The sequence below is a fragment of the Kitasatospora sp. NPDC093550 genome (genome assembly GCF_044764985.1).
Classification (GTDB): Bacteria; Actinomycetota; Actinomycetes; order Streptomycetales; family Streptomycetaceae; genus Kitasatospora.
In genome coordinates, this window is the sequence record NZ_JBIWJF010000013.1 from 131134 (window position 1) to 187529 (window position 56396).

Here is a 56396-nt window from a genome sequence, read left to right on the forward strand (position 1 = left end):
CCCCGAGCCGAAGGGGCGCGCCGGTGCCGAAAGGGAGAAGCGAGGAGGCCCCGAGGGACGAGGGGCCTTGGAGCGCCGACCGTCGGCACCGGGCCAGGAGCACCCCGGAGGCGAGCGGGCGAGTCCCGCCCCGAGCCGAAGGGGCGCGCCGGTGCCGAAAGGGAGAAGCGAGGAGGCCCCGAGGGACGAGGGGCCTTGGAGCGCCGACCGTCGGCACCGGGCCAGAGCGCCCCGGAGGCGAGCGGGCGAGTAAGGGGCCGGCAGTGTTCACACTGCCGGCCCCTTCGCCGTGTTCGCGGCCGCTACGGGCGGGTGTAGGCGGCGAGGTCCGGGATGGTGCAGAAGCCGACGCCGTAGGCGCTGACGCCGCGTCCGTAGGAGCCGAGCAGGACGCCGGGGGCCTCGCCGGCCAGCACCCAGCCGTACTCGGACTCGCGGTAGCGGAAGGGCTGCGGCAGGCCGTTCACCGGCAGGCTGAGGGTGGACCAGCCGGGGCCGGCCAGGTCGTCGGCGAGGTCCCAGGCGAGGCTGCTCTGCTGGTCCAGCCAGTCCTGGCGCAGGGCGCGGTCCAGCTGGCCGGGCCAGGTCGCGGCGAGCAGGCCGGAGCCGGCCAGCCAGGCGGCGGAGGAGGCGCTGGTCGCCTCCAGGGTGCCGGTGTTGTCGGCGCTGCGGCGGCTGTCGCGGCGGGCGACGGTGACCACGGCCGCGAACTTCCGCATGTCGCGCGGCTCGTACTGCTTGGCGGGCTCGTCGCCGTGGCCGAGCGAGCCGTAGTCCACGCTGCCCGGGGCGCGGGTGCCGGCGCCGGCCTGCATCAGGTAGCGGCGGCCGGTCCAGCCGTCGTCCAGCCCGTACCAGGGGAAGTCGGCGGACAGGTAGGGCACCAGCGGGTCCGCCGGGCCGGCCTGTCCGCCGACCACCGGGCCGCCGGCCGTGGCCGTCGCCCCTCCCGCCTGACTCGTCGCGTCCATCCCCGGGCCTCCTCAAACGCACGTGTGCCTGCCGTGGCGCGCTCCCATGGTGGCGTACCGCGGCGTTCCCGGGGGCCGTTCCTGGTCCACGACGGCGCGGAATGTGACGGACGGCTCAGCGGGAACAATCAGCACAATAGCGGCGCACGCACCACCGCCCCGCTCAGCCGGGCGGCCGGGCGGGGCGGTGGCGTGCTGCCGGAGCGTCCTGCCGGAGTACGGGTCAGGTGGCGTCGGGGTCGAACGGCGGCCGCTCGCCGGGCGCCAGCGGAGCGCCCGCGGAGGCGGGCGCCGGGGCGGCCTTGTCGAAGCTGACGCTGCCGCTGCGGCCGTTCACCGGCGCCGCGGGCTTGTCGTCCAGGACGGAGCGGATGTCGAGGGTGTCCTTCATGTCCTTGAGGCCCAGCGGGTCCTCCTGGCCGCCCATGAGCTGCTTGCGGACGAAGTTCTTGGGGTTGAGGTCCTCGAACTCGAAGTCCTGGAACTCCGGGCCCAGCTCGCTGCGGATGTCCTCCTTCGCGTTGTCGGCGAAGGAACGGATCTTCCGGATGAAGCCCATGGTGTCCTGGATCAGCTTCGGGAGCTTGTCCGGGCCGAAGATGATGATCGCCATGACGACCAGGGTGAGGATCTCCAGCCCGCCTACGTCGCTGAACACCTTTGCTCCCTAGCTCGTCGGACGACGGTTCCTACAGGGTAATGGCCACCGGCGAGTCCCTGGTCCACGCTGTGATGAAGCCGTGGTAAAGACCTGCCGATGGCCGAGGCCGCCGAGTCCCGGGCACCAGGACCCGTCCGGGGCCGCTCCGGCGCCGCTCTAGCGGGTCTGCTGGCGCAGGGCGGCGATGCCGCCGGGATAACGCTCCGGGGAGGACGGCGGGGACGCCTCGCGGGTCGCCGCGACCGGGCGGCCGGGGAAGTCCACCGGGATCTGCGCGGTCATCGGGACGAGGCCGCCGCCGCGTCCGGTGCCCGTGGTGCCGCCGGCCGGGCTGACGGTCGTGCCGTGGCCGCCCTCGCCCTGCGCGGAGAGCCCGCCGACGCCACCGAGCGTGACCGCGGCCACGGAGAAGGCGCCCGCGGCGGCGAAGACCAGGCGGCGGCCGCGCGCGGAGGAGCGGAGGGCGGCCGCGGACGGCTGCGGACGGACGCCGCGGTCCGGTCCGGCGGCGGGCTCGGGACGGGCGGTGCGCCGGCCCATCAGCGGCCGCAGCACCGCGCCGCGGCCGAAGGCGCGCGGGTCGACCCCGGGCACCGGGGCACCGGCGCCGAGCGCGCCCGCGCCGAAGGAGGCACCGGCGCCGCGGCCGAAGGAGCCGCCGTCGAGCCGGCTGCCGCCGAGCGTGCCGGTGGCGGCGACCCCGCCACCGGGCAGGTCGTCGTCGTCATCGTGGTGGCCGCGGCCGGGCGGCCAGTCGCCGTCCCCCGGGCCGTCCTCGGGGAGGTTGCCGACGGCCATCAGCCGGGCCATCAGCCCGGTGGACGGGCCGGGCGTGCCGGTGCGGGTCAGCAGGTGCTTGACGGCGCGGCCCTCGTCGGCCTCGGCGAGGCACTGCGGACAGGTCGCCAGGTGCGCCTGGACGCGCTCGCGCGAGTCGTGGCCGAGCTCGCCGTCCAGGAAGGCGGAGAGGCGCTCGCCGAGGTGGTGCTCCTCGACGGCGGGTTCGACGGGCCGTACGGGCAGCGCGTGCAGTGCCGTGTCGGCGGGCAGCGCCAGCGCGGGCAGCACGGGCTCACCGGGTTCGTCCGTACCGCGACGACCCGGCAGCCCCCAGCTCCGCCGGGTCAGGGACCGGCCGGACGCGTCCGGCCGGTCCGAGCCGGACCGGCTGGTTCCGCTCACGATCGCCTCCGTCCGCGCCCACCGGGCGCGACCGCGGCCTCGACCGCGCCGACGCCGACCGGCACCGGCTCCTCCGAGCCGCCGCGGCGCTCACGGCCGGGGGCCTGGCCGGGGGCGCGGTGCTTGAGCGCGGCGCGCAGGTGCGAGCGGCCGCGGTGGATGCGGCTGCGGACGGTGCCGAGCTTGACGCCCAGCGTGGCGGCGATCTCCTCGTACGACAGGCCCTCGATGTCGCAGAGCACCACGGCCGCGCGGAACTCCGGGGCGAGGGTGTCCAGGGCCTGCTGCACGTCGGCGTCGAAGTGGGTGTCGCTGAAGTGCTGGGCCGGGCTGGGCTCGCGGGAGGCGAGCCGCTCGGCCGCGTCCTCGCCGAGCGCGTCGAAGCGGATGCGCTGGCGGCGGCGGACCATGTCCAGGAACAGGTTGGTGGTGATCCGGTGCAGCCAGCCCTCGAACGTGCCGGGGGTGTAGGTCGACAGCGAACGGAACACCCGGACGAAGACCTCCTGGGTGAGGTCCTCGGCGTCGTGCTGGTTGCCCGTCAGACGGTAGGCGAGGCGGTAGACGCGGGCGCTGTGCGCCTCGACGATCTCCTCCCAGGAGGGCGGAGTCCAGGTCTGCGCGTCGGGGCCCTCGGTGAAGGTCGCGAGGGCGGGGGCCTCGGTGGTACCGGCGGCCGGCGTTTCGGCGGCGGGCTGGTCCAGGTCGGAGTGCGCAGGCTGGTTCATCACGGGCTTCGGCGTACGGGCCGACGCGGTGCCGCGGAAGTGCCGCCGCACGGGGACGTCGCCCTCGGCCACACCTCCTCGGTCGGCTCTTCTGCCCAGCAGGGCCACCACCATATCCACCTCACCCGTCAAGCCCGGATAAAAGTGCCCGGGAGGTCTGCGCGCCCGGTCCGCCATGACAACGGCCCGCCGCCGTACGCGGTTCCCGCCCGGCCAGTAATCTGTGCCAGGAAATATCGACATCCCCCGGCACCGGGCCGCCACCCGGGGCTCCGAAAGAGGCAGCCATCAGCGAGTTCGGGCCCGCGCGCGCGGCCCTCGCCGACACCTACGTGGGCGAGGACGCGGTGCTGACCTACGCCCGGGCGCAGTCCGCGCGGACCGGCATACGCGCGATCGGGCCGAGCGGCGGGGCCTGCCTGCGGCTGCTGGCGGCCGCGCTGGACGCCAAGGCGGTCGCCGAGATCGGCACCGGCACCGGGGTGTCCGGGGTCTACCTGCTGCGCGGGATGCGGCCGGACGGCGTGCTCACCACGGTCGACTCCGAGCCGGTGCGCCAGCAACTGGCCCGCGAGGCCTACCAGGCGGCCGGGTTCGCGGCCAACCGCTCCCGGTTCATACCCGGCCGGGCGCTGGAGGTGCTGCCCAGGCTCGCCGACGGCCAGTACGACCTGGTGTTCTGCGACGGCGATCCGGCCGAGTCGCGGGAGTACCTGCTGGAGTCGCTGCGGCTGCTGCGGCCGGGCGGGATGGTCTGCTTCGAGGGGGTCTTCCAGGAGGGCCGGCTGGCCGAGCCGGAGCTGCAGGACCCGCAGACCGGCGCGGTGCGGGACCTGGTCCGGGACGTGCGGGAGAGCGACTCCCTGCTGCCGGCGCTGCTGCCGGTCTCGGACGGGCTGCTCTGCGCCGTCAAACGCCAGGTCTGACCCGGCCCGGGCGCGGGGCCCGCCCGAAGCGGGGCCCGCCCGAAAACGAGCGGACCCGGGACGACATGACGTCGTACCCGGGCCCGGCAGCGCATCTCCAGGAGATGGCGAGCACCCGCTGCGGTCAGCCGCAGGCCTTCTTCAGGGCCTCGCCGAGGGCGTCGGCCTCGTCGGGCGTGAGCTCCACCACAAGGCGTCCACCGCCTTCGAGCGGAACGCGCATGATGATGCCCCGTCCCTCTTTGGTGACCTCGAGCGGGCCGTCACCCGTCCGCGGCTTCATGGCCGCCATGCTCGTTCCCCTTCCTGCAACCGCTCAGCTACGCACCGGAAGTCCGTCCACCGCCGGTATCGAACGCATTGATCGGAAGCCATTATCCCGCATGCCACGGGCTGATGACCAACATCACTCTCGGTGCAACCTCGGCCGGACCGCCCCCAACCACCGCAATTCACGTCATAAGCCCCGGCGTGGCGGAGGTGCGGGCACGGCCGGAAGGTGCGATACCTCACACTCCCCAGGCCACCGCGTGCTCCGGCATCCTGGCACACGACACCGACACCACGACGATCACCGGGGAGCCCTCGCCCATGTCCGATTCCGTGCTGTACGAACTCGACGGCGGCCTGGCCGTCATCACCATCAACCGTCCGGAGGCGATGAACGCCCTCGACGTCGCCACCAAGGTCGCGCTGCGCGACACCGTGACCGCCGCGGCCGAGGACCCGGCCGTCCGGGCGGTGCTGCTCACCGGGGCGGGCGAGCGCGCGTTCTGCGTCGGGCAGGACCTGAACGAGCACCTGGCGATGCTGAAGCACGCCGAGGAGACCGGCGAGGGCGCGCTGCGGACCGTCGCCGAGCACTACAACCCGCTGACCCGGGCGCTGGCCGGGATGCGCAAGCCGACCGTCGCCGCGGTCGGCGGGGTGGCCGCCGGGGCGGGCGCCTCGCTCGCCTTCGCCTGCGACTTCCGGATCCTGTCCGACCGGGCCGGATTCAACACCGCCTTCGCCGGCATCGGCCTGACCGCCGACTCGGGCGCCTCCTGGACGCTGCCGCGCCTGGTCGGGCACGCCAAGGCCACCGAGCTGCTGATGCTGCCCCGGACGGTCAAGGCCACCGAGGCGATGGAGCTGGGCCTGGCCACCAAGGTGGTGCCGGCCGAGGAACTCGCCGCCACCGCACGGGTCTTCGCCCGCGAGCTGGCCGAGGGCCCGACGGTCGCCTACGGCGCCATCAAGGAGTCGCTGGCGTACGGCGCTTCGCACTCGCTGTCCGAACTCCTCGACAAGGAGGACGAGCTGCAGACCCTGGCCGGGGAGAGCGAGGACCACCGGATCGCGGTCCGCGCCTTCATCGCCAAGGAGAAGCCGAAGTACCTCGGCCGCTAGCCGGCGCTCAGCCCGCGTTCTTCGGCCGCCGGCGGCCCCCGCCGGTGCGGACGTGGCAGTCCGCCAGGTGGTCGTCCACCAGCCCGCAGGCCTGCATCAGGGCGTAGGCGGTGGTCGGGCCGACGAAGCGGAAGCCCGCCTTCTTCAGCGCCTTCGCCAGCGCCGTCGACTCGGGCGTGACGGCCGGCACCTCGCTCATCCGGCGGGGGGCCGGCCCGCCGGGATCGGGGGCGAACCCCCAGATCAGCGCGTCCAGACCGCCCTCCAGGTCACGGGCGACCCGGGCGTTGGCGATCGCCGCCTCGATCTTGGCCCGGTTGCGGATGATGCCGGCGTCGGCCAGCAGCCGCTCCTTGTCGGCCTCGCCGAACTCGGCGACCTCGGCGATCCGGAAACCGGCGAACGCGGCCCGGAAGCCCTCGCGACGGCGCAGGATCGTCAGCCAGGACAGGCCGGACTGGAAGGCCTCCAGGCAGACCCGCTCGAACAGCGCGTCGTCGCCGTGCACCGGGCGGCCCCACTCGGTGTCGTGGTAGACGCGGTAGTCGTCGGTGGAATCGCCCCAGGCGCAGCGGAGCAGCCCGTCCGCGCCGAGCACCGAGCCGTCGACCGGTCCTGTCACTGGTCCGTCACCGGCTTCGCGTCCTCCGGCGCCGGGGCCTGGGCCGGGGCGGGGGCCTGGGCCGGCTCCCCGGTCTGCGGCTCGGTGAGGGCGACGGCCGGCTCGACGACCTTGGCGAACTGCTCCAGGCCGGGCAGGGGTTCGGCCGCCGGGTCGGGGCCGTTGGTCGCCTCGACGGCGCCGCGCAGGTGCGCGACGGCCTCCAGCTCGGCGATCCGCGCGTCGCGGTAGGCGAGCTCGGCGCCGAGGCGGTCCAGGACGTCGTCCACCTCGTCCATCCGGTAGCCGCGCAGGGCCATCGGCAGTCGCAGCTCGTCCACGTCCGCCTTGCCCAGCGGGCGGTCCTGCGGGAGCCGCGCCGCGATGCGGTCCGGGACCGCCTCCGGCATCGAGCCGCCCCCGCCGAGCGCCACCAGGGCGGCGCCGCCGACCACCACGGCCATGGCGACCACGATCACCCAGAACACGAGCTGTCCTCCCGAACTCCCGGTCGGCCTCGGTCGAGGTACCGGGGAACCAGACTGATCATGACAGCATGGTCCCCTGGTGAGGCCGGGGGCCATCATCGCACCCGTAGGAGCTCTGGAGGAGACATCGGTGGCACTGCGCCTGGGACCGCGGGAATTCGGTGACGACGAGCTGGTGATCATGGCGATCGTCAACCGCACGCCGGACTCGTTCTTCGACAAGAGGGCGACCTTCGCCGACGAGGCCGCGTTCGCCGCCGCCGACCGGGCGGTGGCCGAGGGCGCGGCGATCCTGGACATCGGCGGGGTGAAGGCCGGCCCGGGCGACGAGGTCACGGTCGAGGAGGAGCTGCGGCGCACCGTGCCCTTCGTGGCCGAGCTGCGCAAGCGCCACCCCGACGCGGTGATCAGCGTGGACACCTGGCGTCACGAGGTCGGCGAGGCGGTCTGCGAGGCCGGCGCGGACCTGCTGAACGACGCCTGGGGCGGGGTCGACCCGAAGCTCGCCGAGGTGGCCGCCCGCCACGACGTCGGGCTGGTCTGCACCCACGCGGGCGGCGCCGAGCCGCGCACCCGTCCGCACCGGGTCGGGTACCAGGACGTGATGGCGGACATCCTGCGGGTGACCGTGGGCCTGGCCGAGCGCGCGGTGGAGCTGGGCGTGCGGCGGGACGCGGTGGTCATCGACCCGGGGCACGACTTCGGCAAGAACACCCGGCACTCGCTGGAGGCCACCCGGCGGCTGCCGGAGATGACCGCGACGGGCTTCCCGGTGCTGGTCTCGCTCTCCAACAAGGACTTCGTCGGCGAGACCCTGGACAAGCCGGTGGACGAGCGGCTGCTCGGCACCCTGGCCACCACGGCGGTCTCGGCCTGGCTTGGCGCGCGGATCTACCGGGCGCACCAGGTCGCGGAGACCCGCCAGGTGCTGGACATGGTCGCCTCGATCCGGGGGACCCGCCCCCCGGCGGTCGCCCGCCGGGGGCTGGCCTAGTCGGGCCGCGGCGCCGGCCCCCGCCGGCGCCCCGCGCGGCCCTGCGGCCCGCTCGCGCTAGATCTCGTCGGCGGGCCGGCGGGTGTCGGCGAGGATCTTCATGACCTCGTCGACCTCGTCGGTGATGTGGAAGAGCTCCAGGTCGTGCGGGGCCGCCTTGCCCTGCGCGACCAGGGTGTTCTTCAGCCACTCGAAGAGGCCGCCCCAGTACGCGGTGCCGTAGAGGATCACCGGGAAGCGGGTGACCTTCTTCGTCTGCACCAGGGTGAGCGCCTCGAACAGCTCGTCCAGGGTGCCGAGGCCGCCGGGCAGGACCACGAAGCCCTGCGCGTACTTCACGAACATCGTCTTGCGGACGAAGAAGTAACGGAAGTTCAGCCCGAGGTCGACGTACTCGTTGAGGCCCTGTTCGAAGGGCAGCTCGATGCCGAGCCCGACGCTGAGGCCGCCGGCCTCGGAGGCGCCGCGGTTGGCGGCCTCCATGGCACCCGGACCGCCGCCGGTGATCACCGCGTAGCCGGCCTCGGCGAGGGCCCGGCCGATGGCCATGCCGGCCTCGTACTCGGGCGAGTCGGCCGGGGTCCGGGCGGAGCCGAAGACGCTGATCGCGGGCGGGAGTTCGGCGAGGGCGCCGAAGCCCTCGACGAACTCGGAGGTGATCCGCAGCACCCGCCACGGATCGGTGTGCAGCCAGTCGGTGGGGCCGGTGGTGTCCAGCAGGCGCTGATCCGTCGTGCTCGTGCCGACCTGGTCCCGGCGCACCAGCACCGGGCCCTTCTGCTTCTCGGGCCAGGCCTTCTTCTTCCGCGGCACGCCGACCTGCTCGGGGCCGTGTCCGTAGTGCTTTTCGTCTCCTGTGCCTGTCATGACGAAACCCTACGCCCGCCTTCCCCCGTTTTCAGGCAACAGGGGAAGGTCGGTTGGGCAACCGGAAGGTGGCGTTCGGCCGCTGATCGGATCAGCTGGCCCGGGCCTGGGGGGTCAGCTGGTCAGCCAGGCGCGCAGCCGCTCCTCGGTCTCGGCGATGGCGCTCAGCGAGCAGTGCTCCTCCCGCTTGTGCGCGAGGTTCGGGTCGCCGGGGCCGTAGTTGACCGCTGGGACGCCCAGCGCGCTGAACCGGGCCACGTCCGTCCAGCCGAACTTGGCCCTGGCCTGGCCGCCGGTGGCCGCCAGGAAGGCCTGCGCGGCCGGCTGGGAGAGGCCGGGCAGGGCGCCCGGGGCGAAGTCGGTGACGGTCAGCTCGAAGCCGTCGAAGACCTCGCGGACGTGCTTCTCCGCCTCCGCCTCGCTGCGGTCCGGGGCGTAGCGGAAGTTGACCGTCACGACGCACTCGTCCGGGATCACGTTGCCGGCCACGCCGCCGTCGATCCGGACCGCGTTCAGGCCCTCGCGGTACTCCAGGCCGTCGATCTCCACCCGGCGCGGCTGGTACCGCGCGAGCCGGGTGAGCACCTCGGCGGCGCGGTGGATGGCGTTGTCGCCGAGCCAGCTGCGGGCCGCGTGGGCGCGCACGCCGCTGAGCCGGACCTGCGCCCGCAGGGTGCCCTGGCAGCCGCCCTCGACCATGGCGCCGCTGGGCTCCATCAGCACCGCGAAGTCGGCGGTCAGCCACTCCGGGCGGTCCTTGGCGAGGTGGCCGAGGCCGTTGCGGTGGGCCTCCACCTCCTCGCAGTCGTAGAAGACGAAGGTGAGGTCGCGGTTGGGCTCGGGCACGGTGGCGGCGAGCCGCAGCTGGACGGCCACGCCGGACTTCATGTCCGAGGTGCCGCAGCCGTAGAGCAGGTCGCCGTCGACGTACGAGGGCAGGTTGTCGGCGATCGGCACGGTGTCCAGGTGACCGGCCAGCAGGACCCGCTCGGCGCGGCCCAGGTTCGTCCGGGCGACCACGTTGTTGCCGTACCGGTCCACGGTGAGGTGCGGGTAGCCGCGCAGCGCGGCCTCCACCGCGTCGGCGAGCGCCTGCTCGTCGCCGCTCACCGAGGGGAAGTCGACGAGCCTGGCGGTCAGCGCGCCGCCGTCGAGGGTCAGGTCCAGGGGCGTCGGGTTCGGGCTGCTCATGGCGCCAGCCTAGTGCGCGCCGTGTGCGCCCTGCGTGGCCGTCCGTGGCCGTGCTGTGACACGGTACGGACGCCGCACATCCGTCCGAGTGGGTACGGTGTCGGATCAAGGAGCAGGCGCGAGAGGGGCGACGGTGGCCAGGAGAAGGAGCAGCGAGGAGCCGGGCGACGAGGCGGCGCCCGCCCGCCGCCGCGGGCCGCTGCGCGCGCTGCTGATGGTGATCGTCGGGCTGCTCGGCCTCGCGCTGGTCGCGGGGCTGGCCGTGGTCGGCATCTGGTGGTTCGGCTTCAAGCCGGGCGAGTCCGAGGGCTGCACGGTGAAGACCGCGGCCGGCAGCGGCACCCTGGAGCTGCCGCAGGCCGCCAACGCCGCGACGATCGCCGCGGTGGCCCGCTCGCGCGGGCTGCCGGACCGGGCCACCACGATCTCGCTGGCGACCGCCATGCAGGAGTCCAAGCTGCGCAACCTCGCGGGCGGCGACCGGGACTCGATCGGCCTCTTCCAGCAGCGGCCCTCGATGGGCTGGGGAACGCCGACGCAGATCGCGGACCCGGTGTACGCGACCAACAAGTTCCTGGACGGCCTGGTCAAGGTCCCCGGCTACACCCGGCTGCCGCTGACCGACGCCGCGCAGGCGGTGCAGAAGAGCGGCTACCCGCAGGCCTACGCCAAGCACGAGACCAAGGCGACCCTGCTCACCTCGGCGCTGGCGGGCCGGGAGCCCGGGTCCTTCTCCTGCATCGTGCACGACTACGCCAAGCCGGACCCGGAGGACTCCTCCTCCCCCACCGCCTCCGCCTCCGCCTCCGCCACCCCGGCGGCGGCCCCGGACCGGGCCCAGGTGCTGTCCGACCGGGTGCGCCGGGAGTTCGGCCGCACCGTCACCCCGGCCACCGGGTACGCCTCGACCATCAAGGGCGCCGAGAACGCCGTCGCCCTGACCCCGGACCCGGCCACCGCCGCACTGACCTCCTCCTCGGACGCCGGCGCCGACGGCGGGGTGGGCGCCGAGCGGGCCAGCGGCTGGGAGGTGGCCCACTGGGCTGTCGCGCAGGCCCAGCAGCTGGGCATCGCGACGGTCGCCTACGACGGGAAGATCTGGCGCAAGACCAAGTCGGAGGACGGCTGGCAGCCGCAGACCTCGGGCACCTCGACCAAGCTGGTCCAGGTCACCCTGGCCGCGTCCGACAAGGGCTGACGCACAGGTGTTCGGGTAGCCGCCGGACGGGTGATTCCGGTCAACTCCGGTGGACCGGCCGCCCGTTCCGGCGACCCCGGTGGAGAACCGTCACTCCCCTTGGCCGGGGCCGGTCCGACGGCGCCCGACGAGGTGGGGCGGGCGCCCCCTTGTGGTCATACGATCCGATGGTCAGTCAGGCACTTTCCTTGCACCGGCCGAAACCTTCTGGCTTCTCAAGCGGTAACAACGTCGTCCGCCCGGTCGTCCACGCCCGGTCCCATGGGCGGACGGGACGGACACCCAGACCCCTTCGAGGAGCCCCATGTCTCACCCCCTCACGCGCCGGATCGCTCAGGCCGCGCTGGTCGTGGCTGCCGGAGCGACCCCGCTGGTCGCGGCCGGCTCCGCGTCCGCCCTGGGCGGGGACGCCCTGCTGCCCAAGAGCGACCTCGCGGCGCCGCTGGGCCAGCTGACCAACACCGACACCGGTTCCACCCTGCAGCACACCACCCACCAGCTCGGCGAGGCCGCCGGCACCACCGGCGCGGCCACCGTCGCCGCGGGCGTACCGGCCTCCGCCGACGCCGCCGGCAACATCGTCGCCCACCAGCTCCCCGAGGCGAACGAGAAGGCCAGCTCGCTGACCGCCCCGGTCGACCAGACCGCCGCCACCACCGGCCAGCTCTCCGCCGTCACCCCGAAGGTCGCCTCGGCGCTGGCCGGCAAGCTCGGCGAGGCCGTCACCGGCAAGGGCATGGGCACCCGCAGCGCCGAGGCCGGCGCCAGCCCGGTCGGGGGGCTCTCCCAGGCCGGTTCCGTCGCCCAGGCCCTGCCGGGGGCCGACAAGCTCTCCGGCGCCCTGCCCGGCACCAACGCCGTCACCGACGCGCTGCCGCTGGGCTCGGTGGAGCGGGCGCTGCCGCTGGGCTCGGTCCAGCACGCCGTTCCGGCCGGTCTGCCCGGCACCGACGTCCTGGGCCTGGCCGAGCACGGTTCGGCCAACCGCCTCGGCGGCGCCGACCTCGGCCCGAACAACCCGCTGTCCGGCCTCACCGGCGCGCTCGGCCCGGTCGGCGGGCTGCTGAACGGCGTGAACGGCGGCAGCATCAGCGGCCTGCCGGTGTAGTCCTCACGCGCCGCCGCGCATGTCGGCCGGTCCACCCCACGGCCGGCCCGCACGCCGGAGGGCCGGTGTTCCTCCTCGGAACACCGGCCCTCCGGCGTCTGCTCAGCGGGCCGCGGTCAGCCGCTCCACGGCCGCGGCGACCCGCTCGTCGGTCGCGGTGAACGCGACCCGGACGAAGCGCTCGCCGGCCGGCCCGTAGAAGTCACCGGGCGCCACCAGGATGCCCAGCTCGGCCAGTTCACCGACGGTCTCCCAGCACGGGCGGTCCTGGGTCGCCCAGAGGTAGAGGCTCGCCTCCGAATGCTCGATCCGGAAGCCGTAGGCCTCCAGCGCCGCCCGCAGCGCCGAGCGCCGGGCCGCGTAGCGCTCCCGCTGCTCGGCCACGTGCGCGTCGTCCGCGAGCGCGGCGATCGTCGCCGCCTGGACCGGGGCGGGCACGATCATGCCGCCGTGCTTGCGCACCCCCAGCAGCTCCTTGACCACCACCGGGTCGCCCGCGACGAAGGAGGCGCGGTAGCCCGCCAGGTTGGAGCGCTTGGAGAGCGAGTGGACGGCCAGCAGGCCCTCGTGGCCGCCGCCGCACACCTCCGGGTGCAGGACGGAGACCGGGTCGGCCTCCCAGCCCAGCTCCAGGTAGCACTCGTCGCTGACCAGCAGCGCGCGGTGCTCGCGGGCCCACTCGACGGTGCGGCGCAGCTCGTCGGCGCCGAGCACCCGGCCGGTCGGGTTGGACGGCGAGTTCACCCAGATCAGACGCACCCGGGAGCCGTCCAGCTCGTCCACCGAGTCGTACTCGACCGGGTCGGCGCCGCACAGCCGCGCGCCCACCTCGTACGTCGGGTAGGCCAGGCGCGGGTAGGCGACCTGGTCGCCGGGGCCGAGGCCGAGCTGGGTCGGCAGCCAGGCCACCAGCTCCTTGGAGCCGACCGTCGGCAGGACGGCCGCCGGGCCGATCTCGGCGCCGAGCCGGCGGTGCAGCCAGCCCGCGATCGACTCGCGCAGCTCCGGCGGGCCCCAGACGGTCGGGTAGCCGGGCGTGTCGGTGTGCGCGGCCAGCGCCTTCTGGATCACCTCGGGGACCGGGTCCACCGGGGTGCCGACGGAGAAGTCGCAGAGGCCGCCCGGGTGGGCCAGGGCGGTCTCCTTGTACGGCTCCAGGTTGTCCCAGGGGAAGACCGGCAGGAGGTCGGAAACGCGGCGCGCCGCCCCCGGGTGGCCCGGGAACGGCGCGCGCGTGCTGTCGTTGCTCACAGCTTCTGTGCCACCGATCGTCAGTGGTCGGCGTTCTGCGGCGGCAGAGCGGCGATGAACGGGTGGTCGCGCTCGATCAGGCCCAGCTTCGAGGCGCCGCCGGGCGAGCCCAGGTCGTCGAAGAACTCGACGTTCGCCTTGTAGTAGTCCTTCCACTCCTCCGGGGTGTCGTCCTCGTAGAAGATCGCCTCGACCGGGCAGACCGGCTCGCACGCGCCACAGTCGACACACTCATCCGGGTGGATGTAGAGCGATCGCTCGCCCTCGTAGATGCAGTCAACCGGGCACTCTTCGATGCACGCCTTGTCCTTCACGTCGACACAAGGCTGCGCGATGACGTAAGTCACGCTGTCGTTCCTCCTCGGAAGGGCCTGGTGGCCCGTTCTGTTCTGCTCGCGTGCGCGGTGAGCGCGGCGTCGTCGATGCCCGCCCCTAGTATCGCGGGTCGGAGACCGCAAATGCACAGGAGGTGGCCACATGACGACGGGCAACCCGCTCGACGGCCGTCCAGAGGTCCGGATAGATCGCTCTGACGTGGGACTTCGCGTGTCCGTCCGGCGCCTCTCCGAGTTCGTGGACGACCGGCCTGTGTTCCGGGATTCGATCGGCGTGCTCACATCGTGGGACGATCATGGGTTGACGGTCGTGCCGCGGTCCGGGGATCCGGTCTCCTTCCCGGAGAAGCTGCTGGTCGCGGGCAAGGTCGTGCCCCCGTTTCCCGCCCGGCGCGCTCCGCTGCCGGTCGCGGCGCCGGTCGAGCTGCAGCGGATCGCGGGGCGCGGCTGGCCGGCCGTGGAACAGGAACCGCTCGGCGAGTGGACGCTGCGCGCCTCGGCCGGGTTCACCCGGCGGGCCAACTCCGTCCAGGCACTCGGCGACCCGGGGATGCCGCTGCCGCGGGCGCTGGCGGCCGTCCGGGCCTGGTACGCGGAGCGCGGGCTGCCGTCGTACGTCGAGGTGATCACCCCGGGGTCGCCGGAGGCGCTGCGGACCGAACTCGACCGGCTGGGCGCCGCGTACGCGCCCACCCTGGTGCGCACCGTCCCGCTCGCCGGGCTCGCCCGGGCCGGCGGCGGCCACGAACGGGTCCGGCTGGCGCGCACGGCCGACGCGGCGTGGCTGTCGCTGTACCGGCGGGTGAGCGGCGATCCGGCGCTCGAGGAGGCGGCGCGCCGGGTGCTGCACGGCGGCCCTTCGGTCTGGTTCGCCACCGTGCCCGGCGCGCCCGGGCAGCCGCCGCTGGCGATCGGACGCTGCGTCATCGAGGGGCCGTGGGCCTGCTTCGGCGCGATCGAGGTCCAGCCGTACGCCCGGCGGGCCGGACTGGGGACGGCGGTCATGGCGGTGCTCGCCTCGCGCGCGGCCGAGGAGGGGGCGAGCGGCGGATACCTGCAGGTCGAGGCGGAGAACGCGGGGGCGATCGCGCTCTATGACGGACTCGGCTTCACGACCAGTCACACTTACCACTACGCCCTCCTTCCCCAGGGGTAGCGGTCGGGTCGATATGTCCGCTTGTCGGCCCGTCGTCCGTCCGCTCGTCCGTTCCCCGCCTTGTCCGTCCGCCGCCTTGTCCGTCCGCCGTACGAAAGCCGTCGCCGTCACCGTGACCGAGCAGAGCAGAGACCGCTTCCGGACCGCCGCCCGCGCCGAACAGCCCGACCCGGTGCTGCTCTGCGTGCTCGCCGCCGCCGAACACGGCCCGGCGCTCGACCCGGGCGATCCCGGCGAGCCGCCGGGCGTGGACGCCCTGCTCGCCGCCTGCGAGGCCGCGCTGGAGCGGCACGCGGCCGCCGTCCGGCTGGCCGTGGCCGAGCGGGCGCCCGCCGGGCCGGAGGAGACCGCCGCCCTGCTCGCGGCCGTCCTCGGCGGGCGGGAACGCTTCCACGGGCGGCAGGCGGACTACCGCCGGCTGGAGTCCTCGCTGCTGCCCGAGGTGCTGCGGCGGCGGCGCGGGCTGCCGATCATGCTCTCGCTGGTGTGGATGGCGGTCGGGCGGCGGGCCGGGCTCACCGTCCACGGTGTCGCGCTGCCCGGCCACTTCATCGTCGCCGTCGGCGGGCCGTCCGGCGGCGAGGAGTACGTGCTGGCCGACCCGTACCACGGCGGGCGGCTGCTCGACCCCGGCGACGTCGAGCGCCTGGTCGCCGCCGCCGGGCAGGAGTTCACGCCCGCCCTGCTCACCCCGGCCCAGCCGCTGGACATCGTGCTGCGGGTGCTCGGCAACATCCGCGCCTGGGCGGCCGACCGCCCCGAGCACGCCCGCACCCAGCTCTGGGCCACCGAACTCGCCCTGCTGCTGCCCCGGCACCCGGCCCAGCTCCGGCTGGAACGGGCCGAACTGCTCGTCCGCACCGGGGACTTCCTCGGCGGCTCGGCGGAGATGGACGCCTACGCGCAGATCCTGGACGCCTTCGACCCGGACGGCGCCGCCAAGGTCCGCCAGGAGGCCCGGGCGGCCCGGCACCGGCTCAACTGAGCTCCCGGCGCCGTCGGACCGGCGGCACCCTAAGCGGCTACAACCAGCCCTTCTCGCGGGCGATCCGGACCGCCTCGGCGCGGTTGCGGGCCTCGGTCTTCTGGATCGCCATCGACAGGTAGTTGCGGACCGTCCCCTCCGACAGGTGCAGCCGCTTGGCGATCTCCGCGTTCACCGCTCCGTCGGCGGCCGCGCCCAGCACGTCCCGCTCGCGCGGGGTCAGCGGGTTGGCGCCCTCGGCCAGCGCGGCGGCCGCCAGCGCCGGGTCGATCACCCGCTCGCCGCGCAGCACCCGGCGGATCGCCTCGGCCAGCTCGGAGGCCGGCGCGTCCTTCACCAGGAACGCGTCGGCGCCCGACTCCATCGCCCGGCGCAGGTAGCCGGGGCGGCCGAAGGTCGTCGCGATGACCACCTTGGTGCCCGGCGCCCGCCGGTGCAGTTCGGCGGCGGCCTCGATGCCCGTCATCCCCGGCATCTCGATGTCCAGCACGGCGACCTGCACGTCGTTCGCCAGCACACCGGCCACCACCTCGTCCCCGCGCCCGACCTGCGCGACGACGTCGATGTCCCCCTCCAGCCCGAGCAGCGCCGCCAGCGCCTCCCGGACCATCCCCTGATCCTCGGCGAGCAGTACCCGGATCGAGGCCCCGTTGTCCGTGTCGTTCATGACCACGACCTTAGAGGGCGGGGTCGAGCCTCCCGTCGGGGGAGACGCCGGAGTCGGCCCCCGTGGACGACACGGACGGTGGTGACCGGCGCGGACGGCGGCGACGCGCTCCACTCCACCGGCGACCTCACCCTCCGCACCGGACTCACCGTCAAGACCGTCCGGTTCCACGCCGGCAGCGGCCTGGTACCGCCCACCGACCAGGCCCCCGGGCGAGGTATTCCGGTGGTTCATCGAGGCCCTGCGCGCCAGACTGGCCGGATGCTGACGCTGGAACCGCTCCGCGCCGACCACGCCGAGGAGCTGCTGGCCTTCGAACGCGCCAACCGCGCGTACTTCGCCCGTAGCATCCCCGACCGCGGCGACGCCTACTTCGCCGGGTTCCCCGCCCGCCACGCCGCCCTGCTCGCCGAACAGGCCGAGGGCACCTGCCGGTTCCACGTCGTGCGGGACGCGGCCGGGGTGCTCGTCGGCCGGGTCAACCTGGTCGACCTGGCCGGGGGCAGCGCCGAAGTCGGCTACCGCGTCGCCGAGTCCGCGGCCGGGCGGGGCCTCGCCTCCGCCGCCCTGGCCGAGGTCTGCCGGCTCGCCGCCACCGCGTACGGCCTGACCGGCCTGACCGCCGCCACCACGGTCGACAACGCCGCCTCGCGGGCCGTCCTCGCCCGTACCGGCTTCCGGTTCACGCACCAGTGCCGGCTCGGCGGCCTGCCCGCCCTCGCCTACCGCCGCGACCTCGGCGATCTGCGCCCCGCGGGGTAGCCGGGATCAGGACGCCGGCCGGGCCGACGTCCGACTCCCGGCCGTTCCACGGGGCCGGTCAGAGCCAGCGCTGGGCGGCTTCCAGGCTGTCGGCACCGCTGGTGTTGAAGGCGATGGCGGCGTCCGGGGCGTGGCGGCGGACCAGGTTGACCACCAACTCGAAGAAGGGCAGCGCCGGTTCGGGCTTGCGGATGCCGCCGCCGATGACGACGACGTCCCAGCCCCGCCCGGCGAGCGCGGCGACGATCGTGCGCTCGGCGGTGTCGTCCGGGGCGACCAGGGTCATCGCCGCGTCGATGCCGTGCTCGGCGAGGCGGGCGAGTTCGGCGTCGAGGACGGCCCGCATGCCGTCGCCGTCCATACCGGGGACGGCGTGCGGGTCGAATCCGAGAATGAGAACAGAGGACATGGTCGGAGGAACGATCAGCTCGGGTCGTCGGGTTCCCCGCGCAGGAAGCGGGCGACGTCGGCGAGGGTGAGCTTGGGGTCGGTCCAGGAGCAGACCTCCAGCCAGGACAGCCGGCCCTCCTCGGCGAACAGGAGGACCTCGCCGTCGGAGCCGATGGCCGCCTCGGCCACCACCTCCGAGCGCGCGCCGTCCGCGACCCCGGCGAACAGGGCCGTGCTGCAGCCGCAGCGGCAGCGGGACTCCACCCGCAGGTGCGGGAGCTGGGCGCGCAGCGGGTGGCCCTCCGGGAGGAGGACGTCGAGGGTACGGGCGATGTCATCGGGCAGCTGAGTCATGAGCGGCGCAATCGTGTGGTGAGGGCGGACAGTTCGTCGATCCGGAGGAGGTGGGCGAGGAGCAGGTAGCCGGCCACCAGCACGGCGGCGGCGGGCACCGGGCCGTAGCGGGCGGTCCACCAGGCGGCGCCCGCGGCCGGCAGGGCGGCGGCGAGCGGCTTGGCGTGGGCCGCCGGCACCCGCAGCGGGCCGATCCGGCGGCGCAGCAGCAGGGCGGCGGCCACGCAGCTGAGCAGGAAGGAGGCGCCGTAGCAGCCGGCCATCCCGGTGACGGCCCAGCGCAGCGGCAGCAGCCGGTGGCAGAGCAGGGCGCCGAGCGCGGTGGCGGTGACGGGCAGCAGGTTGAGCAGGAAGGGCGTACGGCTGTCGCCCAGCGCGTAGAAGGCGCGGGTCAGGGCGTAGGCGGCCGAGTAGAGGACGAGGCCGGGCGCGAAGGCGGTCAGCATGCCGGCGATCGCCCGGACGTCGGCGGGGTCGGTCCGGCCGTGGCCGAAGGCGAGGTCGCACAGCTGCGGCGCGAGGACGGCGAACGCGCAGGCCGCCGGGACGGTGACCACCGCGATGGTGCGGACGGTACGGGTCAGCAGCGAGCGGACGGCGCGCGGACTGCCGGCCGCCGCGCTCAGCGCGGGGACGACGGCGGTCACCAGGGACACCGTGACCACGCCGTGCGGCACGATCCACAGCAGGTACGCGCTGCTGTAGGCCGTGTACCCGACCCCGGGCAGCCCGGCCGCGGCGGCCCGGGCGCCGGCGAGCGTGGAGAGCCTGGTCACCACCCAGTAGCCCACCTGGTCGCTGAGCACGAGCAGCAGCGTCCACCCGGCGGCGCGCAGCGGCGCGCCGAGCCCGGCCCGCCGCCAGTCCCAGCGCGGCCGCAGCCGCACCCCGGCGGCCCGCAGGCAGGGCAGCAGCACCAGGCTCTGCGCGACCACGCCGGCCGTCGTGCCGGCCCCGAGGACGGTCAAGTCGGCGGCGGAGAAAGTCCGTTGTCCGAGATACCCGCCGAACACCACGATCACGACCAGGTTGTTCAGCACCGGCGCCCAGGCCATCGGGGCGAACCGCCGCCGGGCGTTCAGCAGTTGGCCCAGCACGGTGAACAGCCCGTAGAAGAACACCTGCGGCAGGCAGAGGTACGCCAGCAGCACCGTACGGTCCAACTGCGCGCCGCCGTACGAGGTGTACGCCCGGACGACGAGCGGCGCGGCCGGCACGACCACCGCCGTCAGCACCAGCAGGGCGGCGACCAGCACCGTCACCAGCCGGTCGACGTGCGCCGCCCCGCCGTCCGCCGACTCCTCGGCGGCGCGCACCAGATGGGGCACCAGCGCGGTGTTCAGCGCGCCGCCGATCAGCAGCACGAAGAGGATGTTGGGCACGGTGTTCGCCACGTTGTACCCGTCCCCCAGCACCCCGGATCCGAGGACGGCCACCAGCACCGCCGAGCGCACGAAGCCGGTGGCCCGGGACACCACCGTCCCGGCCGCCATCACCAGGCTCGGCGGGACCGCGCGCCGCGGCCTGCGGTGCCGGGCCGCCCCGGCCGGCAGCTCCACGACGGTCATCCGGCAGCCCCCTCTCGCTCTCGCTCCGGGCACCGGCCCGACGGCCGCCGGCCCGAACGGACCGGCGAAGACGGCGAGAGCATGCGCCAAGTCCCCTGAAGCGGGGCTGAGAAGGCTGAAGAACGCTTAAGGAACGGATCCGGCGCCGGTGGCATCCTGATCCGCATGGAGATTCTGGTGGTGGAGGACGACGCCCAGGTCGCCGCGGCCGTACGGCGCGGACTGGAGGCCGAGGGCTACACCGTCGACCTCGCCCCGGACGGCCTCACCGGCCTGCGGCTGGCCCGACGGCACGCCTACCGGGCGATCGTGCTCGACATCATGCTGCCCGGCCTGAACGGCTACAAGGTGTGCGAGGCGCTGCGCGCCGACGGCGTCACCACCCCGATCCTGATGCTGACCGCCAAGGACGGGGAGTACGACGAGGCCGAGGGCCTGGACACCGGCGCCGACGACTACCTCACCAAGCCCTTCTCCTACATGGTGTTCCTGGCCCGGCTGCGCGCCCTGATCCGCCGCAGCCAGACCCCCGGCCCGCTGCTGCGCGTCGGCGACCTCTGGCTGGACCCGGCGGGCCGCCGCTGCGGCCGGGGCGGCGCCGAGATCACCCTCACCGAGCGGGAGTTCGGCGTGCTGCGCTGCCTGGCCGAGCACCCCGGCGAGGTGCTGTCCAAGCGCCGGATCGTCGACGAGGTGTGGGACATCGCCTTCGACGGCGAGGAGTCCATCGTCGAGGTGTACGTCAGCATGCTGCGCCGCAAGGTGGACAACCCGTTCGGCGTCCGCTCGATCACCACCGTGCGCGGCGTCGGCTACCGGCTGGAGGCCACCCCGTGCTGAGCCGCCTCTCCACCCGGCTGCGCACCTCGCTGGCGGCCGGCCTCGCGGCGCTGCTGCTGCTCGGCGGCGGCGCCTGGTGGCTGCGCGGCCACCTGTACGACGCCCAGTTGGAGGCCGCCGAGGCGGAGGCCAGGTCGCAGTCCCGCGAGGTCAGCAGCAGCTTCAAGTTCGGCCGGCAGCTGCCCGAGAGCGGACAGCTGCCGTACGTGGTGCTGGGCGGCGACGGCACGGTGCTGATCATGGGCGGCCCGCTGACCACCCAGCACCTGGCCGGCGAACGGCCCGCCGTCGTGCCGCGCCTGGCGGCGGACGAGTGGCACACCGTCCAGCGGATCACCATCGGTCCGGCCGGGTCGGCCGCCGCCAACCGCTACTCGGGGCGCACCTTCACCGCGATGGGCAGCTGGAGCCCGCTGCTGGAGAAGGAGGGCTTCCAGGTGGAGCCCACCGTCGGCCCGTTCACGCTGTACGTGCTGGCCACCCCGTTCGCCGCCGAGGCCTCGCTGCGCACCATCGACCCGGTGCTCCGGGTCGGCGTCCCGGCGGCCGCGCTGCTGGTCGCCCTGGTGGCCTGGGTCGCCACCAGCCGGGCCCTGCGCCCGGTGGACGCGATCCGCGCCGAGCTGGCCGAGGTCGGCGAGCACCGGCTGGACCGCCGCGTCCCGGTGCCGCGGTCCGGCGACGAGATCACCCGGATGGCGCGGACCACCAACGCCACCCTGGACCGGCTGGAGCGCTCGGCCGCCCAGCAGCAGCGCTTCGTCGCGGACGCCTCGCACGAGCTGCGCAGCCCGATCGCGGCGCTGCGCACCAACCTGGAGGTCTCGCTGGCCCACCCCGAGCGCACCGACTGGCCGACCGCCACCCAGGAGGCGCTCACCTCGGTCGAGCGGCTCCAGCAGCTCACCGAGGACCTGCTGTTCCTGGCCCGGGGCACCCACCCGGCCACGGCGGGCCAGCACACCACCGTCGACCTGGCCGCCGTCCTGCGCGAACTCGCCGACCAGTACCGCCCGGTGTTCGGCGCCCGGCTCGCCCTGCGGGTGGACGCGCCCGAGCCGGTGCCGGTGCGCGGCAGCCGGATCCGACTGCACCGGCTGGTGCGCAACCTGCTGGACAACGCCCGGCGGCACGCCACCGCCGAGGTGGTGATGTCCGCGCGGCGGACCCCGTACGGCTGCGTCCTGGAGGTCCGGGACGACGGCCCGGGCGTGCCGCCGGAGGACCGCGAGCGGATCTTCGAGCCGTTCACCCGGCTCGACGAGGCCCGCAGCCGGGACACCGGCGGCAGCGGCCTGGGCCTGGCCATCGCGGCCGACGTCGCCACCCGGCACGGCGGCACCCTGCGCGTCGCCCACGCCCCGCGCGGGGCCCGCTTCGTCCTGGAACTGCCGTCCGCCTAGGGCTCCGCCCCGCCGTCCCGTCCTGAGCTCTGTCTAGCGCTTCCGCACCGCTTGCCCGGCGTCAGCGGAGCCGGTCCCGGCCGCCGCGGACGCCCCGGACTCCGACGCGGACACCGTCCGCAGCGGCACCGAGGCCCGCAGCCGGAAGCCCTTCCCCCGCTCCCCCGGGCCGCTCTCCAGCCGGCCGCCGACCAGCGCCAGCCGCTCCTCCAACCCGGAGAGCCCGTTCCCCGGCTGCGACTTGCCCGGCCCGCGCCCGTCGTCGGCGATCTCCAGCACGGCGTAGCGCTCGCCGCTCGCCTCCCAGCTCTCGTCCGCCGTGACGGTGCAGACAGTGGCGCCCTCGCCGTGCCGGACGACGTTGGTGACGGCCTCGCGCAGCGCCCAGGCCAGCGCGCCCGCCTCCTCGTTGGCCAGGCCCGGCCAGCTGTCCACCAGCTCCGGCGCGGCGTCCAGCCGGATCTGCGCGGCGGCCAGCGCGGTACGGGCGGCGGCGAGTTCGACCGGCAGGGTCGGCCGGCGGAAGCCGGTGACCGCCTCCCGGACGTCGATCAGCGACTGCCGGGCGACCTGCTCGATGTCGGCGACCTGCGCCCGCGCCTTCTCGTCCGCGCCGGCGTCCATGAACCGCCCGGCCAGCTCGCTCTTCAGGGTGATCAGCGAGAGCGAGTGCCCGAGCAGGTCGTGCAGGTCGCGGGCGAGCCGCAGCCGTTCCTCGGAGGCGGCCAGGTGCGCGACGGCGGCGCGGGCCTCGCGCAGCTCCTTCATGGTGGCGACCAGCCGCTGCAGGCCGGTCATCGCGACGCCGGAGAGGAACCCGCTCAGCGCGAAGGTGGCGATGTTGTCCGTACTCGCGTGGATGAGCAGGCCGACGGCGGCGATCAGTGCGGCCATGCCGGCCAGGGCGCGCAGCGAGTACCGCGGCGGCGTGATGATCGCGACGCACACCGAGGCGTAGATGAACAGGGTCAGGAAGGCTTCGCCGAGCACGAAGGCGCACGCGATCGCGAGCGCCACCATCATCGTGACGACCACCTGGCAGGCGCGCGGCCGCATCCCCCGGGTCGAGCGGAAGATCACCAGCAGCACGTAGCCGGCCACGAAGAACGCCAGGCAGCTCCAGCCGAGCACCTGCGCGGCCGTGCTGTGCACACCGTTCACCAGCCGGCTGATCGGGTAGGCCAGGTAGATCATCCACAGCAGCATCCAGGCGACCTTCACCACCATCTGCCGCCTGGTCTCCACCGGCGCACCGGGCACGTTCATGAACGACGCGCGCGCCGGACCCGCCTCCGGGGGTTCGTCGGGGCGGTGGGTCCGGCGCTCGTCGCTCATGTGGATCATCATGCCTGTCGGGTGTCGCGGCGGTACAGGGTCGCGGCGGCGGTGACGAACACCGCGAGGAAACCGGCCAGTCCGACGACGGCGACGGTGTCCAGGGAGTGCCCGGGCCGGGTGAAGGAGGCCAGCTGGTTGTAGAGGTAGACCGGGTTAAACCGGGCGAACCTCTCCAGCGAGCCGCTGACCGGGAACCAGGTGCCGCCGAGCAGCGCCATCGCCATGTAGGTGATCATCACGATCGGCTGCACCGCGTCCGGCGTCGCCGCGTAGCCGAGCGCCACGCCCAGCGCCGCGAAGACGAAGCTGCCGAGCCACAGCGCGAGGGCCAGCCCGATCCACTGCGACCCGGTGAGCGAGACGCCCTGGGCCGCGCCCACCGCGAAGACCACCAGGATCGACGGCAGGGTGGTGACGCTGCTCGCCGCGATCTTGCCGACGGTGTACGCCCGGCCGGGCAGCGCGGTCAGCCGCAGCTGCCGGGTCCAGCCGCTCTTGCGCTCCAGCGAGATCCGCTGCGCGCTGCCGGTCAGCACCGCGCCGACCGCGCCGAAGGTGGCCATCGAGACCATGAAGTAGGTCTTCACCGGCAGTCCGCCGGCCTGGTTGGCGGCGCCGTAGGCGTGGATGAAGAAGACGTACATCAGCGCCGGGTAGGCCACGGTGAAGAACAGGTAGCGCCGGTTGCGGACGGTCCGCAGGATCTCCAGCTTGATCAGGGTGGTCATCGCGCACTCTCCAGGGCCGCGTCGTTCCGGTCCAGCTCGCCGGTGATGGTCAGGAAGGCCTGTTCCAGGCCCACGCCGGTGACCTCGAGACCGCGCGGGTACAGGCCCGCCCGGTAGAGCCCGGCGACGGTCGCGTCGGCGTCCGCGGTCCGGATCCGCACCGTCCGCACCCCGGGGACCCGGGCGGTGACGTCCAGCGACTGCACGCCCGGCAGGGTGCGCAGCACGGCCTCGTCGAACCGCCCGTCCCCGTCGTGGAGTTCGAAGGCGATCCGGCGGGCGCCGGCCCGGGCCTTGATCTCGGCGGAGCTGCCGTCGGCGATCAGCCGGCCCCGGTGCAGCACCAGGACGCGGTCGGCGATGGAGTCCGCCTCCTCCAGGTAGTGGGTGGCGAACAGCACCGTGCGCCCGGCGTCGGCCTGCGCCCGCATGCTCGCCCAGAACGACTGCCGGACGCCGACGTCCATGCCGGTGGTGGGCTCGTCCAGCACGATCAGGTCGTTGTCGCCGGCGATCGCCAGGGCGAAGCGGACCCGCTGCTCCTGGCCGCCGGACAGCTTGTCGACCCGGCGCTCCGCCAGCTCGGCGATCCCGGCGTCGGTCAGCACCTCCGCGACCGACCGGCCGCGCGGGTGCACGTCGCAGGCGAGCTTGACCAGCTCCCGCACCTTGACGTCGGACATCAGCCCGCCGCTCTGCAGCATCGCGCCGACCCGCCCGGTCTCGATCGCCGCCCGCGGGGTGCCGCCGAACAGCGTCACGCTGCCCTGGTCGGGCTCGCGCAGGCCGAGCAGCAGGTCCAGGCTGGTGGACTTCCCGGCGCCGTTCGGGCCGAGCAGGGCGACGGTCTCGCCCGGCCGCAGCACGAGGTCCAGCCCGTCCACGGCGCGCACCCGCCCGTAGCTCTTGCCCACGCCGCGGAAGGCGGCCACCTCGGTGTCCATCGCCCGGCTCCTCTTCCCTGATGGTGTCGTCTCCGGTGCTGTTCGCACCACCTCAGAGTCCCGCGCGGGCGGGTCGCGGCGGCAGTGTCCGCCGTCGTGCCTTCGGTATGACGGATGTCATGCCGGCGGCCGGTACCCGCGTCATCGGGTACCGGCCGCGAAAGGGCTGGTCAGGGGCGGTTTCCCCGGCTCAGGCCGACGTCACCCGCCCAGCGCGCTCCGTACGAAGTCGACCTGGAGCAGCAGCAGGTTCTCCGCGACCTCCTCCTGCGGGGTCATGTGGGTGACGCCGGACAGCGGCAGCACGGTGTGCGGGCGCCCGGCGGCGAGCAGCGCCGAGGAGAGCCGCAGGGTGTGCGCGGCCACCACGTTGTCGTCCGCCAGCCCGTGGATGATCATCAGCGGGCGCTCCAGCCCGGCCGCGTACCCGTTCAGCGAGTTGGCGGCGTACACCTCCGGCCGCTCGGCCGGGTCGCCCAGGTAGCGCTCGGTGTAGTGGGTGTCGTACAGCGCCCAGTCGGTCACCGGAGCGCCGGCGACGGCCGCGTGGAAGACGTCCGGGCGGCGCAGCACGGCGAGAGCCGAGAGGTAACCCCCGTACGACCAGCCGCGGATGGCGACCCGGCCGAGGTCCAGCGGGAACTCACCGGCGAGCGCGTGCAGCGCCTCCACCTGGTCGTCCAGGGTGGCCCCGGCGAAGTCGAGGGCGATCGACTTCTCCCAGGCCGGCCCCCGCCCCGGGGTGCCGCGCCCGTCGGCGACGATCACCGCGAAGCCCTGGTCGGCGAACCACTGGGAGTTGAGGTGCGGGTTGTGCGCCTGGACGACGCGCTGCCCGTGCGGACCGCCGTACGGGTCCATCAGGACGGGCAGCAGGCCGTCGCGCTCGCGGTCGTACCCGGTGGGCAGGAAGACGGCCGCGGGGATCCGGCGCTCACCGGCGAAGCGGAACACCGGGCGGGCGGTGATCACCGGGGTCTCGGCGTACGAGGCGATGGTGGCCACGTCGTCGACCACCAGGCCCTCGGGCAGGTCGCGGGCGACCCGCACCAGGCTGCCGGGCAGGTCCGGCTCGGCGGTGGCCCGGACGGTGATCCCGCCGCCGTGCACGGCGCTGGTGACGGAGGTGAACGGCCGCCCGTTGGCGGACTCCCAGCCGAGCCGCTTGCCGTCGTGGCTGATCCGGCCGACGGCGATCCAGCCGGGCTCGGGGTCGGTCTCGGCGGCGCCGCCGGAGGCGCTGAAGAAGACCTCGTCCTCGGTGACGGCGACGACGGACCTGATGTGCAGGTCGGCCCCGGTGACGGCCTGGTCCCCGACCACCAGCGCCCGGACGCCCCCCTCGTCGGAGATCCGCACCAGCTTGCCGTCCGGGGTCCACGCCGGGACGCCGGGGAACAGCTCCAGCCAGGCGTCGTCGTGCTCCTCGTGCAGCACCTCGGTGGCGCCGGTGGCCACGTCCAGACCGAGGATCAGCCGGCTGCGCTGGTCGCGGGACTGCACCTGCAGCAGCGGCACACCGCCCTTCGACCAGTGCACCCGGCCGAGGTACGGGAAGGCCGTGCGGTCCCAGACCACCTCGGTGCGGCCGCCGTGCAGGTCGAACACCCAGAGGCCGACCTCGGCGTTGGCGGTGCCGGCGGCCGGGTAGGCGACCTCGGCGGGCTCGCGTTCCGGGTTGGCCGGGTCCGCGATCCACCAGCGCCCCACCGGGCTGTCGTCGGCGCGCTCGACGAGCAGCCGGTCGCCCTCCGGGGACCACCAGAAGCCGCGGTCCCGGTCCATCTCCTCCTGCGCGATGAACTCGGCCTGCCCCCAGGTCACGTTCGGGCCGTCCGGCTCGGCGAGCACCCGGTCGCCGCTGCCGTCGGCCCGGGTCAGCCGCAGCTCCCCGGCGGTGTTGGCGTATGCGACGCAGCTGCCGTCCGGGGCCGGCCGCGGGTCCAGCAGCGGGCCGCGGGCCGGCAGTTCGGCGGTGGCGCCGGTGACCAGGTCGGCGGTGAAGAGCCGGCCGGAGAGGGCGAAGACGGCCAGCGTCCCGGCCGCGTCCAGGGCGTAGCCGACGATGCCGGCCGAGCCCTCGCGGCTGCGCTCGCGGCGCGCCTTCTCGGCCGGCGAGAGGTCCTCCTCGCCGCCGCCGAGCAGGACCGCCGGGTCGGCGGCGATCCGCTCCTCGCCGGTGGCGGTGTCGAGGGTCCAGAGCAGGTTGGCCCGGTCGCTGCCCGACCGGGAGCGGAGGAAGACGACCCGCGAGCCGTCCGGTGCGACGGAGAAGGAGCGGGGCGCGCCGATGGTGTAGCGCAGGGTCCGCGCGTACTGCCGGGGGAAGGTGTCCGCAGGGGTGTGGGAGGTCATGGCACCAGACCCTACGACGCCGAACTGCCGCTGCCGGGAGGCTGGTGATCACTCGTTCGGAGCATCACCGTCAAGTACGCCCCAAAGAGGTCCAAACCCCCTCCGACCGGCCCATGCGCCCCGCGAGTGCCCCCTTGCCCCGGCGCGCGCGGCCTCACTGAATGTAATGCTCCCCTTACCCATCGGGTATGACTGGTCGAGCGGGTGATCGTCGGTCCCGTCCCGGGCCCCGGCCACCCGCAGCCCCCAGTCCCGCACCGTCCCCACCGCCGCCTTCCCCGGGAGGCGGCGCGCCCGAGAGAAGGGGTGTGAGCCGACATGGCCATGAACATCTCCGCAGCCGTGCTGATGCTGGTCATCGTGGTGGTGCTGATCCGCCGCAACGGACTGAAGCTGGCGCACGCGATCGTCTGTGCGCTGCTCGGCTTCTACCTGGCCTCCAGCTCGATCGCCCCGTCGATCAGCCAGGTCACCAGCAACCTCGCCGGGATGATCAACGGCCTGAAGCTCTGACCCCACCCGGCCGGTGGTTAGGCTTCCTCCCATGACCGCGACTACCGGCCGCCGACTCCTCCTGGTGCACGCGCACCCCGACGACGAGTCGATCGGCAACGGCGCCACGATGGCCCGGTACGCCGCCGAAGGCGCCCGGGTCACCCTGGTGACCTGCACCCTCGGCGAGGGCGGCGAGGTGATCCCCCCGGAGCTGGCCCATCTGACGGCCGATCGGGACGACACCCTCGGCCCGCACCGGATCGGCGAGCTCACCGAGGCGATGCGCGCCCTCGGCGTGACCGACCACCGCTTCCTCGGCGGCCCGGGGCGCTACCGCGACTCCGGGATGATGGGCGTGCCCGACAACGACGTGCCCGGCTGCTTCTGGCAGGCGGACGTGGACGAGGCCGCCGACCACCTGGTCGCGGTGATCCGCGAGACGCGGCCGCAGGTCCTGGTCACCTACGACGAGAACGGCGGCTACGGGCACCCGGACCACATCCAGGCGCACCGCGTCGCGATGCGCGCGTACGAGTCGGCCGCCGACCCGGCGCACCGGCCCGACCTGGGCCCGGCCTGGCGGATCGCCAAGGTGTACTGGAACCGGATGCCGCGCTCGGTGATCGAGGCCGGTCTCGCCGAAGCCGCCGTCAAGGCGTCCTTCCCGGGCGTCGCCCAGGTGTCCGACGTCCCCGGAGTGGTCGCCGACGAGGTGGTCACCACCGAGCTGGACGGCGCCGCGTACGTCGGCCGCAAGACCGCCGCGCTGGTCGCGCACGCCACCCAGATCACCGTGGACAGCGCCTTCTTCGCGCTCTCCAACCACCTCGCCCAGCCCCTGTTCGCCACCGAGTACTACCAGTTGGTGCGTGGCCAGGCCGGCCCGGGCCACCCGGAGGACGACCTCTTCGCGGGCCTCGACGACACCGCCGCGAGCGCCGGGGAGGAGGCGCGATGAGCAAGCCCGCCGCCCGGCCGCCGCGCCGCTCGATCCCGGCGACCGTCCTCGGCACCCGCGAGCAGCGACTGGCCGAGGCCCAACCGCCGCGCCCCGCCCGGATCGCGGCGTATGTCCTGTTCTTCCTGCTGGGCATCGCGGTGTCGGTGTGCGGATCCTTTGTGCAGGCCCTGTGGCCGCCGGTGGGAGTCCTGCTGGCGCTGGCCGCGACCGCCGCGACCTTCTACGCCGGTCTGCGGATCACCGGCACCCGGCTCGGCGCGGGGATGCCCGCGGCCGGCTGGTTCCTGGCGATGGTGCTGCTGATCGTGCCCCGGCCGGAGGGCGACAACGTGCTGTGGTCCAACGCCACCTCGCTGGCCTGGCTGTTCGCCGGCTCGGTACTGGGCGTGATCTGCGCCACCCTGCCGACCCGGACCAGCTGGTTCCCCGGGGTGCCCGGCCCACCGCGCTGAGCCCGGTGGAGCGCGGCGTACGGTACCCCGTACGACGCGCAGTCAGGAGCACACGGCCTTACTCTCATACCGGAGGAACCGGACGTATCAGGATCTGTCCGAAGCCGTTCACCGCTCAGTTCTTCCCAGTATGGTGGTCCCGCAGAACGCCGTACCCGACCGCCGCCCGCCCCAGCCGGGCCCGGCGACCACGAACCGCGGTCGCGCCGCACGGCCCGCCCGCGAACCCGGAGCAGAGCAGCATTGAGCAGCCGCGAATCTGACAACGCCCACCCGACGCCTCGGCGCACGGGCCCGGACGCCTACCCGTCGGGCACCCCGCCCTACGGCACGCCCGGGCTCCCCGGCGGCGAGCGGGCCGCGGCCGGCGCCGGCCAGGGCGCCGCGTCGGGCGGCGAGGACGACGGTCCGAAGACCGAGACCACCCTGACCACCCGGGTCCGGATCAACATCCCCGGCTCGCGCCCGATCCCGCCGGTCGTGGTCCGCAGCGCCGTCAAGAACGAGGACGGCCCGGCCGAGGAGGCCCCCGAGCAGGGCAGCCCGCGGCACCGTTCGGCGCCCGCCTCGCCGGTCCTCGGGGTGATGGAGGGCGGCAGCGGCACGGCCACCCCGCCGAACCTGCCGCCGGAGTGGCAGATCCCGCCGATCCCGCCGGCGACCTCGGAGTCCGAGTCCACCGGTGCCTGGTTCCGGCCGCGTGCGAAGAAGGCCCCCGCCGCCGAGCCCGCCCCGGCCGCCGTCGCGGCCGGCGCCCCGAGCGCGCCCACCGCCCCGGCCGGGCCCGGCGCCGCCGAACCGCGGCCGCAGGGTGCCCGTCCGGCCGGCGGTGCCGCCGCCCGCGCCAACGGCGCGCCGGGCGGCCGTCCGGTGCCCGCCCAGGGCAAGTCGCCCAACCCGGGCGCCCCGGCGGCGCCCGCCGCGCCGCGCCGCGCCGCGGCCCCGGCCGAGGAGCCCGGCGTCTACGAGCCCGCGGACCCCTTCGCACCCGTCGCCGACCCGTTCGCCCCGGCCCCCGGCCCCGACGCCGGCACCCGCGGCCCGCGCGGTGGCGGTGACCGGCAGAACGGCGCGCGGCAGAACGGCGCCCAGCAGAACCGGCCGCAGCAGAACGGCCCCCGCCCGGGCGGCCCGCAGCAGCCCGGCCCGCGGGGCGGCTTCCAGCCGAACGGCCGCCCGAACGGCCCGCAGGGCGCGCCGACCGCCGAGCCGAACCCCGAGGACACCTCGGTCGACGGCTTCGCGCCGATCCGCGAGAACACCCCGCCGCCGGCCGGGATACCCGGTCTGCCCCACGACGGCGCCCAGCGCGGTGGCGACGGCCGCCCGCAGCCGGGCCTGTTCGCCTCGGCGCCGACCGGCAGCGACCCCTTCGCCGGCCAGCAGCGTCCGGCCGCCCCCGGCCAGGACGGCCCCGCCGCCCCGGCGGCCCCCGGCGGGCTCTTCCCCGGCGCCCCCGGCACCGGCCCGCGGCCCGGCCGCACGCAGCAGCCCGGCCTCGACCCCGAGTCCACCGCGGTCACCCCGCTGCCGGCCGCCGGCCCCCGGCCTGACGGCGCCAAGGGCGCGCCCGCCCCGGCCCCGGCCCCGGCCAAGGCCGAGTCCGCCAAGGCGCCGGCCAAGGCCAAGCGCGGTGGCGGCAAGAAGCTGGTCAAGCTGGGCGTCTACGGTGTCGTCGGCGTGCTGTTCCTCGGCGCCGCCGCGTACGGCACCGGTCTGATGCTCAACCAGTCCGACGTGCCCAAGGGCACCGTGGTGCTCGGCACCGACATCGGCGGCAACAGCCGTGACCAGGCGATCCACACCCTGGACGAGTCGGTCGGCAAGGCCGGCCAGCAGCCGCTCAAGCTGAAGATCGGCGACCAGGCCGTGGACCTCGACCCGACGGTCGCCGGCCTGGGCTTCGACACCACCGCCACCGTGGACGGTCTGGCCCAGCACAGCTACAACCCGGTCGACGTCATCAAGTCCATCCAGGGCGGCAGCAAGGCCGTCGCACCGGAGGTCAAGGTCGACCGGGCCAAGCTCAAGGCCGCCCTCGACTCGCTGGCCGCCGGGTCGGGCCAGGGCCTGCAGGAGGGCTACGTCAAGTTCGGCGACAACGGCGAGCCGGTCGTCGTCCCCGGCCGGGCCGGCCAGGCGGTGGACTCGGCGAGCGCGGTGGACGTCATCGAGCAGGCCTATCGCGACCGCGCGGCCGGCAAGCCCGACCAGCCGATCGCCCTCGCCGTCACGGCCGCCCAGCCGAAGGTCTCCGCCCAGGCCCTGCAGGCCGCGGCCGACGGACTCGGCAAGCAGATCGCCAGCGGCAAGGTGCACGTCGTGGCCGGCACCAAGACCTGGGACTTCGGCGCGAAGACGGCCGCCAAGGCGCTCACGCTCGTCCCTGACGCCTCCGGCAAGATCGCGCCCAAGTGGGACCTCGACGCGCTCGCCGCGCAGCTGGGCAACGTGTTCGACAAGGTGAAGGCCAAGAAGAACGGCCAGCTCGCCCCGATCACCCCGCAGGACGTCGCGGACGGCGTCGCCTCGGTCTTCGACAAGACCGGCGACAAGGACCGCACCTTCAAGTTCACCGTCTGACGCACCGCCGTCGTGGGGGCGGGGCCGCATCCGGCCCCGCCCCTCGACAACCCACCCTCCCGGTCACCAAGATGTGACGCCACACCTTCCGTCACATCCACCTCGGGAGCACGCCGATGGCCCGCCGCCTCCAGCACCACGGGACGGCCCTGCTCGCCGGTCTCACCGCCCTCACCCTCTCGCTGGCACTCTGTTCCTGCGCCTCCGGCCAGGGCGACGCCGGCGCCGACGGACTGCCGTCCGCCCCCTCGACGCCCAAGCTCACCTCGGTCGACATCAACCCGCACGACCGCGCCCAACTGCGCCAGGGCGGCACCCTGAACCTGGCGATCACCCAGTTCTCCCACCAGTGGTCGCCGATCCACAACGAGGGCAACGAGTCCTCGACCATCGCCGTCACCAAGCCGCTGCTGCCGACCTTCTTCCGCTCCGACGCGGCCGGCGCCCAGACCGTCAACCCCGCCTACCTGCAGGAGGCGCACGCCGAGCTGAAGGACGGCCGGCAGGTGGTCACCTGGACGCTCAACCCGAAGGCGCACTGGTCCGACGGCACCCCCATCACCTGGCGCGACATCGAGGCCAACTGGCGTGCCCTGAACGGCAAGGACCCGGCGTACAAGCCGTCCAGCAGCACCGGCTTCGAGCTGGTCTCCTCGGTCGAGCGCGGCAAGGACGACTTCCAGGCCGTGATGACCTTCGACCGGCCGTTCTCGGAGTGGCAGTCGATGTTCAACGGCGCCGGCAACGCCCCGCTGCTGCCGGCCAGCCGGATCTCCACCCCGGAGCTGTTCAACACCGCCTACCTGGACGCGATCCCGGTCACCGCCGGCCCGTTCAAGGTCGAGCAGCTCGACCGCGCCGCGCAGACCGTCACCCTGGTCGCCGACCCGGCCTGGTGGGGCGACAAGCCGGTGCTGGACCGGATCGTCTTCCACGCGATGCTCCCCGACGCGATGGCCACCGCCTTCGCCAAGGGACAGCTCGACCTGGTCAACAACGGCCCGGACGTGGCCGGCTACCAGACCATCCGGAACACCAAGGGCGCCGTCGTCCGCCGGGCCGGCGGCCCCGACTTCCGCCAGCTCACCCTGAACGCCCGCACCCCCGCGCTGAGCGACGCGACCGTGCGCCAGGCCGTGTTCCAGGCGATCAACCGGGACGCCGTCATCCGCGCCGACCTCAACGGCCTGGACTGGCCCGCCGTCCCGCTCAACAACCACCTGCTGGTCGCCAACCAGAGCGGCTACCGCGACAACTCCCTGGGCCTGGCCCGCTACGACCCCGCCGAGGCCGCCCGCAAGCTGGACTCGGCCGGCTGGAAGCTCGACGGCGACGTACGGAAGAAGGACGGCCGCGAGCTGAACCTGCGGATGGTCATCCCGACCGGTGTCACCCAGGCCCAGAACGAGGCCGTGAACACCACCAAGATGCTCAAGGACGTCGGGATCAAAGTCACCACGGTGACCGCCGCCGCCAACGAGTTCTTCGACAAGTACATCAACCGCAACGACTTCGACCTCACCGCCTACTCGCTGATCGGCACGCCCTTCCCGGCCAGCGGCAGCCGCGCCAACTTCGCCCAGAACGGCGGCACCAACCACGTCGGCGCGGGCAGCCCGGCGGCCGACGGCGCGCTCGACCGCGCCGCCGCCGCGGCCGACGCGGCCACCGTCTCCGAGGCGATCAACCAGGCCGACGGCGAGCTCTGGAAGGTGGCCGGCGTGCTGCCGCTGTACCAGCGCCCGCAGCTGTACGGCGCCCGCGCCGACCTCGCCAACATCGGCGCGCAGGGCCTGTCGGACATCGTCTGGGAGAACGTCGGCTTCCTGAAGTAGCCGGGGCCGGGGCCGGGGCCGCCGGGCCGTCCGGGCTGGGCGGGCTCAGCCGTGCAGCGTCTCGCGCCAGTAGTGGCAGGCGCTGCGGCGGCCCGCCAGCTCCTCCCCCCGCTCGCCGACCACGGGCACCAGCGGCGGGAGCTCGGCCCGGCAACGGTCCTGCGCCCGGTCGCAGCGGGGGTTGAAGGCGCAGCCCTCCGGGATGCCCAGCAGGCTCGGCGGCAGGCCCTTGATGGCGTGCAGGTCCTGGCCCTTCTGGTCCAGCCGCGGGATGGAGTCCAGCAGGCCCCGGGTGTACGGGTGCGCCGGCCGCGCGTACAGTTCGCGCACCGGGGCGGTCTCCACGACCCGGCCCGCGTACATCACCGCGATCTTGTCCGCCACGTCGGCCACCACGCCGAGGTCATGGGTGATCAGGATGAGCCCCATGCCGAACTCCGCCTGCAGCTCGGCCAGCAGGTCCATCACCTGGGCCTGCACGGTGACGTCCAGGGCGGTGGTGGGCTCGTCCGCGATGATCAGGTCCGGCTCCAGCGCCAGCGCCATCGCGATCATGATCCGCTGGCGCATGCCGCCCGAGAACTGGTGCGGGAAGTCGCCGACCCGCTGCCGGGCGGCGGGGATGCGCACCCGCTCCATCAGCTCGACGGCCTTCTCCCGGGCCTCCTTGCGGGTGACACCGTGGTGCACCCGGAACATCTCCCCCAGCTGGTAGCCCACGCTGAGCACCGGGTTGAGCGCGGACAGCGCGTCCTGGAAGATCATCGCTATCCGCCGGCCCCGCACGGCCCGCCGGCCGTTGGCGCTCATGGCCAGCAGGTCCTCGCCGCGGAACAGGATCCGCCCCTCGGTGATCCGCCCCGGCGGCATGTCCAGGATGCCCATGACCGCCTGCGCCGTCACCGACTTCCCGGAGCCGGACTCCCCGAGCACCGCCAGCGTCTCGCCGGCCGCGACCGAGTAGCTCACCCCGTTGACGGCCCGCGCGACGCCGTCCCGGGTGTGGAACTCCACGTGCAGGTCCTCGACCTCCAGCAACGGGGTCCCGGGCACCAGGTTCTCCCGTCCGCCGCCGATCACCTCCACCGCGTCCATGTGGGCAGCCCTCCTCAGCGCAGCAGCGACCATCGATAGGCGCAGAGCAACTATCAAGGAGCGGGGGGCACTTGGCGACCCCGTGGCAGATCTCTTTTCCATCACGGGGCGAACCGGAAAGGGCGCGCCCCCGCACGGGGACGCGCCCTGGACACTCCGACCGGCTACTGCGCGGCGCCCTCCCCGGCCCCGCGCTCCGCGGCGAAGTGACAGGCCGAGTCGTGGAACGCCGCCCCCTCCAGCCAGGTCGGCGAGGCGAGCAGCGGCTCCTCCACCTCGCACCGCTGCTGCGCCTTCCAGCAGCGGGTGCGGAAGCGGCAGCCGGAGGGCGGGTTGGCCGGGGAGGGAACGTCCCCGGTGAGCACGATCCGGTCCCGCGACTCCCGCGCCGTCGGGTCCGGCACCGGCACCGCGGAGAGCAGCGCCTGGGTGTACGGATGCGTGGCGTGGTCGTAGATCTCGGCGTCGCTGCCGATCTCGACCATCTTGCCCAGGTACATCACCCCGACCCGGTCCGAGATGTGCCGGACGATCGAGAGGTCGTGCGCGATGAACATGTACGACAGGTTGAACTCGCCCTGCAGCTGCTCCAGCAGGTTGATCACCTGCGCCTGGACGGACACGTCCAGTGCCGACACCGGCTCGTCGCAGATGATGATCTCCGGCTTGAGCGCCAGACCGCGGGCGATGCCGATGCGCTGGCGCTGGCCGCCGGAGAACTGGTGCGGGTACCGGTTGATGTACTCCGGGTTGAGCCCGACCACGTCCAGCAGGTCCTGGACGGCCTTGCGGCGGTCGCCCTTGGGCGCCACCTCGGGGTGGATCTCGAACGGCTCACCGATGATGTCGCCGACCGTCATGCGCGGGTTCAGCGAGGTGTACGGGTCCTGGAACACCATCTGGATGTTCCGGCGGACGGCCTTGAGCGCCGACCCCGACAGCCGGGAGATCTCCTCCCCCTTGTACCGGACCGAGCCCGCGGTGGCCGGCTCCAGGTTCATCAGCACCTTGGCCAGCGTGGACTTCCCGCAGCCGGACTCGCCGACGATGCCGAGGGTCTCACCCTGCATCAGGTCGAAGCTGACCCCGTCGACCGCCTTCACCGCGCCGACCTGCTTCTTGAAGAGGATGCCCCGGGTCAGCGGGAAGTGCTTGATCAGCTCCCGGACTTCGAGGATCGGCTCGCCGCGCGGCACCTCCTGCGCGAAGACGGCCTCCTCCGGCACCGCCGCGCCCAGTGCGCTGGCCCCGTTAGCGGTCATGGAGGGTCTCCTTCCAGAAGAAGCAGGCGCTGCCGCGCCCCTCCAGCGGTGTCCCGTCCTCCTCGGTGACCGGGAACAGCTCCGGCACCTCGGCCCGGCAGATGTCCTGCGCGCGCGGGCAGCGCGGGTTGAAGGCACAGCCCGGGGGGATCCGCAGCAGGTTGGGCGGCAGGCCCTTGATCGCGTAGAGCTCCTGGCCCTTCTGGTCCAGGCGCGGGATGGAGTCCAGCAGGCCCCGGGTGTACGGGTGCGCCGGCCGCGCGTACAGCTCGTGCACCGGGGCGGTCTCCACGATCCGGCCGGCGTACATCACCGCGATCTTGTCCGCCACGTCGGCCACCACGCCGAGGTCGTGGGTGATCAGGATGAGCCCCATGTGGTACTCGGCCTGCAGCTCGGCCAGCAGGTCCATCACCTGGGCCTGCACGGTGACGTCCAGGGCGGTGGTGGGCTCGTCCGCGATGATCAGGTCCGGCTCCAGCGCCAGCGCCATCGCGATCATGATCCGCTGGCGCATGCCGCCGGAGAACTGGTGCGGGTAGTCGTTCACCCGCTGCTTGGCCGCCGGGATGCGCACCCGGTCCATCAGCTCGACGGCCTTCTCCTTCGCCTCCGCCCGGGAGACTTTGTGGTGGGCTCGGAACATCTCGCCGAGCTGGAAGCCCACCGACAGCACCGGGTTGAGGGCGGAGAGCGCGTCCTGGAAGATCATCGCGATCTTCTGGCCGCGGATCTTCCGCCGCTCCTCCTTGCCCATGGCGAGCATGTCCCGGCCCCGGAAGCGGATCTCACCGCGCGGGATCCGGGCCGGCGGCATGTCCAGGATGCCCATGATCGCCTGCGCCGTCACGGACTTCCCGGAGCCGGACTCCCCGAGCACGGCCAGCGTCTCGCCGGCCGCGACCGAGTAGTCGACGCCGTTCACGGCCTTCGCCACGCCGTCCCGGGTGACGAACTCGACGTGCAGGTCCCGTACGTCGAGCAGCGGCCCCTCGTACGGCGCCTCCCGCTCGCCCTTGGTGGTGTCCACCGCTGTACTCACGATGCGCTCCCCTCGCTCAGCGAAGCTTCGGATCGAGGGCGTCGCGCACCGCGTCGCCCATCATGATGAAGGCCAGCACGGTGATGGACAGTGCCGCGGCCGGGAAGAACATCACGTACGGCGCGGTCCGGATCACCTTCTGGGCGGAGGAGATGTCGATGCCCCAGGAGATGGTCGGCTCCTGCAGACCGATGCCGAGGAAGCTCAGCGTCGCCTCGGTGGCGATGTAGCCGCCGAGCGCGATGGTCGCCACCACGATCACCGGAGCGACGGCGTTCGGCAGGATGTGCCGGAACATCAGCCGCCCGGTCCCGGCCCCGAGCGCCCGGCCCGCCACCACGTAGTCGGACTGCTTGACGGTCAGCACCGCCCCGCGCATGACGCGGGCGATCTGGGTCCAGCCGAGGACGGCCAGCGCGAGCACCACGGTCCACACCGTGCGGACGGTGAAGGCGTTCAGCAGCACCAGGGCGCCGAGCAGCAGCGGGATGCCGAAGAAGATGTCGACGATCCGGGAGATCACCGCGTCGACGGCCCCGCCGTAGTAGCCCGCGACCATCCCGGTCAGCCCGCCGAGCAGGGTGACCGCGGCGGTCACGAAGATGCCGACGGTGATCGAGGCCCGGGCGCCGTAGACCACCCGGGCGTAGATCGACCGGCCCTGTGCGTCGTAGCCGAACCAGCCGGCACCGAAGAAGTCCGTCGCGTCCGGCCGCTTGAGGTAGTCGTGGACCAGATCGGCCTTGCGCGGGTTGGCGTCGGTGAACGCCCAGGGGAAGATCGCCATGACGACCAGCAGCAGGATCAGCACCACCGAGAGCAGGAAGATCGGCCGTCGGCGCAGGTCCCGCCAGGCGTCCCCCCACAGGCTGCGGGCCTCTTCCCGCTTCCCCGCGTCGGGCTCGATCAGGGTCTCCTGCTCGACCGCCATGCCCTGCTCCCCCGCGTAGTCGAGGTGCGAGACGCCCGGCTTGGGATGGGGTTCGAACGAACTCTCGTCGTGGATGTCAGGCATAGCGGATCCTCGGGTCCAGGACCGCGTAGAGCAGGTCGACGAGCAGGCTGGCGACCAGGTAGATGATCACCAGGACGGTCACGATGCCGACCACGGTCGGGCCTTCCTTCTGGTTGATCGCCCGGTACAGGACGTTGCCGATGCCCTGCACGTTGAAGATGCCCTCGGTGACGATCGCCCCGCCCATCAGCGCGCCGAGGTCGGTACCGAGGAAGGTGACCACCGGGATCAGCGAGTTGCGCAGCAGGTGACGGGCGGTGATGGTCCGGCGCGGCAACCCCTTGGCGACCGCGGTCCGGATGTAGTCGGCCCGCAGGTTCTCGCCGATGGAGGTCCGGGTGAGCCGGGCGACGTACGCGAGGGAGAGCGAGCCCAGGACGATGGCCGGCAGGATGAGCTGGGAGAGGTCGTAGCTGTCCTGCACCGTCGGGGTGACCCAGCCCAGGTTGGTGGCGAACACGGTCTGGGCGATGTAGGCCAGCACGAAGACCGGGATCGAGATCACCACGAGGGTCAGGATCAGCACCGCGGTGTCCGCGATGCTCCCGCGCTTCAGGCCGGAGAGCACGCCGAAGGCGAGGCCGACGACCATCTCGAAGACGAAGGCCAGCAGCGCCAGCCGGATGGTGACCGGGAAGGCGTCCGCCATGATGTCGGAGACCGGGCGGCCGGTGAAGCTGGTGCCGAAGTCCCCCTGGAAGAGGTTCCCCATGTAGTGCAGGTACTGCTTCCAGAGCGGCTGGTCCAGGTAGTAGGTGTGCTTGATGCTGGCCACCACGCTCGGGTCGGCGGCCTTCTCGCCGAAGAGCGCGACCACCGGGTCGCCCGGCAGCGTGTAGACCATCACGAAGATCAGCAGCGTGGTGCCGAAGAACACCGGGATCATCTGCAGCACCCGCCGCAGCACGTAACTGCCCATCCGAGCCTCCTTCCTAGGTACCCGCCCGGCCGGGCCGGCCGGGCGGGAGACCGCACCCCGCCCTCCGTGCGGGGAGGGCGGGGCCGGCGCGGGGAATCAGGACCCGGGGACTCAGCCCTTGACCTCGACCTGGGTCCAGGCCGGGTTGCCGAAGGAGTCGAACTTCACGTTCTGCACCCTGGTCGAGTAGCCCGAGTTCGTGCGGTAGTACCAGAGCGGGATGGTCGGCATCCCGCTCGGCAGCACGTCCTCGGCCTTCTGGTAGCCCGTCACCGTGTCGGCGACGCTGGCCGCCTCGTCGGCCTGGGTCGCCGCCTGGTCGAACTGCGGGTTGCTGTACCCGGTGTCGTTGGACGCGGCGCCGGTGCGGTACACGTCCGCCAGGAAGTTGGCGTTCAGCGGGTAGTCCTGCACCCATCCGGTGCGGAAGGCGCCGTTGAGCGTGTGCCCGGTGATCGCCGCGCGCGCGGTCTTGAAGTCTGGCTTCGGGTCGCCGAGGCAGTCGACGCCGGTGTTCTGCCGGATCGAGTTGCAGACGGCGTCGACCCACTCCTTGTGGCCGCCGTCCGCGTTGTAGGTGATCAGGACCTTGTTGCCCGGAACGCCACCGCCCTGCTGGATCAGCTGCTTGGCCTTGGCCGCGTCGAAGTTGCAGAAGTCCCCGCAGGTGCCCGCCTTGTAGCCCTCGACGCCCTCGGCCACCCAGGCGCTCGCCGGCGCCCGGGAGCCCTGCAGCACGGTCTTGGTGATGGTCGCGCGGTCGATCGCCATCGACAGGCCCTGTCGTACCTGGGCCTTCTCCGGCGCCGACCAGTCGGCCTGGTAGAGCGTGAAGCCGATGTTCTGGATGGCGCCCTGCGGGGAGTCCACCGCCCGGTCGCCGAGGTCGTTCTTGTACGTCGCCAGCGCCGACGGCGGCACCTGGTCCATCACGTCCAGGTTGTTGGACTGCAGGTCCGCGTAGGCCGCCTCGGACGTGGTGTACATCTTGAAGACGATGCCGCCGTTCTTCGGCTTGTCCACGCCCTGGTAGTCCGGGAAGGCCTTGGTGACCACCTGCGAGTTGTGCGCCCAACTGACGAACTGGTAGGGCCCGTTGCCCACCGGCTTCTGCCCGTACCCGGCCGGGTCCTTGAAGAAGGCGTCCGGCAGCGGCGAGAAGGCGATGTAGCCGAGCTTGTACTCGAAGTACGAGACCTTGTGGTTCAGCTTGACAGTGAAGTGCAGGTCGTCGGTGACGGTCAGGCCGGACATCTTGTCCGTGGTCGGGGAACCGGTGGCCGGGTGGACGTCCTGGTAGCCCTCGATGTCCGAGAACCAGGAGCTGTTGATCTGGTTGTTGGCCGGGTTGGCACCCCAGTTCCAGGCGTCGACGAAGTTCTTGGCGTGCACCGGGGTGCCGTCGTGGAACTTCCAGCCGTCCTTCAGCGTGATGGTGAAGGTCTGCGAGTCACTGGTGTCGATCTTGTCCGCGACCTGCATCCGGATCTTGGCGTTGCTCGGGTCGTAGTCCACCAGCCCCTTGAAGAGGTTCTGGATGATGCGACCACCACCGACCTCGTTCGCGTTCGCGGGCTGCAGCGGGTTCTGCGGCTCGCTGCTCTGGTAGCTGAAGGTCTTGCTGGTGTCCGACGAGCTGCTGCCTCCTCCACCGCTGCTGCTGCACCCGGTGGCCACCAGGGCCACGGACGTCGCAACGGCGAGGACCCAACGAGCGCGGGCGGCTGCGGGCATGAAGGTCCCTCCTCAAGGTGTGTGTCGCATCACACCCCATGAGAAGCGCGCCCCGGCGACGGCGCGAGTCGGGTGCACCCGGATGGGTGCCGTGACCCCCCTGTCGAGTTGACGCGGCGCCGAAGTGACGCAGCGCCGGACGGCCCGGACGACGGAAGGGCCCGTGGCGGGAAGCCACGGGCCCTTCCGGGGAGAGCGGGGATCAGGCCGCGGCCTGCTCCCGGACCGCGGGGAAGTGGCAGGCCGTGTCGTGCGCGGCCGCGCCCTTCAGCACCGAGGGCACCGCGAGCAGCGGGGTCTCCTCGGAGCAGCGGTCCTCCGCCTTCCAGCAGCGGGTGCGGAAGCGGCAGCCGGACGGCGGGTTGGCCGGCGAGGGGATGTCGCCGGTCAGGATGATCCGCTCGCGGGTCTCGCGCGCCGTCGGGTCCGGCACCGGCACCGCGGAGAGCAGCGCCTGGGTGTACGGGTGGGTGGCGTTCTCGTAGATCTCCTCGTCCGAGCCGATCTCGACCATCTTGCCCAGGTACATCACGCCGACGCGGTCGGAGATGTGCCGGACGATGGAGAGGTCGTGCGCGATGAACATGTAGGAGAGGCCGAACTCGCCCTGCAGCTGCTCCAGCAGGTTGATCACCTGCGCCTGGACGGACACGTCCAGGGCGGAGACCGGCTCGTCGCAGATGATGATCTCGGGCTTGAGCGCGAGACCGCGGGCGATGCCGATGCGCTGGCGCTGGCCGCCGGAGAACTGGTGCGGGTACCGGTTGATGTACTCCGGGTTCAGGCCCACGACGTCCAGCAGGTCCTGGACGGCCTTGCGGCGGTCGCCCTTGGGCGCCACCTCGGGGTGGATCTCGAACGGCTCACCGATGATGTCGCCGACCGTCATGCGCGGGTTCAGCGAGGTGTACGGGTCCTGGAACACCATCTGGATGTTCCGGCGGACGGCCTTGAGCGCCGACCCCGACAGCGTGGAGATGTCCTCGCCCTTGAACAGCACCTGGCCGGAGGTGGCCCGCTCCAGGTTCATCAGCACCTTGGCCAGCGTGGACTTGCCACAGCCGGACTCGCCGACGATGCCGAGCGTCTCACCCTTCTTCAGGTCGAAGGAGATGCCGTCGACCGCCTTGACCGCGCCGACCTGCTTCTTGAAGAGGATGCCCTGGGTCAGCGGGTAGTGCTTGACCAGGTCCTTGACCTCCAGGATGTTCTCAGCCATGGAGGGTCTCCTTCCAGAGGTGGCACGCGCTGCGGCGGCCGATGAGCTCCATGCCGTCCTTGTCCGTCACGTGGTGCAGCGCCGGGATCTCCGTGCGGCACAGGTCGGTGGCGACATCGCAGCGGGGGTTGAACGCGCAGCCCGTCGGAACCTTCAGCAGGTTCGGGGGGAGGCCCTTGATCGCGTAGAGCTCCTGGCCCTTCTGGTCCAGGCGCGGGATGGAGCGGAGCAGGCCCTTGGTGTACGGGTGCGCGGGGTTCGCGTACAGCTCGTGCACCGGGGCGGTCTCCACGATCCGGCCGGCGTACATCACCGCGATCTTGTCCGCGACGTCGGCGACCACGCCGAGGTCGTGGGTGATCAGGATCAGGCCCATGTTGTACTCGGCCTGCAGCTCGGCGAGCAGGTCCATCACCTGGGCCTGGACGGTGACGTCCAGGGCGGTGGTGGGCTCGTCGGCGATGATCAGGTCGGGCTGCAGGGAGAGCGCCATCGCGATCATGATGCGCTGGCGCATGCCGCCGGAGAACTGGTGCGGGTAGTCGTTCACCCGCTGCCGGGCGGCGGGGATGCGCACCCGGTCCATCAGCTCGATGGCCTTCTCCTTCGCCTCCTTCTTGGAGGCGCCCTGATGCACCCGGTACATCTCGCCGAGCTGGTAGCCGACGCTGAGCACGGGGTTGAGGGCGGAGAGCGCGTCCTGGAAGATCATCGCGATCTTCCGGCCGCGGATCCGGCGGCGGTCCTCGTTGCTCATCTTGAGCATGTCCTGGCCGCGGTACAGGATCTCGCCCTGGGTCACCTTGCCCGGGGGCATGTCCAGGATGCCCATGATGGTCTGCGCCGTCACGGACTTGCCGGAGCCGGACTCCCCGAGCACGGCGAGCGTCTCGCCGGCCGCGACGGAGTAGTTGACGCCGTTCACGGCCTTGGCGATGCCGTCCCGGGTGTGGAACTCCACGTGGAGGTCCTTGACCTCCAGGAGCGGGGTTCCGACTTCGAGACGATCGTTCTGCTGGTTGTTCTCGATCACGGTGGTCATCGGGTCGTCACCTCTTCTCTCAGCGGAGCTTCGGGTCGAGGGCGTCGCGCACCGCGTCGCCGAGCATGATGAACGCGAGCACCGTGATGCTCAGCATTCCGGCGGGGAAGAACAGGGCGAACGGAGCCGTACGGATCACCTTCTGGGCCGAGTTGATGTCGATGCCCCAGGAGATGGTCGGGTCCTGCAGACCGATGCCGAGGAAGCTCAGCGTCGCCTCGGTGGCGATGTAACCGCCGAGCGCGATGGTGGCGACGACGATCACCGGGGCGATCGCGTTCGGCAGGATGTGCTTCATCAGGATCCGGCCGGTGCCGGCGCCGAGCGCCTTGGCCGCGGTCACGAAGTCGGCCTGCTTGACCGTGATGACCGAGCCGCGCATGACGCGGGTCATCTGGGTCCAGCCGAGGACGATCAGGGCGAAGACCACGCTCCAGATCGTGCGCGAGGTGAAGGCGTTCAGGATCACCAGGGCGCCGAGCAGCAGCGGGATGCCGAAGAAGATGTCGGTGATCCGGGAGATGATCGTGTCGATCCAGCCGCCGAAGTAGCCGGCGAGCATGCCGGTGATGCACCCGGTGATGGTCACACCGAGGGTGACGGTGATGCCGACCACGACCGAGGCGCGGGCGCCGTGGATGACGCGGGCGTAGATGCTGCGGCCCTGGAGGTCGTAGCCGAACCAGTCGGCCTGGAAGAAGTGACCGTAGTTCGGCTTCGTCAGGTAGTGGTTGCGCAGGTCGCCGGCGCGCGGGTCCACCGAGGTGAACAGGCCCGGGGCGATGGCGATGACGATCAGCAGCAGGATCAGCAGCGCGGAGATCACGAAGATCGGCTTGCGGCGCAGGTCGTGCCAGGCGTCCGAGCCGAGGCTGCGGGCCTTCTCCTGCTTCGGCGCCGGGGCGTCCGCGGTGCGCTGGGCCGGGATCTCCCCGGCGGTCTTCTTCTCGGTCAGGTCAGGCATAACGGATCCTCGGGTCCAGGACCGCGTAGAGCAGGTCGACGATCAGTCCGGCGGCCAGGTAGACGAGCACCAGGAAGGCCACGAAGCCGGAGACGGTCGCGCCCTCCTTCATGTTGATCGCTTGGTACAGCGCGTGGCCGACACCCTGGACGTTGAAGATGCCCTCGGTGACGATCGCGCCGCCCATCAGGGAGCCGAGGTCGGTGCCGAGGAAGGTGACCACCGGGATCATCGAGTTGCGCAGCAGGTGGGTGCCGATGACCTTCCGGCGCGGCAGGCCCTTGGCCACCGCGGTGCGGACGTAGTCGGCCTTGATGTTCTCGGCTATGGAGGTACGGGTGAGGCGCGCGACGTAGGCCAGCGACAGACCGCCGAGCACGACGGCCGGCAGCACCAGCTGGGTGATGTCGTTCGAGTCCTGGACGGTCGGGGTGACCCACTTCAGGTTCTGCCCGAAGACCGTCTGGACGATGAAGCCCAGGACCGGGACCGGGATCGAGATCAGCAGCAGGGTGAAGACCAGGGCGCCCTTGTCGAACGCCTTGCCGCGGCGCAGGCCGGCGAACAGGCCGATGCCGATGCCGATGACGATCTCGATGACGAACGCGAACAGCGCCAGCCGGATGGTGACCGGCAGCGCCTCGGTGATCTTGTCGAGCACCGGACGTCCGTCCAGGGCCTTGCCGAAGTCGCCGGTGAGCAGGCCCCCCATGTAGTCGAGGTACTGCTGGACCAGCGGCTCGTCGAGGTGCTGCTGGTGCTTCAGCGCGGCGAGCTGCACCGGGTCCGGTGCCTTGTCGCCCCACAGCGCTGCCAGCGGATCACCGGGCAGCAAGTGCACCATGAAAAAGATGAGTGCGGTCGTTCCGAGGAACACCGGGATCATCTGGAGCAGTCGCCTTGCGACAAAGCGCCCCATCGTGCCTCCATGTATGACTCTGCCGGGCCCGTCAACCCGGCCAGAGATAAGTCGGCGTGCCAACGGCCGGTGCCAGTCCTCGCCCTTGTGGGGATGGGACGGGCACCGGCCGTTGTCACCGGGTCAGGCGGTGCCGACCGATTACTACTTCTTGACCTCGACGTCGGTGTAGACCGGGTCGCCGAAGGAGTTGAACTTGACGTTCTGGACCTTCTTGGAGAAGCCCGAGTTGGTCTTGTAGTACCAGAGCGGGATCGCCGGCATGTCCTTGGCCAGAACCTCTTCGGCCTTCTGGTACAGCTCGGCGGTCTTCTCCACCGAGGTGGCCGCGTCGGCCTCGTGCGACAGCTTGTCGAACTCGGCGCTCGAGTAGCCGGCGTCGTTGGCGGCCGCACCGGTGCCGTAGACGTCACGCAGGAAGTTGGCGTTCAGCGGGTAGTCCTGCACCCAGCCGGTACGCATCATGCTCGGGACCGTCTTCTTGGTGACGATGTCACGCGCGGTCTTGAAGTCCGGCTTCGGGTCACCGAGGCACTCGACGCCGGTCGCCTGGCGGATCGAGTTGCAGACCGCGTCCACCCACTCCTTGTGGCCACCGTCGGAGTTGTACAGGATGGTGATCTTGTTGCCGGGAACGCCGCCACCCTCGGTGACGAGCTGCTTGGCCTTCTCCGGGTTGTACTTGCAAGCGTCGCCGCAGGTGCCGGCCTTGTAGCCCATGACGCCCGGCGCCACGAACGAGTCGGCGGGCTGACGGCTGTTGTTCAGGACCGTCTTGGTGATGGTGTCGCGGTCGATCGCCATCGACAGACCCTGGCGGACCTTGGCCTTGTCCTGGGTGCTCCACTCGGCGTTGTACAGCGCGAAGGAGATGTTCTGGATGGCACCCTGCGCCTGGTCGACGGCGCGCTTGCCCAGGTCGTCCTTGTACTTCGGCAGGTCGGTCGAGTCGACCTGGTCCAGGACGTCCAGCGTGTCGGACATCAGGTCCTTGTACGCGGCCTCGGGCGAGGTGTAGGCGCGGAAGACGATGCCGCCGTTCTTCGCCTTGTTGATGCCCGTGTACTTGTCGTAGGCGGCCAGGGTGACGGCCTTGTTGTGCTCCCACGACACGAACTTGTAGGGGCCGTTGCCGACCGGCTTCTCGCCGTAGCCCTTCGGGTCCGCGAAGAAGCCCTCGGGCAGCGGGAAGAAGGCCGAGTAGCCGAGCTTGTACGTGAAGTACGAGACGGGGCTGGTCAGTTCGATGGTGAAGTGGGTGTCGTCGACGACCTTGAGACCGGCCATCTCCTTGGCGGTCGGGTCACCCTTCTCCGGGTGCACCGCGTCGTAGCCGACGATGTCCGAGAACCAGTCCGAGTTGATCTGGTTGTTCGCCGGGTTGGCCGACCAGTTCCACGAGTTGACGAAGGACTTGGCGGTGACCGGAGTGCCGTCGTGGAAGGTCCAACCGGACTTCAGCGTGACGGTGTAGGTCTTGGCATCGGTGGTCTCGATCTTGTCGGCCACCTGGTTGCGCAGGGCACCGGTCGCGGGGTCGTAGTCGACGAGGCCCGTGAAGAGCTGCTTGACGATACGGCCGCCCTGGTTCTCCATGGCGTTCGCCGGCTGCAGCGGACGCTGCGGCTCGGCGCTCTGGTAGCTGAAGACGCCCTGGGGGTTGACCGCAGCGCCATCGGAGCTGCCCCCGGAGGAGTCGCTGCCCCCGCTGCTACAAGCAGTCGCGGCAAGGGCGACCGCAACAGCTGCGACAACCCACTTGGCCTGGCTCCCACCACGCATCGGTGTGCCTCCTGAATTCGACGTTGCAACGAGGAGAGCACTGCGGAACGGTTGTCACCGGAGCCGCTGTGCCGTCCGCGCTCGTGGTTTCGGCGCGCACCCCTGCGCGTTCACCCTTGACCCGAGCCTGACTGCACCCACTATCCGTCACGCACGGACACGAAAGTGACCAGTGACGATCTCAATTAGGTCACATGAACAGTCGGTAAGTTTCGAAAACCGGACATTTGAGACATAGCCAGACAGGTACCAAACGGACAGTCGTCATGCATGACGAACCGTCGTGTCCGCTCAGCGGACACCCGGGTGTGATGAGCGTTATTCGGTTAATAGCGGCCCCGGCAACTTGGAGTAGTTGAAAAAGTTCGCCCCCCTCTCCATTGGAAAGGGGGGCGAATCATTCCGGCCAATGGCCGTTCAGCGCGTCCGGATCACGCCTTCTTGGCGCGCGAGGCAGTGCGTCCGCGGTCCTTCTGGTCCAGGACGACCTTACGGATGCGAACCGTCTCCGGGGTCACCTCGATGCACTCGTCCTCGCGGCAGAACTCCAGCGACTGCTCCAGCGAGAGCTTGCGCGGCGGGACGATCGACTCGGCCACGTCGGCGGTCGAGGACCGCATGTTGGTGAGCTTCTTCTCCTTGGTGATGTTGACGTCCATGTCGTCGGAGCGGGAGTTCTCACCGACGATCATGCCCTCGTACACCTCGGTGCCCGGCTCGCAGAAGAGCACGCCGCGCTCCTGCAGGTTGGTCATCGCGAAGGCGGTCACCACGCCGGCCCGGTCGGCGACCAGGGAGCCGTTGTTGCGGGTGGTCAGCTGGCCGAACCACGGCTCGTGGCCCTCGTGGATCGAGTGGGCGATGCCGGTGCCGCGGGTGTTGGTGAGGAACTCGGTGCGGAAGCCGATCAGGCCGCGGGACGGCACGACGAACTCCATCCGGACCCAGCCCGAGCCGTGGTTGGACATGTTGTCCATCCGGCCCTTGCGGACGCCCATGAGCTGCGTGACGGCGCCCATGTGCTCCTCGGGGACGTCCACGGTGAGCCGCTCGACCGGCTCGTGGACCTTGCCGTTGACCTCCTTGGTGACCACCTGCGGCTTGCCGACGGTCAGCTCGAAGCCCTCGCGGCGCATGGTCTCGATCAGGATGGCCAGCGCCAGCTCACCGCGGCCCTGCACCTCCCAGGCGTCCGGGCGCTCGGTGTCCAGCACGCGCAGCGAGACGTTGCCGATCAGCTCGCGGTCCAGGCGGTCCTTCACCTGGCGGGCGGTGACCTTGCGGTCGACCTTGACGCCGGACTTGGCGTCCGCGCCCTTGCCGCTGCCGCCCCGGCCGACCAGCGGCGAGGTGTTGGTGCCGATGGTCATCGAGATGGCCGGCTCGTCCACCGTGATCAGCGGCAGCGCGATCGGGTTCTCGGGGTCGGCCAGGGTCTCGCCGATCATGATGTCGGAGATGCCGGCGACGGCGCAGATGTCACCGGGGCCCGCCACCTCGGCCGGCTTGCGGGTGAGCGCCTCGGTCATCAGCAGCTCGGAGATGCGGACGTTCTGGATCGAGCCGTCGCGCTTGATCCAGGCCACGGTCTGGCCCTTGCGCAGCTCGCCCTGCTCGATGCGGAGCAGCGCGATGCGGCCGAGGAAGTTGTCGGCGTCCAGGTTGGTGACGTGGGCCTGGAGCGGGGCGTCCTCGTCGTAGCTCGGGGCCGGGACGTGCTCCAGCAGGGTGGAGAAGAACGGCTCCAGGTTGGTGCTGTCCGCCGGGACGGTGCCGTTCTCCGGCTTGGTCAGCGAGGCGACGCCGTCACGGGCACAGGCGTAGACGATCGGGAACTCGATCTGCTCCTCGTCCGCGTCCAGGTCCAGGAACAGGTCGTAGGTCTCGTTGATGACCTCGTCGATCCGGGAGTCCGGGCGGTCCGTCTTGTTGATGCAGAGGATGACGGGCAGGCGCTGGGAGAGCGCCTTGCGCAGCACGAAGCGGGTCTGCGGCAGCGGGCCCTCGGAGGCGTCGACCAGCAGGACGACCGCGTCCACCATCGACAGACCGCGCTCGACCTCGCCACCGAAGTCGGCGTGGCCCGGGGTGTCGATGATGTTGATGGTGATCGGCGCGCCACCGTCCTTCGGGTGGTACTTGACCGCGGTGTTCTTCGCGAGAATGGTGATGCCCTTCTCGCGCTCCAGGTCGTTCGAGTCCATCATGCGGTCGTCGAGCTGCTGGTGGGCGGCGAAGGCGCCGGCCTGCTTCAGCATGGCGTCGACCAGGGTGGTCTTGCCGTGGTCGACGTGGGCGACGATGGCGACGTTACGGATGTCGTTGCGCGTGGGCATGCCTTGCGGATTCTCCCGGAATCGTGGGTTGCGGCGCCCGGCTGCGTGACGCGCACTTGCGATCCCTGTCGATCGCCGCCGCCCGTTCCGCCTGCTACTACCGGTCCACCCGCCGGGCAATGGACATGCCTCGGCTTCCTCCTATCGTACGGGGAAGCGCCCAGATGGGCGGAAACGAGCAGGTCGGGCGGGACCAAGATCACAGCTGTGTCACGTGCCGTTCGCCCCGCGTCCGCCCTACGGCAGCCCTTGGGAACCCCCGATCCGGCCCAGGTCCTGGAAGCGGGGCCAGGCGAAGCCGAAGGCTCCCGCGCCGGCCACGTCGTCGCGGACGGCGACCAGCTCGGGCCGCTGGTAGAGCGGCACCGAGTGGCCGAGTTGCCAGATCCGTACGTCGGCCTCCTGCAGCAGGTCCAGTCGGGCCGCCGGGTCCAGTTCGGCGGACGCCCGGTCGAAGAGCCGGTCGATCTCCTCGGTGCCGCTGCGGCCGTAGTTGGTGCCGGCGTCGAGTGCGCCGTCGGGGCCGGGCCGGGGCTTGGCGTAGGCGGGGCGCTGCTCGCTCGCGGGGCTGGTACCGGCCGGCCAGGAGAACAGCGCGAGGTCGTAGTCCCCGACGGCCAGGTGGTCCTTGACGAAGGTCTCGGCGGGCGCGGTCACCGGCTTCAGCGCGATCCCGGACTCCCCCAGGTCGGCGGTGAGCGCGTCGGCGGTGCGCCTGGCGGTCGCCGAACCGGCCGGGACGAGCAGGGTGAGGACGAGCTCCTTCCCGTTCTTCGTCCGGGTGCCCCGGCCGCCGGGCCGCTTCCAGCCCGCCCCGTCCAGCAGCCGGGCGGCGTCCGTGGGACCGGCCGCCGCGCTGTTGTCCCGGTAGCCCTCCTGGTCCCCGGCGAGCAGGTGGCTGCCGAGTGGCGCGGCGGGCAGACCGAGGGGGGCGAGCGCGGCCTCGGCGATCCGCCGCCGGTCGACGGCCCGGCCGAGGGCGCGCCGGACGGCCTGGTCGGTGAGCGGCCCGCGGGCGGCGTTGACGGTGAGCTGGGTCAGCGAGGCCGCGGCCGCCCGGTGCACGGTGACGCCGGGCAGCGAGTCGGCCCGCCGCAGCGCCGTCGCCGCCGCCTCGGGCGCGGCCGCGGGCGGGGCCGCTGCCGGGGTGGCGGCGGTGGGGGCGGGCGGCGCCGCCCGGTCCACCGCCGCGGTGAGCGGGGCGACGTCCAGCCGGTCCTGGTCGAGCGCGTCCAGCCGCTGCCCGGGCGGCACGGCGAGGAACTCGATCCGCTCGGCCTTCGGCCGGTCGCCCCACCAGAGCGGATTGCGCGCCAGGGTGACCCGCCCGCCCTCGGGGTCGTACCGGGAGACGGTGTACGGCCCGGCACCGGGGTGGCCGACGCCGGTCAGCGCCCGCTGGAAGACGTCCGGCCGCCCGGTCTCGGCCGCCGGGTAGAGCGGTCCGAACAGCGAGCGCCATTCGGCGTACGGCCGGCGGAAGACGACCCGCACCTCGTGCGGATCGGCGCCCTGGGCGACCGAGTCGACGGCGTCGTACCCGGCCGGGTGCCCGCCCCGGTAGGCCGGGTCGAGGCCGGACAGGGCGGCCCGCTGGGCGGCGAGGTCCGCGGCGGTCAGCGGGGTGCCGTCGCTCCAGACGGCGTGCGGGTTCAGGTGGTAGGTGACGACCTGCGGCTGCTGCCCGGGCGGGGTGGACTCGGCGTCGGCCAGGTAGTCCGGGTCGGGCACCAGCCGGCCGTGCTCGTCGGGGCGGAACAGCGAGGGGTAGAGCGCGTGGGCGAGCAGCGCCGAGTCGGCGGTCGCCCCGTCCTGGTAGACGTTCAGCGTGGCCGGGACGCCGTCCACCGCCCAGCGCAGCGTGCCGCCGTCCCGGACGGCGGTGCGGTCGGCCGACCGGACGTCCCCGGTGGTCGTGGTGGGGTCGGCCGAGGCCGGCACCGGGGCGGGGGCGCGGACGGGGGCGGGGTCGTCGGAGCAGCCGCCGAGACCGGCGGCGAGCAGCAGCGCGGCGGCTGCGGCGGTGAGCTGGCGGGCGCGCATGGCGGCCATCGAACGCCGCCGCCGCGGCCCGGTCCGCACCGACACGGCGGGCCGGGGGCGACTGCACCCTTACGGCCCAACCCTCGCGGTCGGCCCGCCGAGGCCGCTACAGCGCCAGCTCGAACCAGACGATCTTGCCCTTCGGCGTGCGCCGGCTGCCCCAGCGCTCGGCCAGCAGGCTGACCAGCTGCAGTCCGCGCCCGCCCTCGTCGGTCTCCTGGGCGCGCCGCTGCCGGGGCTGCGCGTAGCCGTCGTCCCAGACCTCGCAGACCAGGCCGCGCTCGCGCAGCAGCCGCAGCCGGATCTCGCCGCGTCCGTGCTTGAGCGCGTTGGTGACCAGCTCGCTGACCAGCAGCTCGGTGGTGTCGACCAGCTCCTCCAGCCCCCGGGCCAGCAGCCAGCTGCAGGCCTTCTCGCGGGCCTTGGCGACGGAGGTGGGCTCGGGCGGCAGGAACCACTGGCCGACGGCGTCCTCGGGGAACGCGTGCACCTTGGCCATCAGCAGGGCGATGTCGTCCTCGCCGTGGTGCGGGTTGAGCTCGCCGAGCACGTGGTCGCAGAGGTCCTCCAGGGCCTTGCCCCCGGCGGACAGCGCGGTGCGGAAGGCCCGCAGGCCCTCGTCCAGCTGGTGCTTGCGGCTCTCCACCAGGCCGTCGGTGTAGAGGCCGAGCACGGCGCCGTCCGGGAGGTCCACCTCGACCTCCTCGAAGGGCTCGCCGCCGACGCCGAGCGGCAGCCCGGGCGGCACGTCGAGCATCCGGGCGCCCTCGCCGGGGCTGAGCAGGACGGGCGGGAGGTGGCCGGCGTTGGCGATCCAGCAGCGACGGGTGACGGCGTCGTAGACCGCGTAGACGCAGGTCGCCAGGTAGACCTCGCGGGCCTCCTCGTCGGCCGTCGAGGTGAGCCGCCCGTACGGGGTGGGCGGGCCGACCGGCACCGAGTCGTCGCCGAGGCCGCGGGCGATCTCGTCCAGGGCGGTGAGCACCTCGCCGGGCTCCAGGTCGAGCATGGCCAGGGTGCGGACGGCGGTGCGCAGCTGGCCCATGGCGACGGCGGCGCGCAGGCCGCGGCCCATCACGTCGCCGATGACCAGCGCGGTGCGGTTGCCGGGCAGCGGGATGACGTCGAACCAGTCGCCGCCGACCTCGGTGTTGTTGTTGCTGGGCAGGTAGCGGCAGGCGATCTCCAGGCCGCTGGCGGCCGGGTTGCCCGGGGGCAGCAGGCTGCGCTGGAGGATCAGCGCCCGCTCGTGCTCGCGGCGGTAGAGCCGGGCGTTGTCGATGCAGACGGCGGCGCGGGCGACGAGTTCCTCGGCGATCGCGACGTCGCGGGCGTCGAAGGGCTCGCTGCCGATCGCCCGGGAGAGCTGGACGAGGCCGAGCACCTGGTCGCGGGCGACCAGCGGGACGATCAGGGTGGAGCGCAGCAGCGGGTCGGGCCCGGGCTCCGGGATGACGCTGCGGCCGGTGCGCAGCGCCCGGGCGTGCGGGGAGCGGCGCGGGTAACAGAGGGTGCCGCCGGCCTCGGCGATGGGCAGGCCGGTGACCGAGCCGAGCACCGAGGAGGCGCCGCCGACCACGCTGGAGACGGCGACCCGGCGCAGTTCGCCGCTGCCGTCGGTGAGCACGGTGTCGCCGAGCCGGCCGGCGCTGGGGACGGTCTCGCCGGACAGCAGCGCGGTGTAGAGGTCGACGGTGGCGAGGTCGCAGAACGGCGGGACGACGACGTCCAGCAGTTCCTTGGCGGTGGTCTCCAGGTCGAGCGTGGAGCCGATGTGCGCGCTGGCCTCGTTGAGCAGGGCGAGGTTGCGGCGCACGCCGTCCGCCTCGCGCTCGGCGACGTGCCGGCTGGTGACGTCGGAGACCTGCCCGGCCACGCCCATCGGCTGTCCGGCGGCACCGTTGAGGCGGTACAGCGAGACGGCCCAGAGCCGGTTGCCCTCGCGGGTCGGGACGGCGCCGTGGAAGCGGAGGTCGAAGACGGGCTCGCCGGTGGCGAGGACCTTGCGCAGGGCGGCGGTGAGCCGGTCGGCCTCGGACGGCGGGAAGAGGTCGTGCGGGGTGAGGCCTTCGAGGTCGGTGGGGACGAGGCCCATGCCGGAGGCGAAGGCGTCGTTGACCCGCTGCAGGCGCAGCCGGTCGTCGAACAGCACGAAGCCGGTGGGGGTCTGCCCGAAGACGGCCTCGGAGGCGGCGAGGTCGGTCTCGATCCGGCGCAGCCGCCCGAGGTCGACGGCCAGGCAGGTGGCGCCCGCGGTGGGCAGGGCGCTGTCGGGCATCAGGTAGAGCTCGGCGAGGCCCTCGCCGCCGCCGGCCTCCCGGTAGGGGGTGGTGCCGACCCACTCCTCGCCGGCCAGGGTGCGCTCCAGCCGAGCGCGGCCGCGCTGCCAGAGCTCGCGGGGGACGAAGGTGGCGATCGGGTCGGCGCCGACGGCCTCGGCGGCGGGGATGCCGAAGAACTCCGCGGCGCGGTCGCTCCACTGGCTGATCCGGCCGTCGGGGCCGATCGCGAAGGTGGCGACCCGGATGTAGTCGTAGATCGATCCCGGATCGCCGGCGCCCCACGGTTGGGACTCGGTGAGGGGGTGGGCACCGCGGCTCGTGGCGCCGCCGGCCGGCGGGTCCGCCGGTACGGGCAGGTGCGACGAGCCGGCCTGCCCGGGTACAGCGGCATGACCGCTGCTGCTCGGCGCGTTCCGCGCCGGAGTGCTGTTCAACGGACCGACCCCTCCAACCCGCGACCGTCCGGATGTCGAGAAGACCGAGTATTCATCATCGAGGGGTTCGTTCACACGCCCTCAACATCACAACATCAGATCGGGCGAAGGTTTTTGTCCTACCGCCCGCGCCACCACAATGCCACGCTCGCGCCCCCTGCCGGAGCGCGCGCTCCCCCCGGGCCCCCGATGGCATATGCGGCACCGCTCTCCTGGTGTTCCGTCCCGGCTCGATCGCGTCACGACTCGCCGGGCTCATTACCCGGCAGCGCCTGCTCGAACCAGACCACCTTGCCGATGCCCTCGGCCCGGGCGCCCCAGTGCAGCGCCAGCCGGCGGACCAGCTCCAGGCCCCGGCCGCCCTCGTCGGCCTCGGCGGCGTGCCGCTCCCGGGGCGGGTCGGGCAGCGGGTCGGAGATCTCGACCAGCAGCGTCTCACCGAGAGTCAGCCGCACCCCGATGGGGGCGCTGGCGTACCGGACGGCGTTCGTGACCAGCTCGCTGACCAGCAGCTCGGCGGTGTCGGTGAGCGCCTCGACGCCCCACTCGGCGAGCGTGGAGCGGACCAGCCGACGCGCCCGGGAGACGGCGGTGGGCTCGGCGGGCAGGGTCCAGCCGGCCGTCGGGGTGCCGGCCTGGCCGTGGCCGAGCCGGGCGAGCAGCAGCGCGACGTCGTCCGGCTCGCGGCCCTGCTCCATGGTGTCGAGCACCGCCTCGCAGGCGGCCTGGATGGACGCGTACGGCTCCTGGAGCACGGTGATCAGCCGACCGAGGCCGACGTCCAGGTCCTTGTCCCGGGACTCCACCAGGCCGTCGGTGCACAGCGCGAGCAGGCTGCCCTCGGGGATCTTCAGTTCGACCGACTCGAACGGAACGCCGCCCACGCCGAGCGGGGCGCCGGAGGGCAGGTCGAGGATCCGGCCGGCGCCACCGGGCAGCGGGCCGCCGGTGCGGGTCGGCTCCTCGGTCTCCTGGCCGGGCACCACCAGCACCGGCGGGATGTGCCCGGCCTTGGCGACGGTCAGCCGCGCCGTTCCCGGATCGAAGACCGCGTAGACGCAGGTGGCGAGCAGCGCCTCGTCCGGGCCCTGGGCGAGGTCGTCGGCCAGTTCGTGGACGTGCCGCAGCAGGACGTCCGGCGGCAGGTCCAGGGCGGCCAGCACCCGGACGGCGGTGCGCAGCCGGCCCATGGTGGCGGCGGCCCGCAGGCCGTGGCCCATCACGTCGCCGACCACCAGCGCGGTGCGGTCGCCGGGCAGCGGGATGACGTCGAACCAGTCGCCGCCGACCTCGGTGCCGCTGCTGCCGGGCACGTACCGGTAGGCGACCTCGACGCCGGTGGGCTGCGGGACCTGCTGCGGGAGCAGGGTGCGCTGGAGGGTGAGCGCGGCGGTGCGCTCGCGGGCGTACAGCCGGGCGTTGTCCAGCGAGCTGCCGGCCCGGTCGGCGAGCTCGACGGTGAAGGCCAGGTCGTCCCGGTCGAAGGCCTCGCGGTAGCCGGCCCGGCTGACCAGCAGCAGGCCGATCACGATGCCGCGGGCGCGCAGCGGGACGGCGAGCATCGAGTGCACGCCGAGGTCCCGGGCGGCCTGCATCTTCGGGTCGCCGGGGTAGGTGACGTCGTCGAGCTGCTCGGCGCCGGAGAGCAGCTCGGGCACGCCGGTGCGCAGCACCCGGCCGCAGGCGGAGTCCTCGGCGAAGGTGATCCGGGCGCCGCGGCGCAGCATCACGTCGACCTCGGGACCGTCCTGGACGGAGGCGGTGCCGAGCTGGAGCAGCGAGGTCCGCCGGTCGTGGCCGTGCCGGGGCAGGTCGTCACCGTGCGCGACGGCCTGCAGCAGGATCACCGCCGAGTGGTCGGTCAGCCGGGGGACCACCGAGCTGGCGAGTTCCTGCGCGATCCGGGAGGCGTCCAGCAGGTCACCGACCCGGGAGCCGAACTCGTTGAGCAGCGAGAGCCGGCGCCGGGCGTGCTCGACCTTGGCGACCGCCCGGTAACGCTCGGTCACGTCCATCACGGTGCCGGAGATGCCCAGCACCCGGCCGGAGCGGTCGGTCATCCGGCTGTAGGAGATCGAGCGGTACCCGGCCCGGGTGGTGACCGGGGAGGCCAGCGTGACGTCGATGACCGGCTCGCCGGTGGCCAGCACCTGGCGCTGGATGGCGGTGATCTCGTCGGCGGCCCGCTCGGGCAGGGTCTCGCCGGTGGTGCGTCCGACGTGGTCCTCCAGGGCGACGCCGTTCATCTCGGCGAGGGTCTGGTTGACCGCGGTGTAGCGCAGGTCGGTGTCCAGGATGGCGATGCCCAGCGGGGACTGCTCGAACAGCGCGTCCCGCACCGCGAGGTCGCGTTCGACGGCCCCCACGGCGGCCGACTCCGCCATGCTGACCTGCAGGAACGGGGTGCCGTCACCGTCCACCAGGAGCGAGATCCGGGCCTCCACGGCGATCGGCACGCCCTGCCGGTCGCGCAGCTCCGCGTAGCCGGCCCAGCGGCCGTGCCGCAGGGTGTCCTGGATCGCGCCGCGGATCCGGGCGACCTGCTCCTGGTCGGGGATCAGCTCCTCGATCCGGCGGCCGACGAGCAGCTCGTTGGGCC

Annotated in this window: 49 protein-coding genes (1 of these 49 running past the window's edge); 15 read left to right on the plus strand and 34 right to left on the minus strand. The window is 72.8% G+C overall.

Annotated features, from left to right (window positions below; genetic code table 11):
- Nucleotides 1-302: 302 nt before the first annotated feature.
- The 4 genes from ACIRD3_RS21975 to sigE form a co-directional block, all read right to left on the minus strand.
- Nucleotides 303-971: a hypothetical protein gene (locus tag ACIRD3_RS21975; RefSeq protein WP_402219129.1), complete on the minus strand. Its 669-nt coding sequence runs from the start codon at nt 969-971 to the stop codon at nt 303-305.
- A gap of 223 nt (nt 972-1194) precedes the next feature.
- Entirely contained in the window at nt 1195-1629 is a 435-nt protein-coding gene (locus tag ACIRD3_RS21980; RefSeq protein ID WP_402219131.1) for a sec-independent translocase, read from the minus strand.
- A gap of 159 nt (nt 1630-1788) precedes the next feature.
- The gene (locus ACIRD3_RS21985; protein WP_402219134.1) at nt 1789-2814 is read right to left on the minus strand and encodes a zf-HC2 domain-containing protein; all 1026 of its coding nucleotides are present in this window, start codon (nt 2812-2814) and stop codon (nt 1789-1791) included.
- Nucleotides 2811-3542 carry an RNA polymerase sigma factor SigE gene (gene sigE, locus ACIRD3_RS21990; protein WP_402219423.1) on the minus strand — a complete coding sequence of 244 codons (732 nt, stop codon included), beginning with the start codon at nt 3540-3542 and terminating at the stop codon, nt 2811-2813. Before sigE ends, ACIRD3_RS21985 begins: the two co-directional genes overlap by 4 nt.
- 287 nt (nt 3543-3829) lie before the next feature.
- Between sigE and ACIRD3_RS21995 the strand changes: the two genes are divergently transcribed.
- Nucleotides 3830-4468: an O-methyltransferase gene (locus ACIRD3_RS21995; protein ID WP_402219425.1), complete on the plus strand. Its 639-nt coding sequence runs from the start codon at nt 3830-3832 to the stop codon at nt 4466-4468.
- Nucleotides 4469-4592: 124 nt separating this feature from the next.
- On the opposite strand, the gene ACIRD3_RS22000 is transcribed toward ACIRD3_RS21995, so the two are convergent.
- A complete protein-coding gene (locus tag ACIRD3_RS22000) occupies nt 4593-4760 on the minus strand; it encodes a DUF3117 domain-containing protein (protein WP_014137929.1) in 168 nt (55 codons plus the stop codon).
- 299 nt (nt 4761-5059) lie between these two features.
- Here ACIRD3_RS22000 and ACIRD3_RS22005 point away from each other — a divergent pair, with 299 nt between their 5' ends.
- Nucleotides 5060-5860 carry an enoyl-CoA hydratase-related protein gene (locus tag ACIRD3_RS22005; RefSeq protein ID WP_402219138.1) on the plus strand — a complete coding sequence of 267 codons (801 nt, stop codon included), beginning with the start codon at nt 5060-5062 and terminating at the stop codon, nt 5858-5860.
- A 7-nt stretch (nt 5861-5867) separates the two neighbouring features.
- Here the strand turns inward: ACIRD3_RS22005 and ACIRD3_RS22010 are convergent, their stop codons facing one another.
- Together ACIRD3_RS22010 and ACIRD3_RS22015 are read right to left on the minus strand one after the other, a co-directional pair.
- Nucleotides 5868-6482, minus strand: coding sequence for a DNA-3-methyladenine glycosylase I (locus ACIRD3_RS22010; RefSeq protein WP_402219141.1), 615 nt, complete (start codon nt 6480-6482; stop codon nt 5868-5870).
- On the minus strand, nt 6479-6949 hold the full coding sequence (locus ACIRD3_RS22015; RefSeq protein WP_402219144.1) for a DivIVA domain-containing protein: 471 nt from the start codon (nt 6947-6949) through the stop codon (nt 6479-6481). Before ACIRD3_RS22015 ends, ACIRD3_RS22010 begins: the two co-directional genes overlap by 4 nt.
- A gap of 181 nt (nt 6950-7130) precedes the next feature.
- Between ACIRD3_RS22015 and folP the strand changes: the two genes are divergently transcribed.
- Nucleotides 7131-7943 (plus strand): dihydropteroate synthase, encoded by an 813-nt coding sequence (gene folP, locus ACIRD3_RS22020; RefSeq protein WP_402219428.1) that lies wholly within the window; start codon nt 7131-7133, stop codon nt 7941-7943.
- Nucleotides 7944-8000: 57 nt separating this feature from the next.
- On the opposite strand, the gene ACIRD3_RS22025 is transcribed toward folP, so the two are convergent.
- Entirely contained in the window at nt 8001-8810 is an 810-nt protein-coding gene (locus ACIRD3_RS22025; protein ID WP_402219147.1) for a TIGR00730 family Rossman fold protein, read from the minus strand.
- A gap of 114 nt (nt 8811-8924) precedes the next feature.
- Nucleotides 8925-10001, minus strand: coding sequence for a succinyl-diaminopimelate desuccinylase (gene dapE, locus ACIRD3_RS22030; RefSeq protein WP_402219150.1), 1077 nt, complete (start codon nt 9999-10001; stop codon nt 8925-8927).
- A 133-nt stretch (nt 10002-10134) separates the two neighbouring features.
- Here dapE and ACIRD3_RS22035 point away from each other — a divergent pair, with 133 nt between their 5' ends.
- Entirely contained in the window at nt 10135-11199 is a 1065-nt protein-coding gene (locus ACIRD3_RS22035; protein WP_402219153.1) for a hypothetical protein, read from the plus strand.
- Nucleotides 11200-11503: 304 nt separating this feature from the next.
- Entirely contained in the window at nt 11504-12307 is an 804-nt protein-coding gene (locus ACIRD3_RS22040) for a hypothetical protein (RefSeq protein WP_402219156.1), read from the plus strand.
- Between the two features lie 102 nt (nt 12308-12409).
- Here ACIRD3_RS22040 and dapC read toward each other — a convergent pair whose 3' ends face one another.
- Together dapC and fdxA are read right to left on the minus strand one after the other, a co-directional pair.
- On the minus strand, nt 12410-13558 hold the full coding sequence (gene dapC / locus ACIRD3_RS22045; protein WP_402219159.1) for a succinyldiaminopimelate transaminase: 1149 nt from the start codon (nt 13556-13558) through the stop codon (nt 12410-12412).
- A gap of 20 nt (nt 13559-13578) precedes the next feature.
- On the minus strand, nt 13579-13905 hold the full coding sequence (gene fdxA, locus ACIRD3_RS22050) for a ferredoxin (protein WP_030061559.1): 327 nt from the start codon (nt 13903-13905) through the stop codon (nt 13579-13581).
- Nucleotides 13906-14203: 298 nt separating this feature from the next.
- On the opposite strand from fdxA, the gene ACIRD3_RS22055 reads away from it, so the two are divergent.
- Complete coding sequence (locus ACIRD3_RS22055) at nt 14204-15049, plus strand: GNAT family N-acetyltransferase (protein ID WP_402219431.1); 846 nt, start codon at nt 14204-14206, stop codon at nt 15047-15049.
- A gap of 112 nt (nt 15050-15161) precedes the next feature.
- Entirely contained in the window at nt 15162-16034 is an 873-nt protein-coding gene (locus tag ACIRD3_RS22060) for a transglutaminase family protein (RefSeq protein ID WP_402219433.1), read from the plus strand.
- 37 nt (nt 16035-16071) lie between these two features.
- Here the strand turns inward: ACIRD3_RS22060 and ACIRD3_RS22065 are convergent, their stop codons facing one another.
- Nucleotides 16072-16701 carry a response regulator gene (locus ACIRD3_RS22065; RefSeq protein ID WP_402219163.1) on the minus strand — a complete coding sequence of 210 codons (630 nt, stop codon included), beginning with the start codon at nt 16699-16701 and terminating at the stop codon, nt 16072-16074.
- A gap of 261 nt (nt 16702-16962) precedes the next feature.
- Between ACIRD3_RS22065 and ACIRD3_RS22070 the strand changes: the two genes are divergently transcribed.
- The gene (locus ACIRD3_RS22070) at nt 16963-17463 is read left to right on the plus strand and encodes a GNAT family N-acetyltransferase (RefSeq protein WP_402219436.1); all 501 of its coding nucleotides are present in this window, start codon (nt 16963-16965) and stop codon (nt 17461-17463) included.
- 58 nt (nt 17464-17521) lie between these two features.
- Here the strand turns inward: ACIRD3_RS22070 and ACIRD3_RS22075 are convergent, their stop codons facing one another.
- Genes ACIRD3_RS22075 through murJ form a run of 3 tightly spaced genes read right to left on the minus strand, consistent with a single transcriptional unit; the run spans nt 17522 to nt 19775 of the window.
- Entirely contained in the window at nt 17522-17872 is a 351-nt protein-coding gene (locus tag ACIRD3_RS22075; protein ID WP_402219166.1) for a hypothetical protein, read from the minus strand.
- A 14-nt stretch (nt 17873-17886) separates the two neighbouring features.
- Complete coding sequence (locus ACIRD3_RS22080; protein ID WP_402219169.1) at nt 17887-18207, minus strand: hypothetical protein; 321 nt, start codon at nt 18205-18207, stop codon at nt 17887-17889.
- Nucleotides 18204-19775 carry a murein biosynthesis integral membrane protein MurJ gene (murJ, locus tag ACIRD3_RS22085; protein WP_402219172.1) on the minus strand — a complete coding sequence of 524 codons (1572 nt, stop codon included), beginning with the start codon at nt 19773-19775 and terminating at the stop codon, nt 18204-18206. Before murJ ends, ACIRD3_RS22080 begins: the two co-directional genes overlap by 4 nt.
- A 165-nt stretch (nt 19776-19940) precedes the next feature.
- Between murJ and ACIRD3_RS22090 the strand changes: the two genes are divergently transcribed.
- Together ACIRD3_RS22090 and ACIRD3_RS22095 are read left to right on the plus strand one after the other, a co-directional pair.
- Nucleotides 19941-20615: a response regulator transcription factor gene (locus tag ACIRD3_RS22090; RefSeq protein WP_402219175.1), complete on the plus strand. Its 675-nt coding sequence runs from the start codon at nt 19941-19943 to the stop codon at nt 20613-20615.
- Nucleotides 20609-22018: a sensor histidine kinase gene (locus tag ACIRD3_RS22095; RefSeq protein ID WP_402219178.1), complete on the plus strand. Its 1410-nt coding sequence runs from the start codon at nt 20609-20611 to the stop codon at nt 22016-22018. Before ACIRD3_RS22090 ends, ACIRD3_RS22095 begins: the two co-directional genes overlap by 7 nt.
- Nucleotides 22019-22051: 33 nt before the next feature.
- On the opposite strand, the gene ACIRD3_RS22100 is transcribed toward ACIRD3_RS22095, so the two are convergent.
- The 4 genes from ACIRD3_RS22100 to ACIRD3_RS22115 all read right to left on the minus strand — a co-directional run bounded on the left by ACIRD3_RS22100 (nt 22052) and on the right by ACIRD3_RS22115 (nt 27383).
- Nucleotides 22052-23353: a sensor histidine kinase gene (locus tag ACIRD3_RS22100; protein ID WP_402219180.1), complete on the minus strand. Its 1302-nt coding sequence runs from the start codon at nt 23351-23353 to the stop codon at nt 22052-22054.
- 8 nt (nt 23354-23361) lie between these two features.
- A complete protein-coding gene (locus ACIRD3_RS22105) occupies nt 23362-24084 on the minus strand; it encodes an ABC transporter permease (protein ID WP_402219183.1) in 723 nt (240 codons plus the stop codon).
- Nucleotides 24081-25028: an ABC transporter ATP-binding protein gene (locus ACIRD3_RS22110; protein WP_402219186.1), complete on the minus strand. Its 948-nt coding sequence runs from the start codon at nt 25026-25028 to the stop codon at nt 24081-24083. The genes ACIRD3_RS22105 and ACIRD3_RS22110 overlap by 4 nt, the downstream gene beginning before the upstream one ends.
- Nucleotides 25029-25229: 201 nt before the next feature.
- Nucleotides 25230-27383, minus strand: coding sequence for a prolyl oligopeptidase family serine peptidase (locus ACIRD3_RS22115; protein WP_402219188.1), 2154 nt, complete (start codon nt 27381-27383; stop codon nt 25230-25232).
- Nucleotides 27384-27701: 318 nt separating this feature from the next.
- On the opposite strand from ACIRD3_RS22115, the gene ACIRD3_RS22120 reads away from it, so the two are divergent.
- From ACIRD3_RS22120 to ACIRD3_RS22140, 5 genes are all read left to right on the plus strand, one after another.
- Nucleotides 27702-27896: a DUF2304 family protein gene (locus ACIRD3_RS22120; protein WP_402219191.1), complete on the plus strand. Its 195-nt coding sequence runs from the start codon at nt 27702-27704 to the stop codon at nt 27894-27896.
- A gap of 31 nt (nt 27897-27927) precedes the next feature.
- Nucleotides 27928-28836: an N-acetyl-1-D-myo-inositol-2-amino-2-deoxy-alpha-D-glucopyranoside deacetylase gene (gene mshB, locus ACIRD3_RS22125; protein WP_402219194.1), complete on the plus strand. Its 909-nt coding sequence runs from the start codon at nt 27928-27930 to the stop codon at nt 28834-28836.
- On the plus strand, nt 28833-29291 hold the full coding sequence (locus tag ACIRD3_RS22130) for a DUF6113 family protein (RefSeq protein ID WP_402219197.1): 459 nt from the start codon (nt 28833-28835) through the stop codon (nt 29289-29291). Before mshB ends, ACIRD3_RS22130 begins: the two co-directional genes overlap by 4 nt.
- Nucleotides 29292-29534: 243 nt before the next feature.
- Nucleotides 29535-31874: a peptidoglycan binding domain-containing protein gene (locus ACIRD3_RS22135; protein WP_402219200.1), complete on the plus strand. Its 2340-nt coding sequence runs from the start codon at nt 29535-29537 to the stop codon at nt 31872-31874.
- 116 nt (nt 31875-31990) lie between these two features.
- The gene (locus tag ACIRD3_RS22140; protein ID WP_402219203.1) at nt 31991-33709 is read left to right on the plus strand and encodes an ABC transporter family substrate-binding protein; all 1719 of its coding nucleotides are present in this window, start codon (nt 31991-31993) and stop codon (nt 33707-33709) included.
- A 45-nt stretch (nt 33710-33754) separates the two neighbouring features.
- Here ACIRD3_RS22140 and ACIRD3_RS22145 read toward each other — a convergent pair whose 3' ends face one another.
- The 15 genes from ACIRD3_RS22145 to ACIRD3_RS22215 form a co-directional block, all read right to left on the minus strand.
- On the minus strand, nt 33755-34804 hold the full coding sequence (locus ACIRD3_RS22145; protein ID WP_402219206.1) for an ABC transporter ATP-binding protein: 1050 nt from the start codon (nt 34802-34804) through the stop codon (nt 33755-33757).
- A gap of 164 nt (nt 34805-34968) precedes the next feature.
- On the minus strand, nt 34969-36066 hold the full coding sequence (locus tag ACIRD3_RS22150; RefSeq protein ID WP_402219209.1) for an ABC transporter ATP-binding protein: 1098 nt from the start codon (nt 36064-36066) through the stop codon (nt 34969-34971).
- The gene (locus tag ACIRD3_RS22155) at nt 36056-37108 is read right to left on the minus strand and encodes an ABC transporter ATP-binding protein (RefSeq protein ID WP_402219212.1); all 1053 of its coding nucleotides are present in this window, start codon (nt 37106-37108) and stop codon (nt 36056-36058) included. The genes ACIRD3_RS22150 and ACIRD3_RS22155 overlap by 11 nt, the downstream gene beginning before the upstream one ends.
- A gap of 16 nt (nt 37109-37124) precedes the next feature.
- The gene (locus ACIRD3_RS22160; protein WP_402219438.1) at nt 37125-38039 is read right to left on the minus strand and encodes an ABC transporter permease; all 915 of its coding nucleotides are present in this window, start codon (nt 38037-38039) and stop codon (nt 37125-37127) included.
- 76 nt (nt 38040-38115) lie between these two features.
- Nucleotides 38116-39042 (minus strand): ABC transporter permease, encoded by a 927-nt coding sequence (locus ACIRD3_RS22165; RefSeq protein WP_402219215.1) that lies wholly within the window; start codon nt 39040-39042, stop codon nt 38116-38118.
- 111 nt (nt 39043-39153) lie between these two features.
- Nucleotides 39154-40776, minus strand: a complete 1623-nt coding sequence (locus ACIRD3_RS22170; protein WP_402219218.1) for an ABC transporter substrate-binding protein — start codon at nt 40774-40776, stop codon at nt 39154-39156.
- Nucleotides 40777-40978: 202 nt separating this feature from the next.
- The gene (locus ACIRD3_RS22175) at nt 40979-41995 is read right to left on the minus strand and encodes an ABC transporter ATP-binding protein (RefSeq protein ID WP_402219221.1); all 1017 of its coding nucleotides are present in this window, start codon (nt 41993-41995) and stop codon (nt 40979-40981) included.
- Nucleotides 41988-43037, minus strand: a complete 1050-nt coding sequence (locus tag ACIRD3_RS22180) for an ABC transporter ATP-binding protein (RefSeq protein WP_402219224.1) — start codon at nt 43035-43037, stop codon at nt 41988-41990. The genes ACIRD3_RS22175 and ACIRD3_RS22180 overlap by 8 nt, the downstream gene beginning before the upstream one ends.
- Nucleotides 43038-43056: 19 nt before the next feature.
- On the minus strand, nt 43057-44001 hold the full coding sequence (locus ACIRD3_RS22185) for an ABC transporter permease (protein WP_402219227.1): 945 nt from the start codon (nt 43999-44001) through the stop codon (nt 43057-43059).
- Nucleotides 43994-44920 (minus strand): ABC transporter permease, encoded by a 927-nt coding sequence (locus ACIRD3_RS22190; RefSeq protein ID WP_402219230.1) that lies wholly within the window; start codon nt 44918-44920, stop codon nt 43994-43996. Before ACIRD3_RS22190 ends, ACIRD3_RS22185 begins: the two co-directional genes overlap by 8 nt.
- A 144-nt stretch (nt 44921-45064) precedes the next feature.
- A complete protein-coding gene (locus ACIRD3_RS22195) occupies nt 45065-46702 on the minus strand; it encodes an ABC transporter substrate-binding protein (RefSeq protein WP_402219233.1) in 1638 nt (545 codons plus the stop codon).
- A gap of 431 nt (nt 46703-47133) precedes the next feature.
- Nucleotides 47134-49038 (minus strand): translational GTPase TypA, encoded by a 1905-nt coding sequence (typA, locus tag ACIRD3_RS22200; RefSeq protein ID WP_402219235.1) that lies wholly within the window; start codon nt 49036-49038, stop codon nt 47134-47136.
- Nucleotides 49039-49275: 237 nt separating this feature from the next.
- Complete coding sequence (locus ACIRD3_RS22205; RefSeq protein WP_402219238.1) at nt 49276-51081, minus strand: ABC transporter family substrate-binding protein; 1806 nt, start codon at nt 51079-51081, stop codon at nt 49276-49278.
- 106 nt (nt 51082-51187) lie between these two features.
- Nucleotides 51188-53797 (minus strand): SpoIIE family protein phosphatase, encoded by a 2610-nt coding sequence (locus tag ACIRD3_RS22210; protein WP_402219241.1) that lies wholly within the window; start codon nt 53795-53797, stop codon nt 51188-51190.
- Nucleotides 53798-54036: 239 nt separating this feature from the next.
- Nucleotides 54037-56396, minus strand: the 3' portion of a protein-coding gene (locus tag ACIRD3_RS22215) for a SpoIIE family protein phosphatase (protein ID WP_402219244.1). Its footprint extends 385 nt past the window's final position; the window shows 2360 of its 2745 coding nt (coding positions 386-2745); its start codon lies beyond the right edge, outside the window; the stop codon is at nt 54037-54039.

Excerpts from the sequence above, each read along its gene's own strand:
- ACIRD3_RS21975 (WP_402219129.1), bottom strand. The coding sequence starts at position 971 with ATGGACGCGACGAGTCAGGCGGGAGGGGCGACGGCCACGGCCGGCGGC.
- sigE (WP_402219423.1), bottom strand. The coding sequence starts at position 3,542 with ATGAACCAGCCTGCGCACTCCGACCTGGACCAGCCCGCCGCCGAAACG.
- ACIRD3_RS22000 (WP_014137929.1), bottom strand. The coding sequence starts at position 4,760 with ATGGCGGCCATGAAGCCGCGGACGGGTGACGGCCCGCTCGAGGTCACC.
- ACIRD3_RS22005 (WP_402219138.1), top strand. The coding sequence starts at position 5,060 with ATGTCCGATTCCGTGCTGTACGAACTCGACGGCGGCCTGGCCGTCATC.
- folP (WP_402219428.1), top strand. The coding sequence starts at position 7,131 with ATGGCGATCGTCAACCGCACGCCGGACTCGTTCTTCGACAAGAGGGCG.
- ACIRD3_RS22025 (WP_402219147.1), bottom strand. The coding sequence starts at position 8,810 with ATGACAGGCACAGGAGACGAAAAGCACTACGGACACGGCCCCGAGCAG.
- dapE (WP_402219150.1), bottom strand. The coding sequence starts at position 10,001 with ATGAGCAGCCCGAACCCGACGCCCCTGGACCTGACCCTCGACGGCGGC.
- ACIRD3_RS22040 (WP_402219156.1), top strand. The coding sequence starts at position 11,504 with ATGTCTCACCCCCTCACGCGCCGGATCGCTCAGGCCGCGCTGGTCGTG.
- ACIRD3_RS22065 (WP_402219163.1), bottom strand. The coding sequence starts at position 16,701 with ATGAACGACACGGACAACGGGGCCTCGATCCGGGTACTGCTCGCCGAG.
- ACIRD3_RS22070 (WP_402219436.1), top strand. The coding sequence starts at position 16,963 with ATGCTGACGCTGGAACCGCTCCGCGCCGACCACGCCGAGGAGCTGCTG.
- ACIRD3_RS22075 (WP_402219166.1), bottom strand. The coding sequence starts at position 17,872 with ATGTCCTCTGTTCTCATTCTCGGATTCGACCCGCACGCCGTCCCCGGT.
- ACIRD3_RS22080 (WP_402219169.1), bottom strand. The coding sequence starts at position 18,207 with ATGACTCAGCTGCCCGATGACATCGCCCGTACCCTCGACGTCCTCCTC.
- murJ (WP_402219172.1), bottom strand. The coding sequence starts at position 19,775 with ATGACCGTCGTGGAGCTGCCGGCCGGGGCGGCCCGGCACCGCAGGCCG.
- ACIRD3_RS22090 (WP_402219175.1), top strand. The coding sequence starts at position 19,941 with ATGGAGATTCTGGTGGTGGAGGACGACGCCCAGGTCGCCGCGGCCGTA.
- ACIRD3_RS22100 (WP_402219180.1), bottom strand. The coding sequence starts at position 23,353 with ATGAGCGACGAGCGCCGGACCCACCGCCCCGACGAACCCCCGGAGGCG.
- ACIRD3_RS22105 (WP_402219183.1), bottom strand. The coding sequence starts at position 24,084 with ATGACCACCCTGATCAAGCTGGAGATCCTGCGGACCGTCCGCAACCGG.
- ACIRD3_RS22110 (WP_402219186.1), bottom strand. The coding sequence starts at position 25,028 with ATGGACACCGAGGTGGCCGCCTTCCGCGGCGTGGGCAAGAGCTACGGG.
- ACIRD3_RS22115 (WP_402219188.1), bottom strand. The coding sequence starts at position 27,383 with ATGACCTCCCACACCCCTGCGGACACCTTCCCCCGGCAGTACGCGCGG.
- ACIRD3_RS22120 (WP_402219191.1), top strand. The coding sequence starts at position 27,702 with ATGGCCATGAACATCTCCGCAGCCGTGCTGATGCTGGTCATCGTGGTG.
- mshB (WP_402219194.1), top strand. The coding sequence starts at position 27,928 with ATGACCGCGACTACCGGCCGCCGACTCCTCCTGGTGCACGCGCACCCC.
- ACIRD3_RS22130 (WP_402219197.1), top strand. The coding sequence starts at position 28,833 with ATGAGCAAGCCCGCCGCCCGGCCGCCGCGCCGCTCGATCCCGGCGACC.
- ACIRD3_RS22140 (WP_402219203.1), top strand. The coding sequence starts at position 31,991 with ATGGCCCGCCGCCTCCAGCACCACGGGACGGCCCTGCTCGCCGGTCTC.
- ACIRD3_RS22145 (WP_402219206.1), bottom strand. The coding sequence starts at position 34,804 with ATGGACGCGGTGGAGGTGATCGGCGGCGGACGGGAGAACCTGGTGCCC.
- ACIRD3_RS22150 (WP_402219209.1), bottom strand. The coding sequence starts at position 36,066 with ATGACCGCTAACGGGGCCAGCGCACTGGGCGCGGCGGTGCCGGAGGAG.
- ACIRD3_RS22160 (WP_402219438.1), bottom strand. The coding sequence starts at position 38,039 with ATGGCGGTCGAGCAGGAGACCCTGATCGAGCCCGACGCGGGGAAGCGG.
- ACIRD3_RS22165 (WP_402219215.1), bottom strand. The coding sequence starts at position 39,042 with ATGGGCAGTTACGTGCTGCGGCGGGTGCTGCAGATGATCCCGGTGTTC.
- ACIRD3_RS22170 (WP_402219218.1), bottom strand. The coding sequence starts at position 40,776 with ATGCCCGCAGCCGCCCGCGCTCGTTGGGTCCTCGCCGTTGCGACGTCC.
- ACIRD3_RS22175 (WP_402219221.1), bottom strand. The coding sequence starts at position 41,995 with ATGGCTGAGAACATCCTGGAGGTCAAGGACCTGGTCAAGCACTACCCG.
- ACIRD3_RS22180 (WP_402219224.1), bottom strand. The coding sequence starts at position 43,037 with ATGACCACCGTGATCGAGAACAACCAGCAGAACGATCGTCTCGAAGTC.
- ACIRD3_RS22185 (WP_402219227.1), bottom strand. The coding sequence starts at position 44,001 with ATGCCTGACCTGACCGAGAAGAAGACCGCCGGGGAGATCCCGGCCCAG.
- ACIRD3_RS22190 (WP_402219230.1), bottom strand. The coding sequence starts at position 44,920 with ATGGGGCGCTTTGTCGCAAGGCGACTGCTCCAGATGATCCCGGTGTTC.
- ACIRD3_RS22195 (WP_402219233.1), bottom strand. The coding sequence starts at position 46,702 with ATGCGTGGTGGGAGCCAGGCCAAGTGGGTTGTCGCAGCTGTTGCGGTC.
- typA (WP_402219235.1), bottom strand. The coding sequence starts at position 49,038 with ATGCCCACGCGCAACGACATCCGTAACGTCGCCATCGTCGCCCACGTC.
- ACIRD3_RS22205 (WP_402219238.1), bottom strand. The coding sequence starts at position 51,081 with ATGCGCGCCCGCCAGCTCACCGCCGCAGCCGCCGCGCTGCTGCTCGCC.